Source organism: Porphyromonas sp., assembly GCF_030529325.1.
Classification (GTDB): Bacteria; Bacteroidota; Bacteroidia; order Bacteroidales; family Porphyromonadaceae; genus Porphyromonas_A.
Genome location: NZ_JAUMXC010000001.1, coordinates 1 through 57,671, shown reverse-complemented (window position 1 = coordinate 57,671; position 57,671 = coordinate 1). Strand labels below are relative to the sequence as shown.

At 44.0% G+C, this 57,671-nt stretch carries 48 protein-coding genes and 1 tRNA gene (1 of these 49 running past the window's edge); 26 read left to right on the top strand and 23 right to left on the bottom strand.

Annotated features, from left to right (window positions below):
* Together Q4A14_RS00245 and Q4A14_RS00240 are read right to left on the bottom strand one after the other, a co-directional pair.
* Positions 1-1,286, bottom strand: partial view of a replication-associated recombination protein A gene (locus Q4A14_RS00245; RefSeq protein ID WP_303169064.1) — the 5' portion only. The gene continues 73 nt to the left of window position 1, outside the view; 1,286 of the gene's 1,359 nt are visible here — the first part of the coding sequence; it begins with the start codon at positions 1,284-1,286; its stop codon lies beyond the left edge, outside the window.
* 477 nt (positions 1,287-1,763) lie between these two features.
* Complete coding sequence (locus Q4A14_RS00240) at positions 1,764-2,981, bottom strand: hypothetical protein (RefSeq protein WP_303169063.1); 1,218 nt, start codon at positions 2,979-2,981, stop codon at positions 1,764-1,766.
* Between the two features lie 387 nt (positions 2,982-3,368).
* Between Q4A14_RS00240 and Q4A14_RS00235 the strand changes: the two genes are divergently transcribed.
* The 7 genes from Q4A14_RS00235 (at position 3,369) to Q4A14_RS00205 (ending at position 9,800) form a co-directional block, all read left to right on the top strand.
* Entirely contained in the window at positions 3,369-4,010 is a 642-nt protein-coding gene (locus Q4A14_RS00235) for a redox-sensing transcriptional repressor Rex (RefSeq protein ID WP_303169062.1), read from the top strand.
* 71 nt (positions 4,011-4,081) lie between these two features.
* Positions 4,082-4,651 (top strand): hypothetical protein, encoded by a 570-nt coding sequence (locus Q4A14_RS00230; RefSeq protein ID WP_303169061.1) that lies wholly within the window; start codon positions 4,082-4,084, stop codon positions 4,649-4,651.
* 48 nt (positions 4,652-4,699) lie between these two features.
* The gene (gene porV, locus Q4A14_RS00225; protein ID WP_303169059.1) at positions 4,700-5,887 is read left to right on the top strand and encodes a type IX secretion system outer membrane channel protein PorV; all 1,188 of its coding nucleotides are present in this window, start codon (positions 4,700-4,702) and stop codon (positions 5,885-5,887) included.
* Positions 5,888-5,900: 13 nt separating this feature from the next.
* Positions 5,901-6,386, top strand: a complete 486-nt coding sequence (gene ispF / locus Q4A14_RS00220; protein WP_303169057.1) for a 2-C-methyl-D-erythritol 2,4-cyclodiphosphate synthase — start codon at positions 5,901-5,903, stop codon at positions 6,384-6,386.
* A gap of 294 nt (positions 6,387-6,680) precedes the next feature.
* Positions 6,681-7,370: a tRNA (guanosine(37)-N1)-methyltransferase TrmD gene (trmD, locus tag Q4A14_RS00215; protein ID WP_303169055.1), complete on the top strand. Its 690-nt coding sequence runs from the start codon at positions 6,681-6,683 to the stop codon at positions 7,368-7,370.
* A gap of 49 nt (positions 7,371-7,419) precedes the next feature.
* Positions 7,420-8,940 carry a glutamine-hydrolyzing GMP synthase gene (gene guaA, locus Q4A14_RS00210; protein ID WP_303169053.1) on the top strand — a complete coding sequence of 507 codons (1,521 nt, stop codon included), beginning with the start codon at positions 7,420-7,422 and terminating at the stop codon, positions 8,938-8,940.
* 119 nt (positions 8,941-9,059) lie between these two features.
* The gene (locus tag Q4A14_RS00205) at positions 9,060-9,800 is read left to right on the top strand and encodes an NADPH-dependent oxidoreductase (RefSeq protein ID WP_303169050.1); all 741 of its coding nucleotides are present in this window, start codon (positions 9,060-9,062) and stop codon (positions 9,798-9,800) included.
* Positions 9,801-10,055: 255 nt separating this feature from the next.
* Here the strand turns inward: Q4A14_RS00205 and Q4A14_RS00200 are convergent.
* Positions 10,056-10,130 (bottom strand) — tRNA-Pro (locus Q4A14_RS00200).
* A gap of 282 nt (positions 10,131-10,412) precedes the next feature.
* Between Q4A14_RS00200 and Q4A14_RS00195 the strand changes: the two genes are divergently transcribed.
* From Q4A14_RS00195 to uvrB, 17 genes are all read left to right on the top strand, one after another.
* Positions 10,413-12,563, top strand: a complete 2,151-nt coding sequence (locus Q4A14_RS00195) for a translation factor GTPase family protein (protein WP_303169048.1) — start codon at positions 10,413-10,415, stop codon at positions 12,561-12,563.
* A 301-nt stretch (positions 12,564-12,864) separates the two neighbouring features.
* Positions 12,865-14,793, top strand: a complete 1,929-nt coding sequence (locus tag Q4A14_RS00190; protein WP_303169046.1) for an NAD(+) synthase — start codon at positions 12,865-12,867, stop codon at positions 14,791-14,793.
* Positions 14,794-14,818: 25 nt separating this feature from the next.
* A complete protein-coding gene (locus Q4A14_RS00185; protein ID WP_303169044.1) occupies positions 14,819-16,435 on the top strand; it encodes an ABC-F family ATP-binding cassette domain-containing protein in 1,617 nt (538 codons plus the stop codon).
* Between the two features lie 42 nt (positions 16,436-16,477).
* A complete protein-coding gene (locus Q4A14_RS00180) occupies positions 16,478-17,458 on the top strand; it encodes a hypothetical protein (RefSeq protein ID WP_303169042.1) in 981 nt (326 codons plus the stop codon).
* Positions 17,459-17,544: 86 nt separating this feature from the next.
* Positions 17,545-17,760, top strand: coding sequence for a hypothetical protein (locus Q4A14_RS00175; protein WP_303169040.1), 216 nt, complete (start codon positions 17,545-17,547; stop codon positions 17,758-17,760).
* 12 nt (positions 17,761-17,772) lie between these two features.
* Positions 17,773-19,245: a bifunctional UDP-sugar hydrolase/5'-nucleotidase gene (locus tag Q4A14_RS00170; RefSeq protein ID WP_303169038.1), complete on the top strand. Its 1,473-nt coding sequence runs from the start codon at positions 17,773-17,775 to the stop codon at positions 19,243-19,245.
* A 303-nt stretch (positions 19,246-19,548) separates the two neighbouring features.
* Positions 19,549-20,544: a glycosyltransferase family 2 protein gene (locus tag Q4A14_RS00165; protein WP_303169141.1), complete on the top strand. Its 996-nt coding sequence runs from the start codon at positions 19,549-19,551 to the stop codon at positions 20,542-20,544.
* Positions 20,545-20,562: 18 nt separating this feature from the next.
* Positions 20,563-23,052: a YfhO family protein gene (locus Q4A14_RS00160; RefSeq protein ID WP_303169036.1), complete on the top strand. Its 2,490-nt coding sequence runs from the start codon at positions 20,563-20,565 to the stop codon at positions 23,050-23,052.
* The gene (locus tag Q4A14_RS00155; RefSeq protein WP_303169034.1) at positions 23,049-23,411 is read left to right on the top strand and encodes an MmcQ/YjbR family DNA-binding protein; all 363 of its coding nucleotides are present in this window, start codon (positions 23,049-23,051) and stop codon (positions 23,409-23,411) included. Before Q4A14_RS00160 ends, Q4A14_RS00155 begins: the two co-directional genes overlap by 4 nt.
* Entirely contained in the window at positions 23,404-24,168 is a 765-nt protein-coding gene (locus Q4A14_RS00150) for a biotin--[acetyl-CoA-carboxylase] ligase (RefSeq protein WP_303169032.1), read from the top strand. Before Q4A14_RS00155 ends, Q4A14_RS00150 begins: the two co-directional genes overlap by 8 nt.
* Before the next feature lie 164 nt (positions 24,169-24,332).
* The gene (locus Q4A14_RS00145; RefSeq protein ID WP_303169030.1) at positions 24,333-25,487 is read left to right on the top strand and encodes an iron-containing alcohol dehydrogenase; all 1,155 of its coding nucleotides are present in this window, start codon (positions 24,333-24,335) and stop codon (positions 25,485-25,487) included.
* Between the two features lie 23 nt (positions 25,488-25,510).
* A complete protein-coding gene (locus Q4A14_RS00140) occupies positions 25,511-26,938 on the top strand; it encodes a zinc-dependent metalloproteinase lipoprotein (protein ID WP_303169029.1) in 1,428 nt (475 codons plus the stop codon).
* Between the two features lie 29 nt (positions 26,939-26,967).
* Complete coding sequence (locus Q4A14_RS00135) at positions 26,968-28,395, top strand: glycosyltransferase family 39 protein (protein ID WP_303169028.1); 1,428 nt, start codon at positions 26,968-26,970, stop codon at positions 28,393-28,395.
* A 13-nt stretch (positions 28,396-28,408) separates the two neighbouring features.
* On the top strand, positions 28,409-30,355 hold the full coding sequence (locus Q4A14_RS00130) for a hypothetical protein (RefSeq protein WP_303169026.1): 1,947 nt from the start codon (positions 28,409-28,411) through the stop codon (positions 30,353-30,355).
* Entirely contained in the window at positions 30,352-31,200 is an 849-nt protein-coding gene (locus tag Q4A14_RS00125) for a hypothetical protein (protein WP_303169025.1), read from the top strand. The genes Q4A14_RS00130 and Q4A14_RS00125 overlap by 4 nt, the downstream gene beginning before the upstream one ends.
* A gap of 1 nt (position 31,201) precedes the next feature.
* Positions 31,202-32,392 carry a DUF1343 domain-containing protein gene (locus Q4A14_RS00120; protein ID WP_303169023.1) on the top strand — a complete coding sequence of 397 codons (1,191 nt, stop codon included), beginning with the start codon at positions 31,202-31,204 and terminating at the stop codon, positions 32,390-32,392.
* Between the two features lie 2 nt (positions 32,393-32,394).
* Complete coding sequence (gene uvrB, locus Q4A14_RS00115; RefSeq protein ID WP_303169021.1) at positions 32,395-34,425, top strand: excinuclease ABC subunit UvrB; 2,031 nt, start codon at positions 32,395-32,397, stop codon at positions 34,423-34,425.
* Between the two features lie 75 nt (positions 34,426-34,500).
* Here uvrB and fabD read toward each other — a convergent pair whose 3' ends face one another.
* The 4 genes from fabD to Q4A14_RS00095 all read right to left on the bottom strand — a co-directional run bounded on the left by fabD (position 34,501) and on the right by Q4A14_RS00095 (position 38,526).
* The gene (gene fabD, locus Q4A14_RS00110) at positions 34,501-35,382 is read right to left on the bottom strand and encodes an ACP S-malonyltransferase (RefSeq protein WP_303169020.1); all 882 of its coding nucleotides are present in this window, start codon (positions 35,380-35,382) and stop codon (positions 34,501-34,503) included.
* A 61-nt stretch (positions 35,383-35,443) separates the two neighbouring features.
* Positions 35,444-36,547 carry an A/G-specific adenine glycosylase gene (gene mutY, locus Q4A14_RS00105; protein WP_303169018.1) on the bottom strand — a complete coding sequence of 368 codons (1,104 nt, stop codon included), beginning with the start codon at positions 36,545-36,547 and terminating at the stop codon, positions 35,444-35,446.
* Between the two features lie 24 nt (positions 36,548-36,571).
* The gene (locus Q4A14_RS00100; protein ID WP_303169017.1) at positions 36,572-37,513 is read right to left on the bottom strand and encodes a ribose-phosphate pyrophosphokinase; all 942 of its coding nucleotides are present in this window, start codon (positions 37,511-37,513) and stop codon (positions 36,572-36,574) included.
* Positions 37,514-37,917: 404 nt separating this feature from the next.
* Positions 37,918-38,526 (bottom strand): MarC family protein, encoded by a 609-nt coding sequence (locus tag Q4A14_RS00095; protein WP_303169015.1) that lies wholly within the window; start codon positions 38,524-38,526, stop codon positions 37,918-37,920.
* Positions 38,527-38,733: 207 nt separating this feature from the next.
* On the opposite strand from Q4A14_RS00095, the gene Q4A14_RS00090 reads away from it, so the two are divergent.
* Together Q4A14_RS00090 and Q4A14_RS00085 are read left to right on the top strand one after the other, a co-directional pair.
* Positions 38,734-39,918, top strand: a complete 1,185-nt coding sequence (locus Q4A14_RS00090) for a diphthine--ammonia ligase (protein WP_303169014.1) — start codon at positions 38,734-38,736, stop codon at positions 39,916-39,918.
* Positions 39,919-39,945: 27 nt separating this feature from the next.
* Positions 39,946-40,530, top strand: a complete 585-nt coding sequence (locus Q4A14_RS00085; protein WP_303169012.1) for a histidine phosphatase family protein — start codon at positions 39,946-39,948, stop codon at positions 40,528-40,530.
* On the opposite strand, the gene pssA is transcribed toward Q4A14_RS00085, so the two are convergent.
* The 16 genes from pssA to Q4A14_RS00005 form a co-directional block, all read right to left on the bottom strand.
* Positions 40,531-41,244 (bottom strand): CDP-diacylglycerol--serine O-phosphatidyltransferase, encoded by a 714-nt coding sequence (gene pssA, locus Q4A14_RS00080; RefSeq protein ID WP_303169010.1) that lies wholly within the window; start codon positions 41,242-41,244, stop codon positions 40,531-40,533. It lies immediately after the preceding gene.
* Positions 41,245-41,257: 13 nt separating this feature from the next.
* Complete coding sequence (locus Q4A14_RS00075) at positions 41,258-41,947, bottom strand: phosphatidylserine decarboxylase family protein (protein WP_303169008.1); 690 nt, start codon at positions 41,945-41,947, stop codon at positions 41,258-41,260.
* A gap of 130 nt (positions 41,948-42,077) precedes the next feature.
* On the bottom strand, positions 42,078-43,313 hold the full coding sequence (locus Q4A14_RS00070) for an ABC transporter permease (RefSeq protein WP_303169007.1): 1,236 nt from the start codon (positions 43,311-43,313) through the stop codon (positions 42,078-42,080).
* 24 nt (positions 43,314-43,337) lie between these two features.
* Positions 43,338-43,709, bottom strand: a complete 372-nt coding sequence (gene rbfA, locus Q4A14_RS00065; protein WP_303169006.1) for a 30S ribosome-binding factor RbfA — start codon at positions 43,707-43,709, stop codon at positions 43,338-43,340.
* 12 nt (positions 43,710-43,721) lie between these two features.
* A complete protein-coding gene (locus Q4A14_RS00060) occupies positions 43,722-44,375 on the bottom strand; it encodes an O-methyltransferase (protein ID WP_303169005.1) in 654 nt (217 codons plus the stop codon).
* The gene (gene pyk / locus Q4A14_RS00055) at positions 44,368-45,807 is read right to left on the bottom strand and encodes a pyruvate kinase (RefSeq protein WP_303169004.1); all 1,440 of its coding nucleotides are present in this window, start codon (positions 45,805-45,807) and stop codon (positions 44,368-44,370) included. The genes Q4A14_RS00060 and pyk overlap by 8 nt, the downstream gene beginning before the upstream one ends.
* A gap of 12 nt (positions 45,808-45,819) precedes the next feature.
* Entirely contained in the window at positions 45,820-46,245 is a 426-nt protein-coding gene (locus Q4A14_RS00050) for a type II 3-dehydroquinate dehydratase (protein WP_303169139.1), read from the bottom strand.
* 10 nt (positions 46,246-46,255) lie between these two features.
* Positions 46,256-46,801 carry a ribosome maturation factor RimM gene (gene rimM, locus Q4A14_RS00045; RefSeq protein ID WP_303169003.1) on the bottom strand — a complete coding sequence of 182 codons (546 nt, stop codon included), beginning with the start codon at positions 46,799-46,801 and terminating at the stop codon, positions 46,256-46,258.
* An 18-nt stretch (positions 46,802-46,819) separates the two neighbouring features.
* On the bottom strand, positions 46,820-48,127 hold the full coding sequence (murA, locus tag Q4A14_RS00040) for a UDP-N-acetylglucosamine 1-carboxyvinyltransferase (RefSeq protein WP_303169002.1): 1,308 nt from the start codon (positions 48,125-48,127) through the stop codon (positions 46,820-46,822).
* 42 nt (positions 48,128-48,169) lie between these two features.
* On the bottom strand, positions 48,170-48,805 hold the full coding sequence (locus tag Q4A14_RS00035) for a DUF4290 domain-containing protein (protein ID WP_303169001.1): 636 nt from the start codon (positions 48,803-48,805) through the stop codon (positions 48,170-48,172).
* Between the two features lie 3 nt (positions 48,806-48,808).
* Positions 48,809-50,161, bottom strand: a complete 1,353-nt coding sequence (locus Q4A14_RS00030) for a glucose-6-phosphate isomerase (protein ID WP_303169000.1) — start codon at positions 50,159-50,161, stop codon at positions 48,809-48,811.
* A 19-nt stretch (positions 50,162-50,180) separates the two neighbouring features.
* Positions 50,181-51,203 carry an NAD(P)H-dependent glycerol-3-phosphate dehydrogenase gene (locus Q4A14_RS00025; protein ID WP_303168999.1) on the bottom strand — a complete coding sequence of 341 codons (1,023 nt, stop codon included), beginning with the start codon at positions 51,201-51,203 and terminating at the stop codon, positions 50,181-50,183.
* Between the two features lie 112 nt (positions 51,204-51,315).
* A complete protein-coding gene (gene lysS / locus Q4A14_RS00020; protein ID WP_303168998.1) occupies positions 51,316-52,827 on the bottom strand; it encodes a lysine--tRNA ligase in 1,512 nt (503 codons plus the stop codon).
* A gap of 332 nt (positions 52,828-53,159) precedes the next feature.
* Complete coding sequence (gene trxB / locus Q4A14_RS00015; RefSeq protein ID WP_303168997.1) at positions 53,160-54,113, bottom strand: thioredoxin-disulfide reductase; 954 nt, start codon at positions 54,111-54,113, stop codon at positions 53,160-53,162.
* A gap of 86 nt (positions 54,114-54,199) precedes the next feature.
* Positions 54,200-54,814, bottom strand: coding sequence for a LolA-like putative outer membrane lipoprotein chaperone (locus Q4A14_RS00010; RefSeq protein ID WP_303168996.1), 615 nt, complete (start codon positions 54,812-54,814; stop codon positions 54,200-54,202).
* A 15-nt stretch (positions 54,815-54,829) separates the two neighbouring features.
* Positions 54,830-57,343 carry a DNA translocase FtsK gene (locus Q4A14_RS00005; RefSeq protein WP_303168995.1) on the bottom strand — a complete coding sequence of 838 codons (2,514 nt, stop codon included), beginning with the start codon at positions 57,341-57,343 and terminating at the stop codon, positions 54,830-54,832.
* Positions 57,344-57,671 lie beyond the last annotated feature (328 nt).

The following is a 57,671-nucleotide window of genomic DNA, read 5'->3' as shown; positions in this document are numbered from 1 at the left end:
CCATACATCTGTCTCCTGCTATTCACAAACTCCATCAAACGAGTCTCTTGTATATTATCTGCCGGCTCCCAAAACGTTATCCCCTTTACTTCTTCGGGGAGATATTGTTGAGGGGCATAGTTACCTTTGTACAGATGGGGATAGATATATCCGGCTCCATAGCCCAATTCTGACATCAGCTCTGTCGGAGCATTTCGCAGATGCATGGGGACAGGTGCTGCCGGGTTGGCACGTACGTAAGCCAAGGCCTTGTCTATGGCTTCATAAGCACTGTTGCTTTTGGGGCTTGTTGCCAGGTATATTGTTGCTTCAGAGAGAGAAATGCGACCTTCAGGCCAGCCGATTTTTTCTATTGCATCAAATGCGGCCTGAGCTATGAGGAGAGCATTGGGATTAGCCAATCCTATATCTTCACTTGCCAAGATCACCAAACGTCTCGCAATAAACTTCGGATCTTCTCCTCCCTCTATCATCCGAGCCAACCAATACAGCGCAGCGTCGGGATGACTCCCTCTCACAGATTTTATAAACGCCGAGATGATGTCATAGTGCATCTCACCGCCTTTGTCATAGACAGCCGGATTTTGTTGGAGATGTTTTGCTACATTTTCGTTGGAGATGACTACCTTCTTCGTTTTTTGAGCTTCAGGCGTGAGGGTGAGCAGTTCTATGATGTTGAGCAACTTTCGGGCATCGCCTGCTGCTGCAGCAAACAACGCATCCGTTTCTACTATCTCAAAGTCAAACGCCTGCATCAGCGTGTCTGTCTCGATAGTTTTGTCCAACAACTGTCTCATTGCCTTGGCGTCCAGAGATTTCAGGACAAATACGCGACACCTGGACAAGAGCGGACGGATGATCTCAAACGAAGGATTTTCTGTGGTTGCTCCCACGAGTGTCACAACCCCTCTCTCTACAGCATGAAGAAGGGAGTCTTGTTGGGATTTGTTGAATCGATGGATTTCATCTATAAACAAGATCGGTGTACCACCCGAAAATAAGCCCCCTTTGCTATCCTCTGCAACCCTGATGACATCTCTTACATCTTTCACTCCGGATGATACGGCACTAAGCGTGTAAAAGGGGAGACCAAGGGTTTTGGATATGATGTGAGCCAGCGTTGTTTTGCCTACTCCGGGAGGACCCCATAGGATAAATGAGCGCAAAATACTCCCGGAGAGCATCTCATAGAGTGGTGCTCCCGGCGCTACCAAGTGCTCCTGCCCTACATAGGAGTCAAGAGTCTGTGGGCGCATTCTTTCTGCTAAGGGTGCTAATGCGGTCATTTTCTGTACAAAGTTCGATGTTACTTTTGGCTATTCCAAATTATTTAGCATGTTTTTTTGAATGTTTTGCAGGGGCTTCTGACTTTCCGATTGTCTTTCCTAGATTTTGATGTGTAGACTGTGCAAAATCTTGTCATTTTGGGGGATCTCCTGCTGATAAATCAAGAAAACATAACCCTTTTCCTGATAAGCCTCCTTCACACCCTTGTTCATCGTTGTAAAAAAAGGTTTCAGCCTGTCGAAAAAAGGTTGTCTAACTTGATGCATCAAGTTAGACAACTTCATTCATCAAGTTAGACACATTGATTTGGGAGGTTCTTTATCTTTTCTTTGACCCTTTGTGGGAAGGTTCGGATTGTGGAGAGCGATGAGGTGGAGATTTGGATTTTAATTGTCTGATATTATCTTGTTTATGCAAAAGGGGTGCTGCCGAGTTCGTATCAGCAACACCCCTTTGATTATTTTTGTCGGTGTGATTTATTCGTTGAGTTCTTCGATCCCTACGATCAGCCCATTGGCGATGAAGTGATCTCCATTGTTCATTTTCGAAATAGTGTAGGTCTCTTGAGTCTCGTTCAGGTGCTCGATTGCAATCAATCGGTCTCTGCCTGATGCTGTCGCGAATTCGTCTCCTATTTCGACCTTTCTTACTTTTTCAAATCCTCTATACCTAGCCGATTTTTCGGGGCTTAGGGATGACCAACCTTTTGTTTCTATTCTGAATGGATGATCCTGTGTTGTTGTTATGCTTCTACCACTCTCAAATCTGTAGGTGACGAGTCCGTGATGTGTTGCTTTTGCAAGTTTTTCTATACGTGCGGTTTTGAACTCCTTGCCATCTATATACGCAACAAGGTCGCCGATCTCCAAGTCTTCGATGTTTTTCTCAGACATATCCGCCATAAGGACCGGAGTCCCCTTGGCAAGGCAGTGTACATCCAACCCATCGAAATAGATCTCCGATATGATGACGTCATCATACTTTGCGCCCTTATATACTTCCAATATCTCAAACTTCATTGTCCAGTCTCCCTTCTTTTGCATCTCCTCCTCGTTCTCTCTCGGAGTGTTGCCTATGGGCTCGACATCGAATGTCTGAGATCCTCTTATGTCTTTGAGGTTGAGTATGGCATAGGGTTTATTGTTGATGTATACTTTCAGTTTTTTGACTCTGGAGTTGTTTTCCCAAGCGGTCTTACTTTTGACATAACCATTGACTACAATTATCTGATTGATCCGTGGAGCTGTTGCATCGAAGGTGTACAACAGGTATTCTCCGATCCCGTAGCCCGGGACTCCTTCTGCCCATGCGTTCTTATAGTTAAGGTCATGAGCGTTGTCGGGTAGATAGTTTATTGAGCCTTGAGCCTTGAGGTGGCTTGAGGCCGTGACGCTCTTGGTACCTCCTCCACAGTACCAGCTACATCCGCTCCCGATGATGGACCAGTAACTGTCTATTGTGTCGTCGTAGCTGTCAAGGAGTTCTCTTTCCTTTTTGGTTAGGGCTTCCGAACCACCCTTTTTCTCCAGTTTTTCGTAGATCTTTTGTATGGCTTTGGCCTTTGCTTCAAAAGCTTTTTCTCCCTTAGCGCTCAGATCCAATCGTTCGGTCTGAGTAGGATGCATTTCCTTAATCTGGGCATATCCTGTCTGGATGGATAAGAGTATGGCTAAAATGATGTAAACCCGTTTCATAGTTGTATTGATTTTTTGAGTTTGCACTATCTGATACGGCAAATTTATCAAAATATTTTAGAGGATAAGATGACGTTCTTCTGGATGGGTTGTCAAGGTGTCTATATGCGCTCGTGGGTAAGGAAGATAGGGGAGGATTAGTGCCCGTTTTTATTGATAAAAGACTCTGTCTCTCGATAATATCGTCATTAATCTGTATTTCTGCCAATATTAGACATTTTTTTCATTAAATATTTGTCTCTTTATTGTGCAAAGCCATTCAAAATCTTTATTTTTGTGATGTGAAAGGTTTTTGAATATTGATTATTAACGCAGACTGTTACCCGCTTGCCATATAATTTGGTCGGTAGAGGTAAGAGCCATTGTAAAGAGAATTGTATTTTGAAAATGGCAAAGAAGAGAAATAGTCAGGTGCCAGAGCCCGCCCTCCGTAGATTGCCTTGGTACTTGGCGTATGTGAAATTGCTAAGTAAGCAAGGTGAAAAGGTGGTTTCATCCACTTATATCGCAAAGTCCATTGGGGTTGACTCCGCTTTGGTAGCAAAGGATTTGTCCTATGTCTCTCTGTCCGGCAAGACAAGAGTCGGATACGATGTGAATAATATGGTCGAGGTCTTGGAGGACTTTTTAGGCTTCAATGACTGTCACAAAGCTTGTGTGTTTGGTGTGGGTAACCTCGGTGCTTCTCTGATCACAGATAGAGGTCTCAATCAGTATGGTCTTGAGATCGTGGCAGGTTTTGATGTATCTGACGAACTCTGTGGAACTACTGTCGGAGGTCTGCCTATTTATCACATGGACAAATTGGCTGAGGTCATCTCTCCTGATATCACTGTGGGGATATTGACTGTCCCCATTGGTAATGCGCAAGAGGTTGCCAATATGATGGTAGAGCATGGGATAAAGGCGATATGGAACTTTACGCCGCTACGTATCACAGTCCCCGATGGCGTTGTGGTACAGAATACTTCGATGTATGCTCACCTTGCTGTGATGTTTAACCGACTGAAGGAACAGTCTCATCAGTGAAAATGAGGCATAAATCAGACATAGATATTTAGAAGCTAAGAGTGAGGATTTTTTGTACAGATTTTGATCATTTGCTTCCGGACGATCATGAGCATTTGAGTGATAAGCCTGATATCAGGAGTATATATACCAAGCCGGACTCGGCCATGCTTAACTCCGGCAAGGTGGTTTATTGTCCCGAACATATCCGCAGGTTGTATGTACAGCCGCACATGATTGTTCGTATCGCACGCGTGGGTAAGTTTGTCGAACACGAGTTCGCTCATCGATATTGGGAGCAGGTCGGTGTGGGTTTTTCTTTGTGTGGTCTTGACGACGTCCGAGACGCTTTGAAAACAATGGCTCCTCATGTGCCCTATTCGGGTTTTGACGGTTCACTTGTCCAAGGTTCGATGATGACTTATGACAAATGCTCTGATCGACAATTGACATTCATCTATGGTGATGAGAGAAGGCTTATCGAGCTGTTGTCTCGTTCGACAGTGGATACCTATCTCTCTATGTTGAGCCGTTATTTCATGCTCAAGATTGGGGACTTGCTTACCTTTCCTTTGTTGCCGGCTTATGAGCCTGTCACAGAGGGTGACGATCTCTACATCGCATGGGGAGAGGAAGAGTTGGCCTTTGTCGGTATTCGATGACTGAACAAAGCTGAAGCAAAAAACAGATAAAGTACAAATACACATCACATGAAACTCAGATACACCAAAATAGTAGGCTTGTTGACACCCCTCTTGTTTGGAGTCACGATAGCTTCGGGGCAAGGTACTTCCGGGACTTCCTCAACCCGAGAGTACTTCAATCCTCCTCAGATTGGAGCGGTCTCAGCAGTTATTGTGCCTGACGCAAGGAGTGCAGGTATGGCTGATACCGGCGTGGCTACAGGGACAGACACTTATTCTATCTATCACAATATCTCCAAACTTGGATTCAGTCAGAAGACCTGGGGTGTTTCCTTATCCTATACGCCTTGGCTCACTGAGATTGCCAAGGATATGGGGATTACTTATTTGACCGGTTACTATACTTGGGGGAGCGATATCCGCCATGGCCTGAGTGCTTCGTTCAGGTACTTCGATATTGGTGAGGCTTTGTTGTTTCCGAGACAAGACAATTCCAAGCCATTGACCATAAATCCTTTTGAGCTTGCATTTGACTTGGGATATGCCATCAAGTTCCATCCGATGTGGAGTCTTGGTGCTACTGTGCGATATTTGCGCTCTGATCTCAATGCTGAGATTACCACAGGTCCTGCAGATAACCCCAAGACGACCAAGAGTCTTGCTCAGACTTTTATGTTGGACCTTGCTTTGACTCATGACAGAACTATCTCTATCGGTGGTGATGAGGTTGGTTTAAGGGTAGGTATGGCTGTCGACAATATAGGAGATAAACTCTCGTATGATGGTGGAGCTTCTTACCTTTTCAGTCCTGCCATTTTGCGTATCGGTGCAGGGATGTCGGGTTTTGGTAGTGAGCCTCATGCTTTTTCGTTCAGCGTCGAAGCAGACAAGTATCTTGCTCCCTCCATCCCTTTGCCTACTGCTCCTGACTTTCTTCAGCAGAAGGAATACTTGAGAAAGATGAATCCCCTCAAGGCAATTTTCTATTCCTTTGGAGATGCTCCCGGCGGTTTCTCTGAGGAACTCAAGGAAATTTCGTTGGCTGTAGGTGCTGAGTACGTGTATGATAAAGTATTTTTTGCTCGATTGGGCGGACGATATCAGCACCATACCAAGGGTAACGACTCCGGGATATCTCTTGGAGTGGGGGTTATATTCTCAAACGTAACCTTTGATGTCTCTTACTTTACAGGGTTTGACTCTCAGAATCCCCTCAATAATACCATGAGGTTATCTTTGGGCTTTTCTCTCTGAATAATGTATGTCAATGAAGTGTAATATAAGAGTCGGGTTTGGGTATGATGTCCATGTTTTTGTGGAAGGGCGTCCTCTCATCATTGGTGGCGTGGAAATACCTCATGAGAAAGGTTTATTGGGGCACTCCGACGCTGATGTCCTTTTGCATGCCATATCCGATGCTCTTTTGGGGGCTGCCAATTTGAGGGACATTGGGTTTCATTTTCCTGATACAGACCCGAAGTATAAGGGCGCAGACTCCAAGGTTTTGCTTAGAGGAGTCCTTGATCTGTTGAAAGGTAAGGGCTACGAAGTAGGAAATATTGACTCTACGTTGGTGGCTGAACGCCCCAAGATGAATCCTCATATCCCTCAGATGCAGAGCGTGATATCGAACATTCTTCAGATAGATGTTGAGGATGTCTCGATCAAAGCAACAACGAATGAAAAAATGGGTTTTGCCGGTAGAGAAGAAGGTATTGTGGCTTATGCCACCGTATTGATATATAAACCTTAAATGTCAAGGTGTTAAAGATTTTTATAGGTGTCAGAAACTCAAGTTACTGACACCTATTATTTTTTATCTTGTTCGAAAAATCCTTAATACTCTGTGATTCCGGCAGGTATTCCTATGGTATGAGAACTCTTTGCATTTGAGTTCCAAATATCTTGTTGTGTCGGACAGAGATATGCGTTGTTACATTGTGATTGCTTACCCTGTTGTCTGAGTCTCATAAGTGCTGTTATGTCGTCTGTTTTTTGTACTTTTGCAGGAACTAAAGATCTTTGTTATATCCCCATTCTTATACTTATGCGCATAGATATCCTAAGTGTGATTCCTGAGATGTTTGAGAGTTTTGTAAATACTTCTATCATCAAACGTGCGCAGGATAAGGGATTGGTTGATATAGTGTTGCATAATCTCAGGGACTATACTTCGGACAAGTGGCGTAGAGTCGATGACTACCCATTTGGAGGTGAAGCAGGGATGGTGATACAGGTTGAACCGGTTCATAAGGCTATCACTCATCTCAAGTCCGAGCGTGATTACGACGAAGTTATCTATACTTCGCCCGATGGTGAGATACTTTCTCAAGGCCTTGCCAATAGCTTTTCTTTATACGAAAATATTATCATCCTCTGCGGGCATTATAAGGGGGTTGATCATCGTATCCGCGAGCACCTCATCACTCGAGAAGTCTCTATCGGAGATTATGTTTTGACCGGAGGTGAGCTCCCGGCTGCTGTCATTGCTGATGCTACTGTGCGGCTTATTCCCGGAGTGATAGGTGATGAGCAGAGCGCACTGTCAGATTCATTTCAAGATAATCTTTTGTCTCATCCTGTCTATACTCGTCCGGCTGTGTATAATGGCTGGGAAGTACCACCCGTATTATTGTCCGGACATGCAGCCAAGATAGACGAATGGAAGCACAATCAGGCTGTTGAGCGTACCAAGAAGTTGCGCCCACATCTGATTCATGAAGACAACAAGGACTAATACCTGTTATAGAAGTAAATATACGTATCACATAAGTCAAACTCAGAACATGTTAGAAAAAATTCTCATTTTGGACTTTGGGTCACAGACGACACAGCTTATCGGACGTCGGGTACGAGAGCTGGGTGTTTACTGTGAGATAGTCCCTTATCACAACTTGCCCGATGATCTCACGGGTATCAAGGGGATTATCCTTTCAGGAAGCCCATATTCGGTCAATCAGCCTGATGCTTTCCGTATAGATCTCGACAAGATCATAGGCAAAGTCCCTGTCTTGGGTATTTGCTATGGTGCACAGTTTATCGCTAATGAGCGAGGAGGGCGTGTCGAGGCTTGTACAACTCGTGAGTTTGGACGTGCACACTTGGATATTACCGAGAGTGACGATGCTCTCCTCTCCGGCCTCACTCAGGGTAGTCAGGTCTGGATGTCTCATGGTGATACAATCACAGCTCTACCTGAAAATGGAAAGGTCATCGCGAAGACCAACAGTATCCCAACAGCGGCATATAAGATCGAAGGATTGCCCGTGTGGGGAGTGCAGTTCCATCCGGAAGCATTTCACTCTGAAGAGGGCACAAAGCTTCTTTCCAACTTCCTTGGTATCTGTAAGTGTGAAAAGAACTGGACACCTGCTTCTTTTGTGGAGAGCGTGGTGGCTCAGCTCAAGGAACAGCTTGGTGATGATAAGGTTCTCTTGGCCCTTTCGGGAGGTGTAGACTCTTCTGTCTGTGCCGTATTGCTCAACAAGGCAATCGGGGACCGTCTCACTTGTATCTTTGTTGATCATGGATTGTTGCGTAAAAATGAGTTTGAAAATGTCCTTGCGGACTACGAACACTTGGGGCTTAATGTCAAGGGTGTGAATGCAAAAGAATACTTCTACAGCCGACTCAAAGGGGTGACTGATCCCGAACAGAAGCGAAAGATCATTGGTCAAGGCTTTATCGATGTCTTTGAGGAAGAGGCTAAGAAGATCAAGGATGTCAAGTGGCTTGGTCAGGGGACTATCTATCCCGATGTCATCGAGTCTCTATCCATCACCGGAACAGTAATCAAGAGCCACCACAATGTGGGAGGACTTCCTGAGAAAATGCACCTAAAGCTTGTCGAGCCTCTTCGTCTTCTCTTCAAGGATGAAGTGCGTAGAGTAGGGCTCGAGATGGGTATGCGAGAACACCTCATTCATCGTCATCCATTCCCCGGTCCGGGGCTTGGTATCCGTATCCTCGGAGAGATCTCAGAAGAGCGAGTAAGGATACTTCAAGAGGCTGATGATATCTATGTGTCGGCACTCAGAGAGTGGGGGCTTTATGATAAAGTTTGGCAGGCAGGAGCTATTCTCCTTCCGGTACAGTCGGTTGGGGTTATGGGTGATGAGCGTACATACGAGAGTGTTGTCGCCCTCCGTGCAGTGACCTCTACTGATGCGATGTCTGCAGACTGGGCGCACTTGCCTCACGAGTTTTTGGCAAAAGTTTCCAACGATATCATCAATCGTGTGCGTGGAATCAACCGCGTCGTGTATGATATCAGTTCAAAACCACCCGCAACGATAGAGTGGGAATAAAAAACAAAAAGAGCTGCGAGTTTGTCTCGCAGCTCTTTTTGTTTCAGATAAGCCATGATTGTGAACGAATCGGCTTACAGTCTTGTTACCACTAAAGAAGACAATAAAATCATACAAATATGAACGAAACAATAAAGGTGATGAAAGCGCATCGCAGTATACGTAATTATACAGACGAGGCGGTAAAGGAGGAGCATCTGAGGGCCATCATTGAGTCTGCTATCCATGCTCCTACATCAGTCAATGGTCAGCAGTGGAGCATCATTGTGGTCAGAGATCAATCTAAAAAGGATAAAATCGCCAAATTGACAGGAGGGCAGGAGTGGATCTCCAAGTGTTCTGTCTTCATGGTTTTTCTCATGGACTACCATAAGGTGGCGAAGAAGATGGCTGCCAAGGGAATGCGTTTTGAACACGCCACATCCATAGAGTCTATTATCGTTGGTTCGGTGGATGTGGGTATTGCATTTTCCAATGCGATGACAGCCGCAGAGTCTTTGGGGTATGGTGTCGTGCCGATCGGAGCAATCCGTCGTGAGCCTTTTGAGGTCATCGAGCTTCTTGAACTTCCGAAGTATGTTTATCCGGTCTTGGGGATGTGTATCGGTGTCGAAGCCGGACAGCAGTCCCTCAAGCCTCGTCTTCCCTACGATGCTACTGTCGCGACAGATACTTACAACATGGATACGGACGGTCTTGTGGCGGAGTATGATGCGACATACAAGGATTATCTCGCTCAACGTGGCGACACTGCGGAAGTCTGCGCTTGGACCGACTTCGTTGGAGCCAGATACAGAAGTGTCTATTTTCCAAAAGTCAAGCCAAGTCTCGAGCAACAAGGTTTTACAGCTGAGAAGTAACCCCGATATCTCAATAAGTGATGCAAGCCCTCAATCAAGAAAAACTCTTGGTTGAGGGCTTGTTGGTTTTGCTCACTTCTGTATTTCACGCTATCCGAGGACGAAAAAAAGGTGCCTATCTTGATGCGTCAAGGTAGGCACATCGATTCATCAAGGAGTCTACCTTGATTTCTATCCTTGTGTATCTCAATTCGGAGCAATAAAAAAGCACCGACACGTGTCATAGTGACATGTGTCGGTGCTTGCAATAGCTCGTCGGGGTGACTGGATTCGAACCAGCGACCACACGCCCCCCAGACGTGTACTCTAACCGGGCTGAGCTACACCCCGAAAATGTGATGCAAAAATACTGTTTTATTTTGGAATAGCAAGCGAAATTTGATTTAAATAGATAGTTGAGTAGAGATAAGTTTTTGCAAGAAATATCCCTATAATATAGAATTGATAGGAGTAGCGGATAAACGTCAATCTTTTAGTGAAAAAAGTATACTAATCGTTGGAAATCTCGAAAAATGTTGCTACTTTGGGGGAGATCTAAAGCGGCAACAATGCTTGCCTGCCTTTCCGGCTGACTGAATCATTACCAAATACTAATATATAATTGTAGATACTATGAAAGTGTACGAAACTAACCAAATCAAGAATATCTCAATCCTTGGGAGTTCGCGGTCAGGTAAGACGACCTTGGCCGAGTCTATGCTCTTTGAAGCCGGCGTCATAAAACGCCGTGGCACAGTCGAAGCTGGAAATACAGTTTGTGATTACTTCCCGGTTGAAAAAGACTACGGATATTCTGTTTTCTCTACCGTATTTTCTGTTCCATGGCTCGAACGCAAGTTGAACTTTATTGATTGTCCGGGAGCAGATGACTTTATCGGTGCTGCTGTATCTGCACTTCAGGTTACGGACACTGCTCTCATGGTAGTCAATGCACAGTATGGTGTCGAAGTAGGACTGATCAACCAGTTCAGATACACCGAGCAGTTCAACAAGCCTGTCGTCTTCATCATCAATCAGCTTGACAATGACAAGGCAGACTTTGAGATGACATACAACCAGCTTCGTGAGCGTTATGGCTCAAAAGCAATTGCTGTACAATACCCTCGCAATACCGGAGCTTCTTTCAATGAGATTGTGGATGTCTTGAAGATGAAGCTCTATCGCTGGAAACCCGAGGGGGGTGTCCCTGAAGTCTTGGATATCCCTGAGGATGAGATGCCCCGAGCTATGGAATTTCATCAAGCCCTCGTAGAGGCAGCCGCTGAAAATGATGAAGGTCTCATGGATACTTTCTTTGAAAAGGGTAGCCTCAGTGAAGATGAGATGCGCGAAGGTATTCGTCAAGGCCTTATCGCGAGGGGTATGTTCCCTGTATTTTGTGTGAGTGCTCTCAAGGATATGTGTGTGCGTCGTACGTTGGAGTTCCTCGGCAATGTCGTGCCATGTGCTGACAAGATGCCTCCAATGCAGGCTGTAGACGGTACAGTGATAGAGACCAAGAGTGACGGGCCTACGAGCCTTTACTTCTTCAAGTCTACTGTCGAACCACACATCGGTCAGGTGGACTACTTCAAGGTGGTAAGCGGTACTGTGAAAGAGGGTGATGACCTCTACAACCCTCAGAGAGAGAGTAAGGAACGACTTGCACAGATATTTGTGCCGGATGGACAGACACGTGAAAAGATTTCAATGATGAAAGCCGGTGACATAGGTGCTGTCGTAAAGCTCAAAGATATCAAACTTGGCAACTCTCTTAATGAAAAGGGTTGCGAGTGGGTTTATCCTCCATTGACATTCCCAGAACCAAAGTATCGCAGAGCCATATATCCAGAAAATGAGGCAGATGCTGAAAAACTCAGTGAAATACTTTCTCGTATGCATAGCGAGGATCCTACATGGATTGTCGAGCAGTCCAAGGAGTTGCGCCAGCAGATTGTTTATGGTCAGGGAGAGTTCCACTTGCGTACACTCAAGTGGCGTATCGAACACAATGAAAAGATAAACATCCGCTTTGAAGAGCCTCGTATACCTTATCGTGAGACTATTACCAAGACTGCTCGTGCGGACTATCGTCACAAGAAGCAGTCCGGTGGGGCCGGACAGTTTGGTGAAGTACACCTTATTGTCGAACCATATACAGAGGGTATGCCTGTGCCTTCATCGTACAAGTTCAACGGACAAGAGTTTAAGATCACTCCGAGAGACACACAAGAGGTTAAGTTGGATTGGGGCGGCAAGCTGGTCTTTGTGAACAGCGTGGTCGGTGGTGCTATTGATACCCGATTCCTTCCAGCCATCCTCAAGGGGATCATGTCTCGTATGGAGCAAGGACCTCTTACCGGATCTTATGCTCGAGACGTGCGTGTCATTGTTTACGATGGTAAGATGCACCCTGTCGATAGTAATGAAGTTTCGTTTATGCTTGCAGGGCGTAATGCATTCAGTCAGGCATTCCGTGAGGCCAATCCAAAGGTACTTGAGCCTGTATATGACGTCACCGTCAGTGTTCCAGGAGAGTTTATGGGCGATGTCATGAGTGACCTTCAGGGACGACGTGCCATGATCATGGGTATGGAGAGTGCGAAGGGGTATGAAAGGATACAGGCCAAGGTGCCATTGAAGGAACTTTCTTCTTATTCTACATCACTCAGCTCTATCACCGGAGGTCGTGCATCGTTTACGATGAAGTTTGCTTCGTATGAGCTTGTGCCTCAGGATATCCAGGAGAAACTTCTTGCCGAGCATAAAGACGATGACGAGTAAAAAATGTGACCTTATGGATTAAGGTGTCAATAATACTTATTTGCTTTTTTACCTGCCGATCTCAGCTGAGATCGGCAGGTTTTGTTTATCATGAATTAGGTTGTAACTGCCATATCTGTTGGATCTTACGTCCTATTGGAGAGGGTGAGTTGTGATGGTGATATGAGTCTGACATAGGTTGTACTAAACTTATGTTGATATTAGTGATAGTGTAGGGGTGTTATCCCTTTAATTGTTGTATCTTTGACAATTAGTATGGATGAATTATTATCATATTAGAAAATAGGATTTAGAAAGAATTATGAAACACGGTTACGTCAAGGTGGCGGCAGCTGTCCCTTTTGTAAGGGTTGCAGACTGCTTTTACAATATAGAGCGTATCGAGGCAATGATCAGACAGGCTCAGGAGAAAAATGTCGAAATGCTTTCGTTTCCGGAGCTTTGTATCACAGGCTATACCTGTGGAGATCTCTTCATGCAACCTTATCTCTTGCATCAGGCAGAGATGGCCCTCTGTGAATTGGCAGAGAAAACTAAGGATACAGATGTCCTTGTCTTTGTTGGTATGCCTATTCGTGCTGAGGAGAGACTTTACAATGCTGCAATTGCACTCCAGGGTGGAAAGATCTTGGGTGCGATACCTAAGACCTACTTGCCGAATTATAGAGAGTTTCAGGAAAAAAGATGGTTTTCCTCTGCTGTTGAACTTACCTTTTCTCGTATCCGCATAGGCGATTACGAAGTACCTATCGGCCATAACCTCCTCTTCAAGTATAAGGATGTCGGGGTCGGAGTAGAGATATGCGAGGATATGTGGACTGCTGTTACTCCGGGTACTCGCCTTTCTCTCTATGGTGCACACATCATCTTCAATTTGTCGGCAAGTAATGAAAATGCCGGGAAGCATGACTACCTCCGATCTCTCGTATCGAGCCTTTCGTCTCAGGGTATCATGGGATATGTGTACTCTTCTTGTGGTTATGGGGAGAGCTCTACCGATCTTGTTTATACAGGGAAGGCCTTTATCGCCGAAAATGGTGTGATCCTCTCTGAGATGCCGCGTTTTGTATATGAAGAGCGCCTCATCATCAATGATATAGATGTCTCTCGTATCCGTACGGAGAGACTTATCAATAGTTCGTTCAAGTCTGCGGCTTCAATGTACGCAACGGAGGATATGTCTATCATCCCATTTTCGCTCAAGGAAGAGGATGGAGACTATGATATGACACGTCCGATCGACAGAAATCCATTCATGCCATCGTCTACAAATTGGGATGAACGATGCCAGGAAATGTGGGACATACAGGTAGCTGCACTTACTCAGCGTATGGCATTTCTTAATGCTAAAAAGATTGTCATCGGTATTAGTGGAGGTCTGGACTCCACCCTTGCTTTGCTTGTTGCCGTTAGGACATTTGATCTTCTCGGGCTTGATCGAAAGGGGATAATCGGGATCTCTATGCCGGGACTTGGTACGAGCAGCCGAACCCATAGTAACGCAAAAGAGATGCTCAAACTCTTTGGGGTAACATCGAGAGAAATATCCATTGCAGAAGCTGCAGTTAATCATCTCAAAGCCATCGGACATGACGGAGAGACTCAAGACTTGACATATGAGAATGCTCAAGCGAGGGAGCGAACACAAGTCCTGATGGATGTAGCCGGTATGGAGGGTACATTTGTTCTCGGTACGGGAGATCTTTCAGAGCTGGCTTTGGGCTGGTGTACTTTCAACGGAGATCATATGTCCATGTACAGTATCAATGCTTCGTTACCCAAGAGCGTGATCAAGGTCATGGTGGACTACATTGCTCGCGAAGGGGGCTATGGCGAGGAGTTGAAGATGGTACTTATGGATGTCGTGGCTACTCCTATCAGTCCTGAATTGACGACTACAAACACGGGTGAGATAACACAGTACACTGAAAAGGTTGTCGGCCCTTATGAAGTTCACGACTTCTTCATCTACCACTTCTTGTACAATGCATTTTCACCAAAGAAGATATTCTTCATGGCTCAGAAGGCCTTTAAGGGTGTGTATACCAGGGAGCAGTTGAAGAATTGGATGTTGATTTTTGCTAAAAGGTTTTTTGCTCAGCAGTACAAGAGAAACAGCATGCCGGATGGCCCAAAGGTGGGCGTAGTGACCCTTTCGCCTCGTGGCCCTTGGCGCATGGGTAGCGATACTTCGTCGGCTATGTGGATAGAGACCATTGAAAAGTTTTAACCGAATATACTATATACAGTAATAAATGATTGCATTAAACGATTTAGGAATACAGTTTGGCAGTAGAGTACTCTTTCAAGATGTGAATCTGAAGTTTGTACAGGGAAACTGCTATGGCATCATCGGTGCAAATGGTGCAGGGAAGTCTACTCTTCTGAGGGCTATCAGCGGTGAACTCGATCCTACCCGTGGTTCTATCTCCATGGGGCCGGGTGAGCGTCTCTCAGTCCTCAGTCAGGATCACTTTGCTTTTGAGGATCAGACGGTGATGAATACTGTCCTTACAGGTCATACGGTTTTGTGGGATATCATGCAGGAAAAGGATGCGTTGTATGCCAAGCCTGATTTCTCTGATGAGGATGGGATACGTGCAGCCGAGCTCGAGGAAAAGTTCGCTGAAATGGAGGGTTGGAATGCGGAGAGTGATGCTGCAATCCTGCTAAGTGGGCTTGGTATCAAGGAAGATCTCCACTACTCCCTTATGAATGAACTCAGTGGTAAGCAAAAGGTGCGTGTGCTCCTCGCCCGTGCTCTTTATGGCAAGCCTGATAACCTTCTCCTCGATGAGCCGACCAATGACCTTGACCTTGAGACGGTACAGTGGTTGGAAAATTATCTTTCCAATTTTGAGAACACGGTACTTGTTGTGAGTCACGACCGTCACTTCCTTGATACAGTATGTACGCATACGGTGGATATAGACTTTGGTAAAATTCAACTTTTTGCGGGGAACTATAGCTTCTGGTATGAGAGTAGCCAGCTGGCTCTGCGTCAGCAACAACAACAAAATAAAAAGGCTGAGGAAAAGCGTAAGGAACTTGAGGAGTTTATCCGTCGTTTCAGTGCTAATGTCGCTAAAAGTAAGCAGACAACCAGTCGTAAGAAGATGCTTGAGAAGCTCAATATCGATGAGATCAAGCCTTCCTCAAGACGTTATCCGGGTATCATCTTCAGTCCTGAGAGAGAGGTTGGCAACAAGATCCTTGAAGTTAAGGGTTTGACTGCAAAGCTGGGGGACGAGTATCTCTTCAAAGATGTGAACTTTAATGTCGAGAAAGGAGATAAGATTGTCTTTCTCAGTCGTGATCCAAGGGCTATGACGGCATTCTTTGAAATCATCAATGGTGCACAAGCTCCTGTGACAGGTACTTTCGAATGGGGCCAAACTGTCACTTCTGCATATCTTCCTCTTGATAACAGTGCGTACTTCAACACAGACATGAATCTCATCGAGTGGATATCTCAGTTTGCTCAGGATACCAACGAGGTGTACCTTAAGGGTTATTTGGGGCGTATGCTCTTCTCGGGAGAGGATATCCTCAAGAAGGCTTCGGTCCTTTCAGGGGGAGAGAAGATGAGATGTATGATCTCTCGTATGATGCTCAAGGATGCGAATGTACTTGTGCTTGATACTCCTACCAATCACCTTGACCTTGAGAGTATTCAAGCGTTCAACAATACACTCAAGTCTTACCCTGGCAACATACTTTTTGCCAGCCATGACCATGAGTTTATACAGACCGTAGCCAATCGTATTATTGAGTTCGGCCCACACGGTACCATTGACCGTATCATGGACTATGATGATTATATTACCGATCCTCTTGTTGCAGAGATGAAGGTAAAGATCTACGGAGAATAGAAAAACGAGAATAGATAGTAATTTGTAATAATACAACCTGGTATGCTTAATGTAGGAATAGTCGGAAGCGAAGGGTATGCAGTGGGTGAACTTTTTAGCCTGCTTATCAATCACCCTGACGTGATCCTCCGCCGTGTGTACGCTCCCAATAGAGCAGGCACTATGGTAAATGATGTCCATCCCGGACTATTTGGCGAACGCCGTATGAAGTTTTCGGATGAAGCGGTGTTCGATGACTTGGATATACTTTTTATCTGTCTCCAGACCGGTGCTTCGAGAGCATTTCTGCATACTCATAAACTACCGGAGCACCTCAAGGTCATAGATTTTTCCCTCGAGCATCGTTTACCGACAGAGGGTATTGATGGAGGGTTTGTGTATGGGCTTCCGGAGGCGTACAGACGTCGTATTTGTGGGGCGCAGAGAGTCGCTGTACCCGGATGTTTTGCGAGTTCGATTGCTATCGGTCTTATCCCATTGGCGAAGCATCTTCTTCTCAACAAGGAGATACACATTCACTCCGTCGCAGGCAAGACCGAAGCCGCTGCTCGTCCGAGAGAAGGAGCTCCGTTGTCTTACAACATGCTTTTTGATGACTTCTCGATCTATCGTCCCTTTGAGCATCCGCAGATAGACGAGGTACGCAACACGCTGAACGATATTCAGAAAAGCTTTCAGCAACCTCTCAACTTTATCCCTATGCGTGGTAATTATGCGAGAGGTATCTACACTTCGATATATACCGAGTGTAGTGTAGATATTCAAACTGTCAAGGATATGTATAGCGAGTACTATGACGACCACTCTTTTATCCATATAGTGGATAAGTATCCTGATGTAAGAGACATCGCAAATACCAATAATTGCTTGCTGCATCTCTCCAAGCATGACGGCAAGTTGCTGATAGTCTCCACTCTTGACAATTTATTGAAGGGAGCAGCCGGCACAGCCATCCACATCATGAACTTGATGGCAGGCCTTGTCGAGACCACAGGGTTGAGAGTGAAGTCATCCTCTTTTTAATAATACATTATGAACAGCAACGGAAAAGAAGGTTTATCTTCTCTCTCGTTGCTGTTTTTGTTTTTACTGAACAACAATCGGCTGACATGAAAGTCAAGGTAAACGATACTATAGTAAGGGTCCACTCCGGAGCAAAAGTTATGGATGCTTTGCGGGCTTACATGTTTGAGACCGGGAAAGATTTCCCTTTGTCTGCTTTGACAGTTTATGACAAATGGGGAAATGAAATCGATCTTGACGGCAGTATTCAAGAACAAACGGAATTAGTAGTTACTACTGATACAAATGAATGTCCAATCTAAAAACAAAAAACGATGAAACACATCAAGGCCTTAGTCATGCTATCTGCTCTTGCCTTATCATTGAGCAGTTGTGGCATATTGGGGAGGAAGGCCCCCGTTCAGAGAGCCGTTGACAAGCACATAACCATTCTCGCTGTCAATGATATGCACGCAGCGATAGACAATTTTCCTCGCTTAGGTTATATTGTAGACAGTCTCCGAGTTGCCTATCCCGGACTTTTGGTTGTTTCCGGAGGAGACAACCAAACCGGCAACCCTGTTAATGATCAATATCCCGAAAAAGGACTTCCGATGATAGAGCTCATGAATGCTTTGAAGTTTGATGTGTCGGCTGTGGGAAATCATGAGTTTGATACCAAGCACGAGGGGTTTGCCAAGCTGACACACAAGGCTCAATTTCCCTTCCTCTGTGCCAATCTTACTATTCCCGCAGGGTCAGACTTCAAGATCAGGCCGTATCATATCTTTACCTTGACCGATGGCACTAAGGTTGCCGTTGCTTCCATATTGGATATCAATAGTGGAGGTATCCCGGATTCACATCCTGACAATGTCACCGGGTTTACGTTTCACGATCCTATCAAGACAGCCAAGAGTTATACACATCTCAAAGACAGTGCCGATGTCTTTATTTATCTGAATCACTTCGGTTTTGAGAATGATGTCGAGCTCGCCAACCAACTTCCGACCGGGGTTACTCCTTTGATTATCGGAGGTCACTCCCATACCAAGGTCGATACCGACCAGATTCACAATGGTGTCATGATTACACAGGCGGCAAGCAAACTCAAATTTGCCACGCTCATTCAGCTTACCGTGAAGCCTGATGGAAGTGTGGATCGGGAGATGAAGCTCATCTCGGTTGGTAAAGAAGGTAATGTCCGAGAAGACCTCAGAGAGATGGTACGTAAGTACAATGATGCTCCTGCTCTTAAAGAAGTCATTGCCAGGTCTCAAGATGAGTTTACGTCTTACGAACAGCTTGGTTATCTCATGGTAGACGCTCTTCGTGCCGGCGTAGGTACGCAGATTGCTCTCATCAATCCCGGTGGCGTTCGCATAGACAAGTTGTCTAAAGGAGATGTCACTCTGATGGATGTCTATTCGCTCGATCCCTTTGGCAATGAAGCCATAGTGTTCAATCTCACAGGGCAAGAGATTCTCAACCTCCACTACGCTGCATTTGAGCGAGATGAGAGATTACCTATTTATCCTTCGGGGATGACGTCTCACTATTATCTCAATGAAGACGGCAGTCTCAAGGAGGTTAAGCTGTTTCTTCCGGATGGTACACCGATGAATCTTGCTGCGACCTATACTGTGTCTGTAAACAGCTATATCTCTGCTGCATATAAGTATGATCATAAGGATGCGGGAGTCAATAAGTTTGTCACTACAGCAGACAATATGATAGAGTATCTCAAGTCTATCAAGACGATCCCAAGTTACAGAGCTGAAAAGCGTGTGACTGTCTTCCGTCCATAAAGTCATTCTGTAACGATTAACGACAGAGGGTGTCCGATATACTCAATATCGGACGCCCTTTGTTGTAGTGCCGCTTCTGGTTTAGCCCACTGATAATCGGTTAGGAAAAGGATGTAGATCCCTCAAAATTCATGTGTCTAACTTGATGAATGAAGTTGTCTAACTTGCGACATCAAGTTAGACAACCTTTTTTTGAGTCTCCGAATGGCTTTTTTCTCGCTTTCCGGACCTGCCTTGGGGGACTGAACTCTGACCGAAAAGACTTATCTTTGTGTCAAAATAACACACCCAAACTATATGCCTCTGCAATACTCTTTTATCATACCATTGTACAATAGACCTGATGAGATCAGAGAGCTATTGGAGTCGATTTCTCGATTGACAGGAGGTTTTGACTTTGAAGTTATTGTTGTCGAGGATGGTTCAAAAGTTCCCTCGAAGGATATTGTGGAAGGCTTTGCAGATCGCTTGGATGTGAAGTATATCTATCAAGATAATACCGGTCCCGGTGGAGCGCGCAATAGAGGTGCTCATGAGGCTCTAGGGCAGACACTTATCATCCTTGATTCGGATACTGTATTACCGGAAGATTACCTTGTTGCTGTGGATCGGTGTCGTGTGCAGCGACCGGCCTCTCTGTGGGGTGGACCTGATCGGGCGAGCGAAGACTTCACTGTCGTTCAGCGTGCCATAGATTACAGCATGACTTCATTCTTTACCACAGGTGGGATCAGGGGTGGAAAGAAGAGGCTCGATAAGTTTTATCCCCGCAGTTTCAATATGGGGGTGGATCGAGAGGTCTTTTTGAGTGTGGGTGGTTTCAGAGCCATGCGCTTCGGTGAGGATTTGGATCTGAGTATGAGGATCATCGAAGCCGGACACCACTCCGAGTGCTACGAAGAAGCTTGGTTGTATCATAAACGCAGAGTATCATACGTGCAATTTTTCCGTCAGGTATACAACAGCGGTATTGCCCGTATCACACTCAATAAACTTCATCCGGGTACTCTCAAACTTGTGCACTGGTTACCCGCATTATTTGTCATCGGACACGTGGCATTGTTCCTTTTGGCCGTTTTTCACACTCCTTACTGGCTCATGTTCCCACTTGTTTATGCTCTGCTGATATGTTGTGATCTCTTTATACGTACCGGATGGATGGACTTGGCAGTCCATGGGATCATTGCATCTTATGTGCAGCTTTTTGGTTACGGATTGGGTTTTCTACACTCGTTCCGTAAGCAAGTGCTGATGAAGCAGGGAAATTTCACCAAATTTGAAAATAACTTTTACGACTGATAAAACAGATCTACCATAATGAATACGCTCGAACAAGCTCCTAAAAAGTGGTGGCAACACCCGATCTCACGCACCATAGCCATCATTGTTGTTTTTGCTCTGATTGCTTTGGCATACTTTTATCCTGCTGCCTTTGAGGGAAGAAAACTCTTTCAGATGGATGGTGCCGGATCTGCCGGTGTAGCTCGTGATGTTGTCGAAGTGAGACAAGAGACGGGACACTCTCCACTTTGGACGGGCAATGTCTTTGGGGGAATGCCGATGTATCAGATCTCTCCCACCTATCCATCTTCCGGGGTGTTAAACAATGTCCAAAAGGTCTATCAACTCAAAGCCCCATTTGATCTCCTCCCCGGAGATACTTATCTGGTATTTTTGATGCTCATAGGTTTTTATATCTTGATGAGGTCATGCAGGGTGAGGCCTTTACTTTCGGTACCGGGAGCTGTTATGTGGGCTTTTTCGTCGTATTTCCTTATTCTGATCGACGCGGGTCATATATGGAAGCTCCTTACTCTTTCCTATATCCCACCGACAATTGCCGGATTGGTTTTGGCATTTCACCGGAGGAAATACTTCCTCGGTTTTTCGGTGACCGCCCTTTTTACGGCCCTTCAGATCTACTCTAATCATATACAGATGAGCTACTACTTTGCCATCCTCATGCTGGGGATGGTCATAGCATGGGCGATTGAGGCGTATAGGCAAAAGGACTGGAAGCATTTTGGTAAATCACTCGGGAGCATCGTGCTGGCCGGACTCGTAGGTGTATCTGTCAATGTCACCAATCTCTACCATACGTACAAGTACTCAAAGGAAACGATGAGGGGCGGAAGCGAGTTGGTTACGGACTCGGGAGCACAAAAGACATCTTCGACCGGGTTGGACAAGGAGTACATCACTCAGTGGAGTTATGGTATAGATGAGATGCTTACTTTCCTTATTCCTGATGCCAAGGGTGGATTCAGTTCGCATATCGGGATGACAGAACCGGCGCTGGACGAAGTTCAACATCCTCAGTCACGACAGTTTGTCGCGCAGCAAAACAGGTATTGGGGAGATCAGCCCTTCACGGCCGGCCCTGTATATGTGGGCGCCTTTGTTTTGGCTTTGGCTTTCTTTGGCTTTTTTGCAAGCAAGGGGCCTATGAAGTGGGCGTTGGGTATAGTTACGGTGCTGACTGTCATGCTCTCGTGGGGGCATAATATGATGTGGTTGTCTGACCTTTTCATTGACCATGTCCCTCTATACAATAAGTTCCGTACGGTCTCCTCTATCCTTGTTGTCGCAGAGATGACTATACCTCTCTTTGCGGTATGGGGATTGTACATGATCGGTAAGGATCCGAAGATACTGAAGGAAAAGAAGTTGGCAACCTATGCATCCGTCGCATTGACCGGAGGGGTTGCACTCCTCATGCTGTTGATGCCGTCGCTGAGCGGAGGCTTTCTCAGTGATATGGAGAGATCCGCGTTTGCGAGTTACACCGCACAGCAGCCCGAGTTTCAGGTGCTTGTAAATGATTTAGAGAGCGTGAGACAAGCTATTTTCAGAGCTGACGCCGTGAGGAGCCTTGTTATTCTCTTCATCGGGATGGGTGTGATCGCGCTGCTTTATTTTAAGAGAGTAAATACTCAGATCGCCTTCCTACTTATCACTGCACTTACCCTCATCGACCTTTGGAGTGTTGATAAGCGTTACCTCAATGATAGTAAGTATCTTGAGTCTCAGGAGGTCAGTCGCCGTGCCCATACTCGTACGCCTATCGATGACGAGATATTAAAAGATAAAAGCCCCCACAGGGTGATGAATCTCACTGTGAGCACCTTCAATGACGGGACGACCTCTTATCTGCACCGCTCTGTGGGTGGATACCATCCTGCCAAGCTCCAACGCTATCAGGATGTAATAGAGGCATATCTGTCCAAAAATAACGTAAATGTGCTTCGGGCATTGAACACTAAGTACTACATAGCCCCTGACTCTACTCGTACAAAAGCTATCCTTATCACTGACGATGAAGTTTATGGGGCAGCTTGGTTTGTCCGACAGGTGCATAAAGTCAAGGATGCCAAAGAAGAGTTCGCGGCTATCGGACAGCTCCCCCTTGATCAGGTGGCTGTGATTGCCCCTCCTTTTACAGACAAAGTCAAAGGGTTTAATCAGGCAGTAGATAGTCTTGCCACTGTGACACAGACCTCTTATGTGCCTGACCGCATTACCTATAAAGTTTCGAGTCAGGCAGAAGATAATCTGGTTGTATTTTCTGAGATCTACTACCCTGATGGGTGGTATGCTACGATAGATGGTAAGGAGGCCGAGATCCTGCGAGCAGACTATATCCTGAGGGCTCTACGCATCCCAAAAGGGGAGCATGAGGTTGTTTTTGAATTCAGGCCTAAGAGTATAAAGAGGACAGAGATGGTGGCGTACATCGGTACGGCTATTCTTTGCCTATCTTTTGTGGGGTTGGTTGTGTTGTATTTCATAAGGCGAAAACGAAAATGATCACGACTGAAGAAATAAGAGAGTTTGCCCTCTCCCTTCCTCATGTGACCGAGGAGACGCCTTTTGGTCCTGACAATCTCGTCTACAAGGTTGGAGGACGTATGTTTTTGCTGCTTTCTTTGGATGAACCTTATCCTTTTTTCAATGTCAAGTGCGACCCTGAGAGAGCGATCGATCTGCGTGTGAGATATGAAGCTGTCACTCCGGGATACCACATGCATAAAGCGCACTGGAACTCCATCCGTGGTGACAAAGACCTGGATAAAAAAGGGGTGATACAGGAGATTAAGTTGTCTTATGATCTTGTTTTTGATAAACTCCCTAAAAAGGTGAAAGCCGAACTTCAACAAAATGTCTGACGTTCAATGGGATTACAACCTGATACAGTTGGACGAAACAGCATCGACCAACAGCTACCTTAAATCTCTTCTTTCGGCTCATCCCGACCTGCCGACCTGGACGGTCGTGTCTACCCATAATCAGTCTCAGGGCAGGGGACAGAGGGGGAATAGTTGGGAGAGTGAGCCTTATCAAAACATCACTTTGACGATATTGCTTCGCCCCGATAAATATGACGGTTTTGAACCTTTTGACCTGAATGTTTTTGTCTCTTTGTCTCTCTGTTTTTTGCTTCAGGAGATAATTCCATCTTCGCTCATCAAGATCAAGTGGCCCAATGATATCTACGTGGGAGACAAGAAGATCGCGGGCATCCTTATCGAAAATGAGTGGATGAGTGGGGGAATATCGGCTTCCCTCATCGGTATCGGACTGAATGTCAATCAAACTTTGTTTGTTTCCGATGCCCCCAATCCTACATCCATAGCTTTGGAGACGCAACAGCCCCTTCAACTGGCGCAGATACAAGATCGCTTACTATCTCTCTTGCAACAGGTATATAAAAAACTCCCCGACGAAATTTTGACATTGCGCCATATGTACCATGAGTACCTTTATAGACACGATGGATATCCTCATAGATATAGAGCTTCTAATGGATCGGAGTTTGATGCTGTGCTTATCTCAGTTACACCTTCAGGGTTATTGTGCCTGAAAGAAGAGGGAAAGAGTGAAGTCTCAAGGTATGCGTTTAAGGAAGTCTCTTTTGTCCTTTGATATCTCCACGGGCTGTCTGAGATCGTTGATAATGACCGGCTCTCGTAGTTTTTTTGTACCTTAGTACCCACAATGGCCTATGAAAAAGCGGGCTGAGTAATAGTTAAATTAAAAAACGCTCATTTTATTTAAAATGAGATTATTAGACATAAGAATAGATAAGTATGAAAAACTTTATTTTCTCCAATCCTACAAAACTCCTTTTTGGTAAAGACTCTATAACTCGTATCACAACCGTACTTCCACAAGATGCAGTTGTCCTTCTCACTTATGGTGGGGGCAGTATTAAGAAAAATGGTATTTATGATCAAGTGTTGGAGCAACTCAAGGACTTTAAGGTCGTGACATTCGGTGGTATCGAAGCAAACCCTGATGTGGCAACCCTTGAGAAAGCTATCGCTTTGGGTAGAGAGGAAAAAGTCAACTTCATACTCGCCGTAGGTGGCGGCTCAGTCATCGATGGAAGCAAGCTCATAGCTGCCGGAATACATACACCGACTCCTGCATGGGAAATCGTCAAGACTGCCAAGTACACAAGCTGTCTTCCTCTTGGTGTTGTCCTTACAGTACCTGCAACGGGATCGGAGATGAACTCATGTGCAGTCATTTCCAACAGAGAGACAAAGGAGAAGTTTGCTTTTTACAGTGAATTTCCGGTTTTTTCAATCCTTGATCCTACCTATGCTTACACCCTCTCCAAGCACCAAATTGCTTGTGGTATAGCAGATGCTTTCATGCATACTTGCGAGCAATACCTCACATATCCTAATCAGAGTGGAGTGATGGACCGAATGTCTGAGGGTATTCTCCTCAATATCATCGATATTGCGAATAATCAAGAGAAACTTTACGAACAAGATTATGATCTTTTCTGTGAGTACATGCTTTCGGCTACGATTGCTCTCAATGGATTCTTGGCTATGGGTACGGCTCAGGACTGGCTTGCACACATGATAGGTCACGAGATCACCGCTCTCACAGACGTGACTCATGGAGCTTCTTTGGCAATGGTATATCCTTCTGTACTTCGCATAATGAGACCTCATAAGGAAGCAAAGATAGTACAGTACGCCAAGAGAGTATGGGGTATAGAGGGCACCGATACTGATGAGATCGTGAATAAGGCTATTGCAAAGACTGAGGGCTTCTTCCGTTCTCTTGGTCTTGCTGCGAATATGGCTGAAGCGGGCATAGATCGTAGCGTGGCAGATGAGATTGTCCGTCGTATGGAGGAGAGGGGGTATCGTTATGGCGAAGGCCGTATTGCTTCGTTCAATGAGGCAAAGCTCATCCTCGAAGACTCCTTGGCACAGAAATAAACGATTAACAATTTACACAGAACATGATGAGAAGACTGAGTATATATCCGATTCTGTTCAACTTGATGATGGTGATGCTTTTTGCATCGGTGTCATCCGGTTGTAAGTTTGAATCAGGCGAAAAGGGTATTTCCCTTGGAGTCGAGACTATCGATGCCATCCCTGTGAATGGAGGAACATACAAGGTCCTCGTCAAGTCAAGTGATGTGTGGACAGCTACACCATCGGACTCTTGGTTCAGAACAGAGAAGAGTGACAAAGGACTGACACGTACGCTTGTCACAATTGTTGTTGAACCCAATATTTCTACCGAGAAAAGGTCAGGACAGTTGGTATTTAAGATCGATGGGGGAAACTCTAAGGCTATTACTCTCAATCAGGTTGCAGGAGATCTTGATCTTGAGAAGATAGATTACAAACTACCCGTCATTTTTCACATCCTTTATACTGATAACACGAAGCAGGAGGATAAACCATCCGGAGAGTATTTGGCAACTCTCATGGAGAAAGTAAATAAATACTATCGTCCTGTCGGAGATCCGAGATTTGGGGAACTTGAAGATGTCGATAAACTGAAATATCCTCGAGATAAAAATGATACCAATCGTCCTGATATGGGGCTTGAGTTTGTCATGGCGCAAAGCGATCCTTCCGGCAAACCTCTTCCAATACCCGGTATCAATAGAGTCAAGGTGAGTGATACTGAAATCAATTATTTAGATGTCCTTAGGGATAAAAAGGATGGGAAATATCACGCTTTGGCTTGGGATCGTAGTAAGTACATCAATATCTTCGTCTTCAGGTTCAAGAAAGAGGCTCAGACAGATCCCAATACGCCTGCAGGAGAGGTACATGGGGCAACTTTCTTGCCGGCTCTTGTGAAGGGTAAAAATCTTCCGGGATTCAAGGATTTCAGCCCTAAACTGCTTGAGGATCGTAATCATGTGATAGTAATCAACACGGTTGCTTTTCACAAGGAAGAGAACACCGAGCGTGAACTCTATAATCCTGCAGCAACATTGTCCCATGAATTGGGCCACTATTTGGGCCTTTATCATGTCTTTGCAGAGAACGAAGATCATGATCGTCTTGCGGATAAGTGTGTTGATTCGGACTATTGTGAGGATACACCTTCTTATGACAGGAAGATATATGAGGCAAAGAGGCTACAGTATGGCAATCGAGATCGATTGACCCAGCTCCAACTGGACGAACTCCTCCAGCGTACAAGCTGTGAGCAAAGACGCTTCTACTCAACAAATATTATGGATTACGAAATTTCTCATCAAGATATCTTTTCTGTTGATCAAAGAAAGCGTATCCGTATGGCTTTGTATTATAGCCCTCTTGTGCCGGGCGTGAAGTTTTTCAGCAAGGAAGAATTGAGGGTCGATAGTGATCATGTCGAGTATCCTCCGCTTGTAGTATGCGGTGGACACCATAATCATTGACACAGGTGTGTGATAAACAATATTAGGATATGAAAAAGATCAAACAATACTCTCTGTTCAGAAGGAACTTGCAATTGCAGAAATCTATCTTGTCTATACCTGTCATAGCCATGGCAAGCTTATTTGTCGGGATCTTTTTCTCCGCCTTTTTGCATACCTATGAGATCCAGAATATCTCCATTGTGGAGAGGATGATGGATGACAATAGCATATTTCCTCACTCTGCGTTGAAGTCCGATAACGGGCTTCCTCCACTATTGTATTGGATCATTGCCGGCACTTCTTACCTGATTGGAGGCGTTACAGCAGTCTCCGCTAAACTTCCTACGTTGATAAGTACTGTCGTGCTTTCTACGGCATTTTTTGTCTTTGTCGCCAACCGACAAAGGTTCAGGTTAGCGTACTTGGCTACCTTACTTCTGATAACAAGCGTTGGATTTCACTACTCCTCGGTGATTGCAAGCATTGATATGCTTTTCACGATGTTTGTGACATTGACCATGATGGCAATGTACAGATGGGAAGAAAAGGCGCAATTGAGAGGCCTGCCTTGGTGGTTGCCATTGCTCATATCCGGAGGAATTTTGACACAAGGTATTTTTGCATTGCTTTTCCCGCTTGCAGCATTTGGTATATATCTTTTCTTGTTGGGAAAATATAGAATGTCTCAAATCTTGCGAGTACTGCTTTATCTCCTTGTCACTTCGCTGCTTCTTCCTATACTTTGGTACATCACTGTATGGAAGGTAGAGGGGATAAGTCTCTTTTCTGCGCAGGGTATGGGGATTTTAGGGCTAGGAAGCACTGTTGTGAGTCACTCATTTGCTTGGTATAAAGTGTTGATTGGTACACTCATAGGTCTATCTCCTTGGATTATTTTGCCGATGTTCAGTGTTCGATCTAAAAAGACGGATACCGGGGGACAGACATCTAATGGAAACCCGTTGTATCTGTTATCTGCGATTATTGTCGTGGTATCGATCTTTTTTTCACTACTACCAAATATCTCTCAGTCAGCTTGTGTCCTCTTGATCTATCCTTTTGCTGCTTTGTTGATGGCACGACATGTGGTTAATCTGATCAAGAATGCTCGAATGTCCCTTAGGATTTTCAGTTTAATCATGGCAATGGGATCAACAATCCTTATTATATTCTTTGTATTGTTGTTGCTAAGTCCGGAGCAGATAATTGCATTTATGCCTAATCGTGCAGATATAGTATACTTATTGAACTCCGGTTTGACAGAGCATCTGTATCTGACGTGGGGACTACTGATAGCGATAGGAGCCGTTGTATTGGCTTTATTGTATCAGAACACTCGTCGCAACTTCACAAAGTTGATGTATTGCAACATCATAATTATGTTTTTCCTGAACTTACTTATAGATAGTGCCGTTTCTACTTGGGTGAGAGGTGGTGATATTTCGGTTCCTGAAAAAATAGAGGTGCGAGACTAAGTGATTAGTCGTCATGATGAGGATTTGGAGACTTATATTTTTAGTATATGTTGTACTGTTCGCAACGGCATGTTATCAATCTATCCGTACTGTAGGTACTATTGAGATAGATGCCGATAAGCCTGTTGTTCATGATGGACTATTGCCGGTAGGTCTCACTCTTGGAGGTAAAAGTATCAGTGGGAAAGATCTTTTGAGTCATAATTTGCTTATCAATGGAGGCTTTGAACTTGCTCCAAGGCTCGAAAATTGTAAATATGATTTCAATACCCAAGAAATAACAACTCCCAACGGTTATACGACGGTATACCCAGTTCCTGAAATCCATTTTGGTTGGAAGATTCTTCATGGTTTGAGCGCTGTGCAGAGGGCTGAGGGTGGAGCCTCATCTCTGTATCATATCAGTCTCATTCCTGCCAGAGATTCTCTCAATAGTGTGGAAATCATAAATACAGCACGCTTTTCTGTATTATCTCGTGACGCATACACTTTCTCTGCGAGGATGAAAGCGTCGTCTGATTCACTATCCATTAGTATCGTACTTGTTGATAGTGCTCTTGTCGAGTTGTCCGAGGCACAAAAGGTCCATCTTTCCTCTCAGACTTGGGAAAGAGTCATGGCCACGGTATCGCCAAATAAAAGTTCTGATGTCGCTCACATGATGATAAGAGTGAAAGGTCGTGGGAGTGTAAGCATTGATGATATCACATTTACTCCAAGTGATATGAAGCTGACACATAATCTCAGTGACTCCTTGTTCTATCTGATACGAGACTTTGGAGCCGGATTTATCCGTTTTCCGGAGGGGCGAGTTGCGAATGGTTTTTTCCCGGGTACTTATCCCCGGTGGGCAAGGGAGACTGATACGTCTTCAAAGTTTCCCTTTTGGACAATTAGTGGACATGAGTATACCGGGGATTTTGGGCTTGATGATTTCCTCCTCTTGTCTAAGTTGTTGAGGTTGCCCCCAATCCTCGTATCCAACATCGGTATGACCGATAGGACGGCAGCCCCCAGAGCAGAAAACATTAAGTTCTTGGGAGACCGTATCTCAGCTCATCTCGAACTTGGTAAGCATATCCTAAGCATTTATGACATAAGTAAAGACTCTGCCCATCTTATGCCGGCTATTCAAATGGGGTATGACATGACAAGCTATGATTATTTCAGACGCTTCAGTGCGATGAGTGAAGCATTCTGGGAGAACCATGTTCCGATAGACTTGATTAGTTCAGGAGACTTGAGAGTGCACCAAAGGTTTAGTGATCGTATTTTTGATGCCTCGTGTAAGCCTGTTAAATCCCCTATATTGTCAGATCTTGTCCCTGATATCAACGATAATATTTCGATGCTGAAGCAACCTATTATGCTGGGCGAGTGTCGCTTTTCTCGAGTAGATAGTACTCTCTTTATTCCTAATCTTATCCTCCGAGCATCCTTTTTAGTTAATGCTGAAAACTTGGCTTCAAACTTAAAAGGCTTGACTATATCACCTTTACTGGCTGAGAGAGGTGATACTGAGGCTTACCCCCTTGTTTATGTGGATGGAGGAAGATATATTCCTACACCTCTGTATTTTATGATGAAGGCTTATCTGGCTATGAGAGGACCTTTGCTTCGCTCTTTAAACGATTGTGCATCAGAGGATCTCAGTGGTTGGAAGCCTATCTATACATCTCTTACTTCAACAGCAGACAATAAAACTTTTTATCTCAAGGTCGTTAATACCACACGTCATCCATTGCCTTATCGTTTTGTTTTTAAGGGAAAGAATTTCTCTCCTCACGAAGTAAGGGGTGTCCATTTCCTTACAGAGGGTAAGACAACTACTACAAACCTGAAAGATTTTGATAAGTACATCAAAAAAACACAGACTTTGAAGCTCAATACTACTGCAAAAGATTGGGTATATACGATCCAACCATATGAGATAGTCTTCTTTGAGTTTCACTCTAAATGAAAGTAAAGATGCGGATTATAGGAATATTGGGGAAAGACAATGCGGCATGGCATATCGTGGATGGAAACACACAGATTAGGGCTTTTGAAACGAGTGCTCTTAACCCTGTCAACTCCACCTCGATCGAACCTTCCAAAATCCTCTCTCTGGAAGTCATGGACAAGCTGCCACAGGAGATTGCCACTGTCATTCTATATTGCACGGAGATGGATCAAAGAGGGAGAATCTCATTGGAGGAAGCATTGATTCAGCATTTTGATTGTCCCATAGAGATTCATGATTATCATCAAGGGTTAGCTTGCTCCATATGTGGAAGTACTCAAGGTGTAGTTGCGGTGGTTGAAGAAACTTCCACTGCGTGTCTTTATAACGGCCAGAGTATCACCCATACCATTCCTTCCTTAGGTTATATACATGGAGATCACGGAAGTAGTACGGTCTTAGGAGCCCGATTTATATCAGCCCTTTTATCACATAGATTACCTACTGATCTTTCTGAGTCCTTCTACCGCAATTATGGGGTCAATCACGGATTTCTCATGGCTAATGTCAAAAAAGAACCTTTGTCTCCTGAATTTCTACATACCATTGCATGGAAATTTATTTTCCCACACAGAGAAGATCCCGCGATCGAATCTCTTATCAGAACCTCTTGTGTGGATTTTTTGTCACACTCTGTACTCCCTCTTACCGATACACTCCCCGTGCATTTTATCGGAGAGATGACATCATTCTATGGTTCTACACTTTATTCCATTTGTCATAATTTGGGTATCAATATAGGGACTGTCTCTTCCAATGCAAAAGATCTCCTACTGTCTTCATACGTAAATCATGTTGTGTGATATGAAGTTGCTTTTCCTTCTATTTTCTCTGCTTATGACCAGCCATACAGCTGTCTTTTCACAGATTAAGGTCGGGGCAGAACGTATTTCAGAGATCCTCATCTATACTAAGGGTAAGCGTGTCGGGATAACAACCAATCACACTGCAGTCCTGGATACTCCACAAAAGACTCATCTCATCGATACCCTTCTCAGCCATGGCGTTGATATAGAGGCTCTATACACACCGGAACACGGATTGCGAGGAAATTATGATGCCGGTGTGGTTGTGGAATCAGGTTATGACTCCAAAACCAAGATAGTTGTTCATTCCCTTTATGGTAAAAGCAAAAGGCCCACAAGACATCAGCTTAAAGACATCGATTTGATGATCTTTGATATACAAGATGTCGGAGTACGTTTTTACACTTACATAAGTACGATGTATTATGTCATGGATGCTTGTGCTGAGTATGCTATACCTATGCTGATCCTCGACCGTCCCAATCCCCATGATACGATAGATGGTGCAGTGATGAAAGATAATAAGTATCGATCTTTTGTGAGTCTGCTGCCTATTCCTGCAGTTCACGGACTAACCCTTGGAGAGGCCGCTCTTATGATTAACGGAGAAAGGTGGCTTTCTCGTGGACGAACCGTTCCCCTTTCTGTTTTGCCTGTTATCGGTTGGAAGCATGGTGATCCATACTCGTTACCTCTGCCTCCTAGTCCAAATCTTCGTAGCGATAAAGCTATCGCACTCTATCCAACCATTTGTTACCTCGAAGCTTGCTCATGGAGTGAAGGGCGTGGTACGGACCATCCTTTCGAACAGGTAGGTTATCCCAACTCTCGCTGTGGGGAACATTCTTTTATCCCGACTTCTATGCCCGGTGCTTCTTCACCAAAGTATAAAAATAAGAAGTGTTATGGTCCATCGATCGTAGATTATCGTAGCGGCCAAGGAATAGATCTTGATTTGTTATTGAGGCTTTCAAGCATCTCAAAGCAAAATAATATTACTCTTATTTCCAAGCCCAAGCTATTTGATCTATTGGCCGGTAATTCACAACTGAGACGACAGATCAATAAAGGAATGTCGGCAACAGATATCCGAAAGAGCTGGCAAAAAGATCTTGACGAGTATAAAAAGAAGAGAGCCAAGTATATTTTGTATGAGGATTATACTCTCACATCTACATCCCCTCGATAGTTATGCAATATCAGATTGTATCCCCATTCAAACCCACGGGCGATCAGCCTCAAGCCATCGATGGTATTGTTACGGGCATTCGTTCCGGAGCGCATAAGCAGACTTTGCTTGGTGTAACGGGGTCGGGTAAGACCTTTACGGTTGCCAATGTGATCAAAGAGTTGGGACTTCCAACTCTCATCCTTAGCCACAATAAGACTTTGGCCGCACAGCTTTACGGGGAGTTCAAGACATTCTTCCCTCACAATGCTGTGGAGTATTTTGTATCGTACTACGATTACTACCAGCCGGAGGCCTACCTTGCATCTTCTGATATCTATATCGAGAAGGATATGGCTATCAATGCCGAGATTGAAAAACTTAGACTCAAGGCGACGGCATCGCTCCTATCCGGGCGCAATGACGTCATCATTGTCTCCTCTGTCTCTTGCATCTATGGTATGGCAAATCCTTCGGCCTATAGTTTCAAGATGGTATCTGTCAAAGAGGGAGATGTCATAGAACGAGATGTGCTTTTAAGGGCACTCGTAGATGCTTATTATATTCATAATAAGGATGATTTTCGACCGGGCTCTTTTCGCTCCAAAGGGGATACGATAGATATCTTTCCTGCTGTCGAAGGGTACGACGGTATTGCCTATCGGATCGAATTATGGGGTGATGAGGTTGAACGTATTACGAGCTTCAATCCAATGACGATGGAAGAGCTCGGTAGGCAAGATAAGGTTAATATCTACCCGGCCAACCTTTTCGTAACTACCAAAGAGCAAATAGCAATAGCTCTCGATCAGATAGAAGCGGATCTGGAAAAACAAGTGACCTTTTTCGAGAGTATGGGACGATCTGCGGAGTCTGTGAGATTGTATGAGCGTGTCACCAACGACATGGAGATGATAAGAGAGTTGGGTTACTGTTCCGGTATAGAGAACTACTCGAGATACTTTGACGGTAGAGCACCAGGAGACCGGCCTTACTGCCTTCTTGACTATTTCCCGTCCGATTTTCTTCTTGTTATCGATGAGAGTCACGTTACTGTTCCTCAGATACACGGGATGTATGGTGGCGACCGTTCTCGCAAGATGAGTCTTGTCGACTATGGATTCAGATTGCCTGCTGCGGTGGATAATAGACCCTTGCGTTTTGACGAATTTGAATCTCTTGTCGACAAAACAATATTTGTCAGTGCCACACCGGCGGAGTATGAGCTTCAACAAAGTGAAGGTGTTATTGTCGAACAGATAATCCGACCCACCGGGCTTCCTGATCCTATTATTGAAGTTCGTCCCACAGCATTTCAGATCGATGATCTCCAAGAGGAGATACATCTCCGCATCGAAAGAGATGAGAGGGTGCTTGTCACAACCTTGACCAAGCGTATGGCAGAAGAGCTATCGGATTACCTCAGTGACAATGGCATCCGTTGCGAATATATCCATAGCGATGTGGATACCTTGCGTAGAGTTGAAATTATGGAAGGGCTTAGGGCAGGGGAGTTTGATGTCCTCATTGGCGTGAATCTTTTGCGCGAGGGCCTTGATCTACCGGAGGTATCGCTCGTTGCCATATTGGATGCAGACAAGGAAGGCTTTTTACGTTCTCACCGTTCTCTCACACAGACCGCAGGACGTGCTGCTCGTAACCTGAACGGTTTGGTAATTTTCTACGCAGATACAGTCACCGAGAGTATGAGGCTTACGATGGAAGAGACTGCGAGACGCAGAGAAAAACAGTTGGCATACAATGCTCAGCACGGCATAGTACCTAAACAGGTTGTGAAGAAGAGTGCTTCTATTCTTGAACTCACCGGAGGAACTCCGAAGTCCGAACAAAAGTACGATTTTTCAGGTAAGAAGACTCGCATCGCTGCTGAAGCTCGTCCGCAATATCATTCTACAGATAGCTTGGAAGTTATGATAGAGAAGACAAGAGCTGCTATGCTACAAGCCTCCAAGGATCTCGATTTCATCTCCGCTGCTCAGTATCGGGATCGCTTATTGGAACTTCAGGCGAAAGTTGATGAGCAGAGTGCCTGATATTTAAAATAAACCAAATAGGGTTGCCCAAATCATGATTTGGGCAACCCTATCTTTTTATTTCTTGTTGTGTCTTTATAGACCGGACTCTGCAGTTACGGCTGGTTCAATTTTCTTGATCAAACCTTGTAGTACTTTCCCGGGACCATATTCAGCAAAATAGGTAGCACCATCGGCAACCATATTGTGTACAGTCTGTGTCCAAAGGACCGGTGCAGTGAGCTGTTTCACCAAGTTTGTTCTGATTGACTCTGCATCCGTATATGGCTTAGCATCTACATTTTGATAGACCGGACACTTTGCATTATTGAAATGAGTGTTGGCAATTGCTTCTGCAAGCTGTCCTCTTGCCGATTCCATGAAAGGACTGTGAAAGGCACCGCTTACGCTCAAAGGCAAAGCTCTCTTTGCTCCGGCTTCTTTTGCTGCAGCGCAAGCCATTTCTACCCCTTTTACAGATCCGGAGATAACGACCTGACCCGGACAGTTGAAGTTGGCCGGTATTACAATTTCTCCCTCTATCTTTGAGCAGATATCTGAGATGACATCGTCATCAAGTCCGAGGATTGCCGCCATTGTTGATGGAGCTTCTTCGCAAGACTTTTGCATCGCTTGAGCGCGTTGAGATACAAGTCTCAAAGCATCTTCAAATGACAAAACTTCAGCCAATGCAAGGGCTGTGAACTCTCCCAATGAGTGTCCTGCCACCATATCAGGTTGGAGCCCCGATGTCCTTACTTTAGCGCTGATATATGAGTGTATAAAGACCGCTGGTTGGGTTACTTTTGTCTGCTTGAGATCTTCGTCTGTCCCATTGAACATTATATCTGTAATCCTGAAGCCGAGGACTTCATTAGCAGACTCGAAGAGTTGGCGAGCCTCATCAGATGAGTCATAGAGGTCCTTTCCCATCCCTACAAACTGTGAGCCCTGCCCCGGAAAAACGAATACATTCATAGTATAATCAAATTTTAATAGTGATTTTTTGCGTTAATTCGTCCAAAGATACAAAAACTAACTATGATACCAAGTGTTTGTCCAAGAATTCCCTCAGCGGTTTTGGGAAAGCATATTCAGAATGCCTGTTTATCGGTAGTAATACCATCTCTTTGTCATTTGGATAGACATCATGTGGAGCATGTACGACATGGATTCTGATATTCAACAGTCTGTGGGTCAGCCTGTGCGTCGTATTATATACTTCCATTGTCCTGAAGTTTTTATCTGTGAGAGATAGATCCTTGAGGAGTACGGACGTGTCTTTGTGGCTTGTCTCCGATAGATGCAGCGGAAACTGATACAGCCCTTTCCATATCGACTGTTTACCTCGTCTCTCAGCCCAGAAATTATCTCCTTGAATGACAAATAGAAAGTCCAAATATTGCTTTTTTACAGCTACTCGTTTGGCTTTCACGGGGCGGTACTCTATATTTTTGGAAAAAGCACATTTGCAGACTTCCTGTACCGGACATTTTTCACACTTTGGAGATTTGGGACTGCATATCATGGCCCCAAGATCCATGATGCCTTGGTTGTAGATGCCCGGTGTCTCCGTATCCAGGAAACTCTGAGCAAGTTCTCTGAAAACCTTTTGTCCCGTTGTCGTATCTATGGGAATATCCAAGTCCAAAACGCGACTTAGTACTCTATATACATTTCCATCCACGACCGCAAGAGGGTCACCATAGGCAATGGACATGATTGCTGCGAGGGTATATGGCCCTATGCCTTTCAGTTTGGCAACATCTTCCTTCTCTCTTGGAAAGAGGCCATTATGTTCAGCTACAATACTTTTTGCTGCCTGATGTAGATTATGGGCTCGGGAATAGTAGCCAAGTCCCTGCCATATCAGTAATAGCTCGCTTTCTTCACTCTCAGCAAGATCCGTTACGGTCGGGTACTTCTCGATAAATCTTTTGTAGTAGTCCAAGCCCTGGATGACTTGGGTCTGCTGAAGGATTACCTCAGATATCCATATTTTGTATGGATCATTCGTACTTCGCCAAGGTAGTTTTCGACCGTTGTCAGTGTACCACTTGACAAGAGCTTTACGAAAATAAGTCACCACTCCTCTATCCAAGATGTCGGAGTGATGACCTATTATATTGTTGTCAGATTTCAATGTTTTGTTTTGAGCAGGAGTCGATTACAAGTTGTAGAGTAGGCTGATGGACTCATGTGAGCTTACTCTGCGTATAGCCTCTGCAAACATCTGTGCGACAGAAAGGATGCGTACATTCTTTCCTCCTCCATGATAAGGGATAGAGTTGGTAAAGATCATTTCTGTAAGCGCGGACTGTTCGATGCGAGATGTTGCCGGGTCACTCATCACGGCATGACTTGCAATAGCCCTTACGGACTTAGCACCGTTCTCCATCATAAGGTTTGCCGCCTTGGTGATTGTACCTGCTGTATCTACGATGTCGTCGATGAGAAGCACATCTTTGCCCTCAACATCCCCGATGATTCTCATCTCGTCTACGACATTGGCTTTGAGTCTGGATTTGTGGCAGATAACCATCGGTACTCCAAAAAACTTTGCATAAGAGTTGGCTCTTTTGGTACCACCTACGTCCGGTGTCGCTATGACAAGGTTTTCAAGATTGAGATTGTCCTTGATGTATTCTGTAAACACGCTTGACGCATAAAGGTGATCGACCGGTACATCAAAAAATCCTTGGATCTGATCAGCATGGAGGTCCATCGTGATCAGTCTTGATATCCCTGCCGCATACAACATATCTGCTATGAGCTTTGCTCCGATAGATACACGGGGTTTATCTTTACGATCTTGACGAGCCCAACCAAAATAAGGAATCACTGCCACGATATAGTGAGCACTTGCACGTTTGGCAGCATCGACCATCAGCAGGAGCTCGAGGAGATTGTCCGCAGTTGGGAAAGTAGACTGTACCAAATATACGTCCTTTCCACGTATGGACTCCTCATAGTAGACTGCAAACTCCCCATCCGCAAATCTATCAACTTTCATCTTGCCGAGAGGGCAATCAAGGTATTTACATATTTCTTCTGTAAGGTACTGGCTCTTGGTGCCTGCAAAGACAAGAAAATTATTCTGTTGCATCATCTGGATGTATTATTATGGGATTCAATGGGGTTATTATGCCAAGTTTTTGCCTTTTGGTTAATACACTGCAAAAATACCAAACTAAATCGATATAGTCTCCAAAAAACTGAGGGAATTTTGAACTTCTATACTTTCTGAAGAGGACAAAAATGAGTTTTAGACAAGTTAGAAGATAACAAACATGCATAGATGATTTTATGCAGAGACCGTAAATGGTTGTAGAAGGTCCGAGATCAAGTTAGACAACTGTCGATCGACAGTTGTCTAACTTGACAAATCGATATAGGCAACTTTTTTTGCCCCTCACACAAGAGTGCTATCTCAGTTCTCACTGAAAATAAAAAGACAGCTCCGATTGCGCACCGGAGCTGTCTTTGATCATATCGGATGGAAAGTTCTGTTGTTTAGTTGACCTTTATAGTATTTATGAGGTGAGATATATTTTCGGTAAAGAGTTTTACTGCCATTGCAAGAAGGATGATCCCGAAAAATTTACGCATCACGTAGACTCCACCTTTACCGACTAACTTCTCTACCCAGCTCACATGGCGAAGGACAAAGTAGACGATCAGGAGGTTGAGTATCGTTGCAATGATGATATTCACGACGTGATATTGGGCTCTGAATGACAGAAGTGTAGTGAATGATGCTGCACCGGCAATGAGAGGAAAGACGAGAGGCACGAGTGTCGCCGAGCCTGAGGGGCTGTCATCCTTGAATGCTACAACTCCGAATATCATCTCTATCGCAAGTACAAAAAGTATGATGGCACCGGCCGCTGCAAACGACTGAAGATCCACGTGAAGTAGACCTAAAAGTGCTTGCCCGAGAAATAGAAATGAGATCAGGATGATAGCAGAGTAGAGAAACGTCTTGAATGGTTCGATCTTTTGTCCTTTATCTTGCAGATTGATGATGATCGGAATCGCTCCGATGATGTCTATCACGGCGAATAGCACGATGAAGACGCTTGAAATCTCTGTAAAATTAACACTTTGTAATAATTCTGTCATAGCAGTTTTTTGTTTTGATTTCGGAGTATTTATTTGGTGTTTCTTATTCGGGAACAAAGTTAGCTAAAAAAAGATTTACTTCTTAATTTCTTCATTTAACGTATGCAGCTCCGTCGGAGTGTGATTGTCAGGCGTTTGATGCGGTGACGATAATTAGTTATTTTTGTTGGCAGATTACAAGTATAGAGTAAATACTTATTATAAAATATGACAGTTTTCGTTTCTTGGAGTGGTGGCAAAGATTGCATGTTTGCCACATATAAGTATCTTCGATCCAATCCGGAGTCCTCTGTGCATGCGCTGTTGCATATGAAGCGCAAGAGCTCGGCTCATGGATTTGCTGAAGATGTCATCATCGAACAAGCCGAAGCCATGAGCTTGCCCCTTATTATAAAGGAAGTCGGAGAGAGTGGGTATGAGGCTGCGTTCAAGGAGGCATTGGCTACACTCAAGGCGAAAGGTGTCGATACCGGAATCTTTGGCGACATATATCTTGAGGAGCACAAGGTGTGGGTTGAACGCGTCTGTGGAGAGATGGGAGTGACACCTCTCTTTCCATTGTGGGGAATGGATACCTCAACGATCATCAACGAGTTTGTCGCCTCCGGTTTCAAGACTCTCGTGGTTGCGATGCGAAGTGACCTGATGCCTATGTGCTTTCTCGGAAGAGTTATTGACGAAGAGTTTGTCCGTGACTTTTCTACTTTGCCGGATGTTGACCTTTGTGGTGAGCATGGAGAGTACCATTCTTATGTTTTTGATGGTCCTCTGTTTAGACGTCCTGCTCGATATGTAGGTGGAGAGACATGTGAGGAGAAGAAGCATCGGATCTTGCCTATCACGGCTCCTCCATACCTCAGTCAGGTGGAGACGGGGCTGGTACATATCTATACCGGAACCGGAAAAGGGAAGACAACATCTGCAGTGGGACTTGCTACAAGAGCTCTTGGAAGTGGATTGAGGGTTTTGTACTGCTCTTTTCACAAACGACCTGAAAAGTATCAAAATAGCGAGATCGACAGCCTGCGGAGGTTGGGTGCTGAGGTCTTTCATTTTGCTAAAGGGCATCCGGGTTTGGATAGACGCATAGATCCTGAAGTTCAGATGATTGAACTGGAAGAAGCTCTGCCATTTTTATCTGAAAAATTGAAGGTGACACAGCCTCATCTACTCATTATGGATGAGATATTAATATCAGTGAGGGACGGATTTTTGCCGGAGCAAACTTTGATAGAATTTGTCAAGAGTAAGCCTAAAGATACAGAGCTTGTCATGACGGGTAGAGGGGCTACACCCGGACTTATGGAAATCGCGGATTACGTTTCTGAGATCAATAAGGTCAAACACCCCTTTGACAGAGGGATCAGAAGTCGTAAGGGTATAGAGTGCTAAGTGTTTTTCAGTATATAGTCGGGATATATGCAGATAATTATAGTGCGCCATGCCGAGACGATCGAGAACACGTTTCGTATCTGTCAGGGACAGAGGCAAGGGCAACTATCTGAAAGGGGGCTTTGGGAGGCTTCTCAGGTGGCTTTGAGACTGAAGGATGAGCAGATTGACCTCTGTTACACAAGCGACCTCAAGAGGGCGGCGGATACTTGTGCACGAATATCGGAACTTAACGGTCGCTTTGAACCTGTTTTTGATACTCGTTTGAGGGAGCGTTTCTTTGGATCGATGCAAGGCAAGCCATTTCCTCCTACCTATGATGAAGCTCAATTCCCTCCCGAGACAGAGAGTGTCGAAGCCATGGCCGGCAGGCTGCGATCGATCCTTGATGAGTTGATCTTGAAATATGGATGTACAGAGGAACGAGTATTACTCATCAGCCACGGCTTTACCATACGTGTACTTGTTGCAATCTTGCGTGGTTGGCCGCTTTCTCAGGTCTGGGACGTCCCTGATATACTCAATACTTCCGTATCAGTTTTTGAGTATTCAACGGAGGAAGAGAGATGGCATGAACGCTTGTTCAATGACGCATCCCACGTTATGGTGTGATTATCCTTTAGGAGCTTTTGAGCGTAAGTGTGCTATCACATTGATAAGGACGTAAGCTCCAATGGTCGGTACAAATGCAGATAGTCCCATTAGGAGTAGACTGACAACTGCAATCCCGAGAACTATAAAAAGTCCTTTGTCTTTTTTCCAGGTAGGGCGTCCTCCTTTAAGAGAAAACATAGAGACTTCGCTGATCAATAGCCAAGACATGAGTATGATAAGTAGGGGCCATAGGGCATAAACTTTGTATGCTATCATCCTTGGCAGTCCTTCTATCAATTCTATATGACCTGATATCCAATATGCCAAACTTGCCCAAAATAAGGCGTTAGCGGGTGTAGGTAGGCCTATGAATGAGGTAGACTGTCTCTCATCATGGTTGAACTTTGCTAATCTATAAACTGATGCAGGGACTATCAAGAAAGCAAGCCAAGGGAAAATAAACCCAATTCTCTGTAAGGCTATTGTCATCATAGTAGCCGGAGCAACCCCGAATGATATAGCATCAGCAAGGGAGTCAAGATCTTTTCCAAGAGGAGAAAACGCATTGAGCTTACGAGCCATGAAGCCGTCAAGAAAGTCTGCTACGAGGCCTACCGCCATACAAATCATGGCATAGACTAAAAAACCATTAGCCGCAAAGTAAGTAGCTATGGTACCACTTGTTGCGTTTGAGAGGCTGAGTAGATTGGGGATGTGCTGTCTTATTTTCATTATTTAGAATCCCTTAGGCATCCGAGAGGCGTGCGAGAACCGTTTGATTTCCCACAACTTTGTCATCCAACTGTACGAGGATCTCGCTGTCAAGAGGTATGTATATATCCACTCTTGAACCAAACTTAATGAAGCCCATATGATCGTCTATAAAGCACTCCTCTCCCTCTTTAGGGTATGTCACAATGCGTTTTGCGACAGCACCGGCAACTTGGCGCACGAGGATGTCATGCTTGTCCATAGTTCGAATCACCACTGTCGAACGTTCATTCTCCACGCTGCTTTTGGGTAGATAAGCGGCCATAAAGCGCCCTTCGTGATGCCTCACATATTTAACTATTCCATCTACAGGAAACCAATTGGCATGAACGTTGAAAACACTCATGAATATTGATATCATGATACAATCCTTTTGGAGGATCTCAGGCTCATAGACTTCTTCTATGGCGACTATCGTACCGTCCGCAGAGGCGATGACTTTGCCTTTGGGATCAAATGGAAAGCGTCGTAGTGGAGAACGGAAGAAGTTGACCACTAAGCCAAATAGTATCAAAGTGATAGGAAGTACTATATAGAAGGCGAGTTTCGAGTCTAAGGCATAGTACAGGTATACATCTGTGAAAAAGAAGAGCACAAGCACTCCAATAAGAAATCCTGTGCCTTCGCTATGTAACTTGACCTTACGTTTCCTGTATAGTTTCATTTATGAGTTCTTGATTTATAGTTGCAATATTTTATTCTGATTCACAAAGGTACTGATTTACTTGTAATCCTACGTTTACTTGTCTCAAAGTGTAGTGATTCTTATATTTTCAAAGTGAGTTTATACTTCACTATTGGTTGAAAGACACCTTTTTATTGAATATTTTATGAGCTATGGTACTACTTATCCAACCGATAAACAGTATGACAATAATGATATAGAGGATGTCTGTCCAAACTACAGAGACCGGATAAGCCTCCAAAACAAACACTCCACTTGAGGTTTGTTCCAATTTGATGAACCCCAAAGTCTCTTGTAAATAGCTCAATAGCAAGCCGACTGATAACCCAATAGTAAGCCCTGTGATAGATAGTAACCAGCCTTTGATAACTATGATTTTGTCCAAGGTCGAAGCTCTAGCACCTAAGATACTAAGGGTTTTACTATCTTCTTTTTTCTCAATTATAAGCATACCGAGTGTACTTATCACACTAAATAGTGAGAGGATAAGCACAAATACGAGCAAGGCAAAGGATATCCATTTTTCTACTTTGAGCACTTTATAGATATCAGGGTGCTGTTGTACTTTGTTTTGGAGTAGGAGATAGTCCGGTATTTCGGTTTCAAGTTGTTTTAGCAGAGCCTTATCCTGAATATTACCCATAAATATACTTGTGATCATTTCAGGAGAGTACTCCAATAATTCTTGGGTAATAGATAAAGGAAGGATTACTAAGTTTTCGTACTCTGGTTGGTCTGTCTGAAAGACTCCGGTTACAGCCATCTTCTGTCTGTTAAAACTCCGATGGGGCATAGTCAGGGATATGCGTCCTTCCCTTTTGGAAACAACAACCTCAAGAGGCTCCATAAATCCCACTCCGGCTCCTAATCGGGCTGCAATGCCTAATTCTACCATTGCCAGAGGTAGTTCTGCTGTACCCACACCAACTTCTCCATCCACCAGAAGGGATGATACGGGATGCATCTCAAAATAGATCGAGTCAACTCCCAATAGATTGGCAATAGTATGATTTGTCCCATAGTTGGCTATTGCAGGAGCTTCAAAAACACACGCAAACTTGCCTTTTGTCGTTTCTTGGAAAGATGATAGGCTTGTACAATCTTCTCTTTTGAAGGCCTTGCCGTCTCGGTGGATGATACGGTACTCCGGAGAGATTGTGGAAAATTGTGAGGTGATGAAGCTTTCAAATCCATTGAAGATTGATAGAATGCATACCATGGCAGCTGTGACTACGGCAATGCCCATCACGGCAACGGCCGCAATGATATTGACAGCATGAGTACTTTTTCGTGAGAAAAAATACCTGCTGGCGATGAGTCCTGCAATCTTCAGATCATTCTTCATCAGGATAAGGGGCCGGAGAGTCTATTATTCCTTCTCGTTGTCGGTCACCGGTGAGGTTGGGTTCTGACGAAGGAGTTCATCGATGCGCTCGGCGTATGATATTGAGGTGTCGAGATGAAAGATCAGCTCGGGTATCTTCCTGAGTTGAGAACCAACTTGCTTACCAAGATCAAATCTAACTGTTGCCGATCGTTCTTGAATTGCCTTGATGACGTTTTTAGCATTGTCTTCAGGAAAGATACTTAGGTAAACCCTTGCAATGCTGAGGTCAGGAGATACTCTCACCTCAGTGACAGAGATCATAAGACCTCTCATCTTTTGGGTTTCCAAACGGAATAATTCTCCGAGTTCTTTCTGAAGAAGACGTGATATTTTTGTTGTTCTTAGTGAATCCATATGAAAAATAAGTTATTCTATTTTATACATGATTGTGAGTCCATCTCTGATGGGTAAGATGACTTTTTCAAACCTTGAAGATTTGGCCATTCTGTCATTAAATTTTCGGATAGCTACGGTTTGTTCATCCTGTTCGTTGGGATCCACGACCTTGCCATCCCAAAGTGTATTGTCTGCAATCACCACTGCCCCAACAGGTAATCGTTCTTCCAAAAGCTCAATATATTCAACATAGTGACGCTTATTGGCATCAATATAGATCATGTCATACTCTTCAATCGGAAGCTTTGGTATGATTTCAAGGGCATTGCCTATGAGGGAGTGTACTTTTTTTGAGATTTCTAATGTTTTTATTGCTTCCGATATAAATGGTTTCAACTCATCAAAAATCTCTATTGTGGTGATGGATGCATCTTGAGGAAGGGCTTCTGCTATACATGCTGTGGCATAAGCCGAATAGGTCCCCAACTCTAAAACTTTGTGAGGTCTCTGCATCCTCACAAACATTTTCAGCAGTCTTCCTTGTATATGTCCGGACATCATCCTTGGACTCACTAGTCTAAGGTTAGCTTTTCTTGCTAATTTTGCCAATGTCTCCGGCTCTGGATCAGAGTGCGTTTTGACATACTTTTCCAAAAGTAATCGTCGGCGGTGATCTTCAATCATCTTGAGAATTTTTGCTGTCAAAGAAGTCTATAGCTTCTTTCACCTTGTTGAGTTCGAGCATATTAGTCCCCAGGCTGTCTTGTAGGCTACCTCCTATATATGCTACCATATCATCTCTGCTGATCAGATCGTTTTTCATAAGAGTTTTGAGAGCCCGTATGTAGTAGTCTCTTTTACTTTTCCCTTTTTCCTGATATACTGTCCATACACCATAGGAAAGGGCCAACTCTCTCATGACTCTTTCGTTATAGCATATTGCGTATATCGGAGCCGCACCTCTGTATGCCGAGAGATTGCGTGCTGTTCGTCCTGAGTAACTATCGGTAATGATTGCTTTGACCCCTAGCTTTTCTATACTCTTGACAGCTTGGTTGGCAAGATATGCTGTGACGTCTATGGTAGAGTTATCGGGCTTGATACGAGCTCTATACACCCTATGCGATTCCGCTTCAGTGATGATGCGCTTCATTGTTCGAACGGCTTCAACAGGATATTTACCATAGGCTGTCTCTCCACTGAGCATAACAGCATCGGTACGTAGTACGATAGCATTGGCAACATCTGACACCTCTGCTCGTGTGGGACGAGGTGAACTGATCATCGTGTGTAACATTTGTGTTGCCACTATGACGGGGGTCTTCCTGAGAACACATTTCTCGATGATCATACTCTGGATGGCCGGTATTTTTTCGAGAGGAATCTCTATGCCCAGGTCTCCACGAGCGACCATGATACCATAGGCAACGTCAATAATCTCATCGATATTGTTTACTCCCTCTTGGTTTTCAATCTTTGCAATTATCTTGATAGGGCTTTTATGCTCATCTAATATGGCTTGTATGTCTAATACATCTTGCTTATTTCTGACAAAAGAGTGAGCTATAAACTCAACATCATTTTCGATGCAATACTGTATAGTAGCCTTGTCCCTTTCTGTAAGAGATGGGAGATTTATTTTAACTCCGGGGACATTGACACTTTTGCGAGCCCCAAGCACACCGTCATTAAGCACTCCACATTTCAGTCTGTCTCCTTCGTTAGCTAGAACCACTAACTCGATCTCACCGTCATCAAAAAGTATACTTGCTCCGACGGGAACATCTTGGACAAAACCTGTATAGTTTACCGATATTTGCTCTACTGTTGTCTTGATGCTTGGTTCTGCAACAAGATCAATGTGCATCCCTGTGGTCAGTTGTAGGGGTGCGTCACATGTTGTTGTCCGTATCTCAGGCCCTTTTGTATCCATCAAAACAGCAACAGATCTGCTTACCGTACGGATATTGCCGATAACTTTGTCAAATCCTTCTTTGGACATGTGGGCTGAGTTGAGCCTGACAACATTTACCCCCTCATCGACCAAACTTTTTAAGAAGGGAATATCACATTTAAGGTCTGATATGGTGGCAACTATTTTAGTAAACTTATTCATAGTCTTTCTCTTTTATTTTCTTGATGTTAGATGAGCTATAGCCAACCTATATCCGTCAAGTCCCAACCCCATAATCATCCCTGCACAAACATCAGTAAGTACCGTGATATGACGGTGTGCCTCCCGAGTTGCGATCTGAGAGATATGCACTTCGATGACAGGTGAAGGTATCGCTTTGATAGTATCAGCTATTGCGTATGAATAGTGGGATAATGCTCCTGCGTTGAGGACTATGCCATCGGAGTTTCTTGCATTATCCTGAAGGTAGTCTATAATTTCTCCCTCATGATTGGACTGAAAATATATGATACTACATGATGGAAAAATAATCCTCAGCTTTTCAAGATAATCTTCAAATGTTGTCGAACCATATATCTCTGGTTCTCTTGAACCAAGCATGTTCAGGTTAGGACCATTAACGATGTGTATTGTCTTCATCATCTGTTTATTATTTCTCGTTCAGTTGAAGGAGTTCTGTCGGACAATTGATCTCAAGAGCTCTATTTTTGTGGTCAAGTCTTGTTATCCATTCTTCAACAAACGGTATATATATATCACGGTCTGAGTTTTCCACAATCAATAGTATGTTGGCTGTATTTTCATCAATTGCAGAAAGCGTGCCTATTTCACTTCCGGAGCTGTGATATATCTTATATCCTACGAGATGATAGAGTGACAAGTGCTCCATATCTTCTATGTTGATCTGCTCGTCGTATGTGGACTTGGATATATACACTTGTGCATCCCTATATTTATCAGCTTCTTCGCTTGATGATATCCTCCCTACTTTGGTTATGAGATGGTCTTTTGTTCCGGAAAATTCTTCTATTCTGAAAGGTACAGGTATACCATCAATTTCAATAAAGATAAACTCCGGGTCAATATCCAAAAGCACATCACTTTCGAGAGTGAGAACCATCGCACCTTTGTGACCGTGAGTCTTTCGGATATGTCCGTAGGGTATTAACTGGTCTTTATTGATGTGATCAACCATAAGATGCCATTTAGTTTTTTATTCAATTCGGGTGATAGAGGCCCCTATGGCATTGAGGCGAGTGTCTATGTACTGGTATCCTCTATCTATCTGATCAATATTGGCAATTCTGCTGGTCCCTTCAGCAGACATTGCTGCTATAAGCATAGCTATACCTGCACGAATATCCGGAGACACCATATTTGCAGCTCGTAGTCTATTCATCTTGTCAAGACCAATAACTGTCGCTCGGTGAGGATCACATAAGATGATCTGTGCTCCCATATTGATGAGGTTGTCGACAAAGAAAAGCCTACTTTCAAACATTTTTTGGTGTATCAGTACAGAGCCTTTAGCTTGTGTCGCTGCAACAAGAAACACACTTAGTAAATCTGGAGTAAGTCCTGGCCAAGGAGCATCGGCTATTGTCATGATGGATCCATCAATAAAGCTTTCTATCTGATAGTGCTCTTGTGCCGGGATAAAGAGGTCATCGCCCTTTTGATCTATATGTATACCTAATTTTCTGAAAGCGTCAGGTATAATCCCCAACTCCCTTATACAAGCATTTTTGATGGTTATCTCTGACTCTGTCATTGCTGCCATGCCGATAAAACTGCCAACCTCGATCATGTCGGGAAGCATCTCATGTACAGTCCCCGATAGCTTTTCAGTCCCGATGATAGTCAAGAGGTTACTTCCGATCCCTGTGATGTTTCCACCCATGCGCACCAGCATCTTACACAACTGTTGGATATAAGGCTCACAAGCAGCGTTGTATATTGTTGTGGTTCCTTCGGCAAGAACTGCAGCCATGATAATGTTGGCAGTTCCTGTTACAGAGGCTTCATCGAGGAGCATATACGTCCCTTTTAGTTTGTCTGCCTGAATAGAGTATATTTCCTGTTTACTATCGAAGTCAAAGTGAGCCCCAAGTTTAATAAATCCCTCAAAGTGAGTGTCTAATCTTCTTCTCCCGATTTTATCCCCTCCGGGCTTTGCTATGATGGCTCTTCCAAAACGTCCCAAAAGAGGGCCAAGGATGAGTACTGAGCCTCTTAATTTTGAGGTCCTTTCAAGGAATGACTTGGAGTATGCAAAGTCTAAGTTTAAATCATCTGCTATGAAACTATAAGAGTTTTTGTCAAACTTTTTTACTTTGACGCCTAGTTCCTCTAATAATGCAATGAGATTGTTTACATCCAATATGTCTGGAATATTGTGTACTATGACCTCTTGGTCTGTCAAGAGACATGCTGAAATTATCTGTAGAGCTTCATTTTTTGCTCCTTGTGGAATGATATCTCCCTTGAGTCTTCTTCCACCTTCTATCACAAACATTGCCATAATTATTCCCCTTTTATAGTTTCAACAGAATAAAGAATATCTCTATTTCCTTTTCTTTTTGTTATTGTTATTCTTCTTTTTTTGCTGATTATTTGTGTTTTGTGTACTTGTATTCAGCAAGTCTTTCGGATCGGGTAGGGCGCAGCTAAATTCGTCGAGATATATTTCTCCCTTGGACATCTCAAAAAGGTCAGTGAAGATACGTGTATTAGCGACATTGTCCTTATTCCACACTATGTAATCTCGTTTCATCTGAACCGCTATTAACTTTTCGTACTCTTCCCTTTCAGGGCCTTTAGGCATTTTTAGGACGATATCTATCATTTTACCGATGCTATGCCCATAGTGACGGTACGTTGGTGGCTTATTGGTGTGTGAGGGCAAATGGCAGGTTGGGCGACTGTTGTACTGTTCTGCCTTGGAAACTTCATAAGGGAAGTCGATGTCTAACTTAAAATCTGACATAATATAAAGATGATCCCATAATACCTGCCAGTAATCGTCTCTTTCCTTTTGTTTTGGAAAGAAAGCGCTCATTGTATAGACTATCATTTCTGCACAACGCTTGCGTTCCTCTTTATCTTTAAGATTAACACAATAGTCTACCATGTTCTGGATGTGTCGTCCATACTCCGGTAGTCTCAGTTTTTTAGCGGTAGTATTGTAGTCTTTAAACATAAGTTAGATTCCATAGTTAAGAAGTCTCTCTTTTATAGACTTCGTTTGTTGCTCATAGCCCGGCTTCTCGAGGAGTGCAAACATATTTGTCTTGTAGGCTTCCACTCCCGGTTGATCAAATGGATTTACATCAAGAAGATAACCACTTATGCCCACGGCTTTTTCAAAGAAATAAAAGAGCTGGCCTATATAGTACTCATTTAGCTCAGGTAATGATATCTGTAGGTTTGGCACCCCTCCATCCAAATGAGCAAGCATCGTACCTGTTTCAGCCATTTTATTGACTTCGTCAACTCGTTTTTCAGCAATGTAATTTAACCCGTCTAGATTGTCTCTGTCTCTTGGTATGACCACATTGTGTTTCGGTTTCTTTATGCTCAAGAAAGTCTCAAAAATGATGCGTTCTCCCTCTTGGATCCATTGACCCATAGAATGCAAATCTGTCGTGAGATCCACTGCAGCATTAAATATGCCCTTATTCTCTTTTCCTTCACTCTCTCCAAAGAGCTGTTTCCACCATTCAGCAATGAAATGCATTTTAGGATGAAAATTAGCAAGGATTTCCACCTTTTTTCCATTTTTATACAGAGCATTTCGGATAGCAGCATACTGTGCCGATAGGTTGTTTTGAGCATTTACTCCCACAGTTTTTGAGAAGTCCGCAGCTCCTTGAACCAATGCTTTGATATCAAAACCTGCCACAGCAATAGGAAGTAACCCTACCAGTGTGAGTACCGAAAAACGTCCTCCAATATCGTCTGGAATGATATAAGTCTTGTACCCTTCGGCATTTGCCAAGGTCCTGAGAGCGCCTTTTTCTGCATCTGTTATAGCCACTATATGTGTGCGGGCAAACTCTTTTCCCTCTTGATCTTCAAGTTGGGATTTAAGTAGACGAAAGGCTAGTGCCGGTTCTGTCGTTGTTCCGGATTTTGATATGTTGATCAGCCCAAACTTTCGACCTTTCAGAAGCTGTTGTAGTTCATATAAGTAGTCTTCACTGATATGATTCCCCGCATACAACAAAGTTGTTTCTTTTGATCTCTTGAGATGTGCAAAAGAGTCCGAGAGAGCCTCAACCACAGCCTTTGTACCAAGATAAGATCCTCCGATGCCAATTGCAATGACAAATTCACAGTCCCTGCGCAGCAAATCTGCTGTTGCTTTGATATCTGCTATCAAGTTGGAGTCTATCTCCTCAGGAAGTGTGACCCAACCCAAGAAATCAGCTCCTTTACCATTACCCTCATGTAGCGAGACATTACACTCGATAGCTTGTACAAGGAGTTTTTCATAATCAGACCTTACCTGATCTGAGGTTATGGCATTATTTATGTTCAATTCAATGGTGTTCATATCAATCTTCGTACAATTTTTATGACAGTATTTTGGATAATTCATCTATTGCCTCTACAGGATTTCGCCTTTCGTATAGTATGCTGTACATGATTTCTGCGATTGGGATATGAGCCTTCACTGTTTTATTCACTTCATGGATACATTTAGTCCCATAGTAGCCTTCTGCGATCATTTCCATCTCGAGTTGAGCCTGTTTGACAGAGTATCCTTTGCCTATCATTGTTCCAAAAGTTCTGTTACGACTATATCGAGAGTATGCCGTAACAAGTAGATCTCCCAGATATTCTGTCCCCTTTATATCTCGCTCAAGCGGATGTGCGGCATCAATAAATCTAGCCATTTCTCCGATCGCATTGGAGATCAATACTGCTTGGAAATTATCTCCATGACGAATCCCTTGGCATATCCCTGCTGCTATTGCATACACATTTTTTAGTACGCTCGCATATTCAATCCCCGGGACATCATCACTCATGCTACACATGACCTGAGGCCCTTCTATGATTTTTTGTAAGGCGCAAGCCCTCTCTATATCGGCACAACTTACAGTGAGGTATGACAATCGACCAAGTGCGACTTCTTCAGCATGGCATGGCCCACTGATCGCTCCTATCATGTCAATGGGGATATCAAACTCATCTGCGAGGTAGTCTGATATAAGTACATTATCTTCTGGTACAATGCCCTTGATTGCATTTAGGAAAAACTTTCCTTTAAGCATTTCGGGTTTTAGCTTTCCAAGTACATTTTTGATGTATGGAGATGGTGTTACGAGAAGTATGGTGTCTGACTCCTCCACGATCCTTGGAATGTCCGTGTGGAAACTTATTCTATCTATGTCAAACTCCTGGTTTGTGAGATAAGAGGGATTATGTCCAAGTTGTTTAAACTGTCGTACAGTTTCCTTGAATCGAAAATACCAGTTGATCTTTGGTTGCGTGGCAAGTATGATTTTTGCAAGAGCTGTACCCCAGCTACCACTCCCTATGATACCAATACGTCCCGGTGTCCACTTCGATTCAAAATTCTTCGTATTCATTTCTTCAACTGTCCTATTCACAACTCTTTCTTGAGTCTGTGAGGGTGAAATGTGCAGAAATGTCACATGATATTGAAAAGTATTCCGTGTGACATTTCTGTCTTAGATGTCATTATTCAGCCTTAGGCTTCATCTGTGGGAAGAGAAGTACCTCCTGTATGCTTTCCTGGCCGGTGAGCAGCATGACAAGCCTATCCATCCCTATACCCATACCACTTGTTGGAGGCATCCCATACTCAAGAGCTCTGACAAAGTCTTGGTCAATGAACATGGCTTCATCATCTCCTTTTTCAGATAGTTTGAGTTGCTCTTGAAATCTTTCTTTCTGATCGATTGGATCGTTAAGTTCAGAGTATGCATTAGCAATTTCTTTGCCATTGATCATGAGCTCAAAACGCTCTGTAAGGCCATCAATACTTCTATGCTTCTTTGTCAATGGGGACATCTCTATAGGATAGTCGGTGATGAAGGTTGGTTGGATGAAGTTGCCTTCGCATTTCTCCCCAAAAATTTCATCTATAAGCTTTCCTTTACCCATTGCAGGGGTTGTTTCTATGTGGAGATCCTTGCATACTTTTCTCAAAGCGGTTTCATCCATCCCTTCGATGTTTACGCCTGTATATTTTAGGATGGCCTCGCTCATAGATATGCGAGGGTAAGGGGCTTTGAAGTCTATTTCTCGACCACCTACTTGCACTTTGGTTCCCCCCGTAACCTCTATGGCGATCCGCTCAAGTAGCTGTTCGGTCATTTCCATCATCCAATTGTAGTCCTTGTATGCAACATAGATCTCCATACAAGTAAATTCCGGATTGTGGGTGCGGTCCATACCTTCATTGCGGAAATTGCGACTGAACTCATACACACCATCAAATCCTCCTACAATCAGGCGCTTTAGGTAAAGCTCATTGGCGATGCGCAAGTAGAGAGGAATATCCAGAGCATTGTGGTGAGTGATAAATGGGCGTGCTGCTGCTCCTCCGGGAATGCTTTGAAGCACCGGAGTATCCACCTCGAGGTAACCCCTTTCATTGAAGAAATTACGCATCGTGTTGAATACCTTGGTGCGCTTAAGGAATATTTCCTTGACTTCCGGATTGACAATAAGGTCTACATAACGCTGTCTGTATCTTTGTTCAGGGTCTGTAAATGCGTCATAAGTCACACCATCTTTGACCTTCACTACCGGTAGCGGACGGAGAGATTTAGAGAGAATTGTCAGTCCTTGAACATGGACGGATATTTCTCCCATTTTTGTGCGGAAGACATGTCCTTTTATGCCTACGATGTCACCTATGTCGAGTAGCTTCTTGAAGACTGTGTTGTACAACTCCTTGTTTTCTCCCGGACAGATATCATCACGAGTGATATACAGCTGTATCCTGCCGGTTGAGTCTTGTAGTTCACAGAATGCGGCTTTGCCCATGATGCGTCTGCTCATGATACGTCCGGACATGGATACCTGACGCACAGGAGCATCATCTTGGAAGTTCTCCTTAGCTTCTACTGCATATCCATCTACAGGGAACAGTGCAGCAGGATAGGGCTCTATTCCCATTTCTCTCAACTTTTGGAGACTTTCTCTTCTAAATATTTCTTGTTCGCTTAATTCGTGAGTACTCATGTATGCTATGATATAATCTTAGTTGTAATAATCAAATAGAAAGCACTTTCTATGCAAAGATAATCATTTAATCCGTTAGCACCTCTTTATTTTATTGCGTGTTTATCATCAAATTAAGGGCTTTCGGTATAATCGTTTAATCTGTGAAAAGACCCTTTTGGGCTCAGTTGAAATCGTACTGGAATATGGTTTTGATGCTAAAGGTTCAATCAAACAGACTGGACTGTGATGGCCTATTTACAGATTTATCTCCTTTCTGAAATATAATGGGGGCAGTGCCTAAGCTTTGGCTTATGACACTACCCCTATTGTATGCTGGTTCTAACTTATGTTTAGAGCTTGTGTTCAGAGATATATCTCTCAGCTTCCATAGCAGCTTTACATCCACTGCCCGCTGCTGTAATGGCTTGGCGATAGAGAGGATCTGCTACGTCTCCGGCCGCAAAGACCCCTTCGATGTTGGTTTTAGGAGTTTGTCCTTTTGTGATGATATACCCTACCTCGTCAAGTTCGAGTACGCCCTTAAACAGGTCTGTGTTAGGAGTATGGCCGATAGCAAGGAAGAAGCCATCAATTGCGATGTCTACCTTCTCTTCATCAGGCTGTCCCTTTCTTTTCACAAGATGAGCACCTTCGACTCCATCTTCACCGAAAAGACCAATTGTGTTATGCTCAAAGAGCACTTCGATCTTTTCGTTTTCCATTACTCTTTCCTGCATGACTTTAGATGCTCTGAGGTAGTCTTTACGTACGATCAGATATACTTTCTTTGCAAGAGAAGATAGGTAGATTGCTTCTTCACAAGCAGTGTCACCACCACCAACGACAGCAACCACCTTGTTGCGGTAGAAAAATCCGTCGCATGTTGCACATGCGCTTACACCCATACCCATGTACTTCTTTTCATCTTCGAGACCTAGGTACTTAGCTGTCGCACCTGTCGCAATTATGAGTGTATCTGCCTTGATTTCGTAAGCTCCGTCGTCAATAGTGGCTATGAATGGACGATTTTGGATGTCTACCTTCGTAACAGTACCCGTAATCATCTTTGTACCAAATCTTTCTGCTTGTTCCTTGATGTCTACCATCAACTCAGATCCGGTGATGCCTTTTGGGTATCCGGGGAAGTTTTCTACTTCCGTGGTTGTTGTGAGTTGTCCTCCCGGTTGGATACCTTCGATGAGTATCGGTTCAAGGTTCGCACGAGATGCGTAGATGGCAGCTGTATATCCAGCCGGCCCGGAGCCGATGATCAGACAGCGGGTCTTTAGATTTTCTTTGCTCATAGCTTGTTATATATTTTTTGATTTAGTTACTATGCTTCAACCGGATAAGTAGGCCTTTTGTTCAGATCTGCGCGTTGCGACCTCGATTATCTGAGATCTATGATCTCTATATTTGGCTCTTTGTCAGGAGTATAGCTGAAAAGTTGTTGATCGATTTTTATGTTTTGTTTGATGGCCTTTATCTGGATCTTTATTTTTTGTCGTAGTCCCTTCTCTTTGATTTCTATTGTTTTCAAAGGTTCTTTTTTGTCCCCCCATATGCTGACCATTTCGATCGGGGTCACGTTGGGTTTTAGTGGGACCGCTGTTATGTTATGACCTGATGGAGTATTTTTGGATGAGAGCTTGTACTCTTTGGATGTTATTTGGGATAATCCGATCAATGGGTTGATGTCGATTATCTCGCTTGTTGTTGGATGAGACAGATTTATCTCTCCATTGGAATATAGGTATATCCATAACTCTCTGCCATTGTACCAGGCTTTGAGTTCAGAGGTCTCGAGGTAGAACATATTTTTATGGGCATAATAAGTCCCACTGCCGGCGTCATCAGATCCCATTGTCTCTATCGAGAAATCTATTGACAACCCATTGTCGCTTTTTACCTTTGATAGAGCTTGATTTATTGGGGATGTCGTCTGTGCAGGTGCTATTATGGGTGAAACTAATAGTAGCAATGCCAATAATATTTTTTGTGTCATAAGTTGCCGTTTTTGTTAAAATTGCATCAGTATCTCATTGAGGTGCTCTTCGCTCTTGATAAGTACCTCTCGGCCTTTGCTACCGTCCGGAGCACTTACAATTCCTGCTGCTTCGAGCTGATCCATGAGGCGTCCCGCTCTATTGTATCCGATAGAAAATTTTCTCTGAATAAAGGATACCGAGCCTTGTTGCTCGAGTACAAGCATCCTTGCGACTTGATCGAAAAGAGGGTCTCTTTCGTCAAGATCGATCATTCCGGGGATATCACCCATACCTCCATCTCCGGAAGATACCTCCGGTAACTCATATGCGTGAGAAAATCCTCTCTGTGCTGAGATGTAGTCAACGATACGATTGACTTCAGGAGTATCTACAAATGCGCATTGCACGCGGATAAACTCGTTACCCTGTGAGTACAAGAGGTCTCCCTTTCCTACAAGCCTGTTTGCGCCGGGAGAGTCAAGGATGGTCCGAGAGTCGATCATAGAAAAAACTCTGAAGGAGATACGTCCCGGGAAGTTAGCTTTGATTGTACCTGTAATGATGCTTGCTGTAGGGCGTTGAGTTGCGATGATAGCGTGGATTCCCACCGCTCGAGCCTTTTGTGCAAGTCTTGCAATCGGTAGCTCTATCTCCTTTCCTGCTGTCATGATAAGGTCTCCGTACTCATCTATGATGACCACAATATATGGCATGAATCGATGTCCATTGGCAGGATTGAGACGTCTGCTTTTGAATAGTTCGTTGTATTCCTTCAGATTGCGCACTTTCGCCTTGGTTAGGAGCTCGTACCTGTCATCCATCTCTTTGCATAGAGAGTTCAGAGTGGTGACTACGCGTTTGGTATCCGTAATGATACAATCCTTTTCGTCTGCAAGTTTGGCCATATAATGCTTTTCTATTGCAGAATACACGCTGAATTCTACCATTTTGGGGTCTATCATGACAAACTTCAGTTCCGCAGGATGTTTCCGATAGAGTAGGGAGGTGATGACGGCATTGAGTCCGACAGATTTACCTTGACCTGTTGCACCGGCAACAAGCAAATGTGGCACTTTGGCAAGGTCAAATGTAAATACTTCATTGGTGATAGTACGTCCCAGCGCAACGGGAAGCTCATACTTTGCTTCTTGAAATTTCTTTGATGCTATTACCGAACGCATCCCTACAACCTGAGCATTTTTGTTGGGGACTTCAAGACCGACAGTGCCCTTGCCTGGCATCGGGGCGATGATACGTATGCCAAGTGCTGACAAGCTCAGGGCAATATCATCTTCAAGGTTTCGTATCCTGGATATCTTGACCCCGGACTCCGGAACCACTTCATATAGAGTGATCGTGGGGCCTACAGTTGCGCGTATGGAAGTGATGCCTATGCCGAAGTTTTTGAGTGTCTCTGTGATACTCTCTTTGTTTTTTTGAACTTCTTCGTGGTCAATACTGATATCCCCCATTGCTCTGTCATCAAGCAAGTCAAGGGTGGGCATCTTGTACTGTCCGAGGTCAAGCCTTGGGTCATATTCTCCAAATTCTTGTACCAGTTGTCTTGCTTTGTCCTCGGGAGAGGTTTCTATGGGTAGTTCCGGATCTTCTTTTCTAGCGTCAATGATCTCGATATCCAACTCTCCGTCTTCAGATCTTGTCGTGTGCGGGATCTCTTCATCCTGTGCTACGTCACTCCATTCTATTGTATCTTGTGCCACCGTGTCATCGGAGGTATCTTCGATGTCAAATATTTCAGGATCTGATGTGTTTTCTTCGGGCTTTGTTGGGATCTCATTAACCTCTTTATTTTTCTTTTTGATCAAAAGTTTTTGCCACCATTTAGGTTGAGATATTTGTGTGTCAAGACCTTCTGTTGAAAGAGTCGTGCCTCTTCGGTCATTTTGTGAGGTTACCCATGTCTTGTATCTTTCTTTCACCGATTTGAAGAAGATAAAAAGTGTAATCAGAAGTGCCGTGATTAGTACAAGAATGATTCCAAAATAACCTATCTGCCCGTGTAGGTATTTATGTAGTTCTTCCCCCACAATACCCCCGGGTCTGAAAAAGAGGCTTTCGTTCCATGGTTCAAGGATGGTTGTCAGGAAAAGTGAGGTCCAGAAGATCGCAATTGATGAGAATATGAACATCTTTATCCTCTTCATCCCATTTCTTCGCAAAATACTGAGTCCCAAGTATAGCATGTAGATGAATGCGATGATTACAGAAAGACCGACCCAACCATTCACTAGTGTATGCATCAGGTAAGCACCTCTGAAGCCGGATGGGTTTGAAGTGCTACTTACGGCCTCTTGCATCTCTATGGTCTTGCTTGTCATGATACTTTGATCATCACTACCTGTGAATATATAAGTAATATATGAGTAGATCGAAAATATTGATATCGCAAGGAGAAGAATCCCTATGATAGGAGCAATATTGTCCTTCAAGGTTTCTCCACTAAAGATCTGGCGAGTAAAATTTTTTATGTTGATAGGCTTTGACTGAGAGTTACTGTGCCTGTTTGTTCTACTGTTCTTTCTCATTTTGACTCTTGTAGCATTTGATTTGCTATCCCACAAAAATAGCGATTTCTGAGGTTATATTGATTATAATCGTAATAAACTTGCCTAAAAGTGAGTCTGTGGCGAATTTATGCAACCTTTGATAAGCCCATAATTAATAGGTCAATTGATTTAGGATTTTCAAAGGTCTGTATTTGATATCTCATGACGCTGCTTTGAGGGCATAAAAAAGGTTGTCTAACTTGATTCGTCAAGTTAGACACGTTGATTTGTCAAGTTAGACTGATTGATTTGTTGTGCTATAACAACAGATTCACTACATTTGCTTACTAAATTTTTACGCTCGTCG

Coding starts and splice junctions, on each gene's coding strand:
- fabD (WP_303169020.1), bottom strand. CDS start 35,382: ATGAATGTATTCGTTTTTCCGGGGCAGGGCTCACAGTTTGTAGGGATG.
- pssA (WP_303169010.1), bottom strand. CDS start 41,244: ATGAAAATAAGACAGCACATCCCCAATCTACTCAGCCTCTCAAACGCA.
- Q4A14_RS00005 (WP_303168995.1), bottom strand. CDS start 57,343: ATGAGAAAGAACAGTAGAACAAACAGGCACAGTAACTCTCAGTCAAAG.
- lysS (WP_303168998.1), bottom strand. CDS start 52,827: ATGAGTACTCACGAATTAAGCGAACAAGAAATATTTAGAAGAGAAAGT.
- Q4A14_RS00075 (WP_303169008.1), bottom strand. CDS start 41,947: ATGAAACTATACAGGAAACGTAAGGTCAAGTTACATAGCGAAGGCACA.
- Q4A14_RS00095 (WP_303169015.1), bottom strand. CDS start 38,526: ATGACAGAATTATTACAAAGTGTTAATTTTACAGAGATTTCAAGCGTC.
- Q4A14_RS00205 (WP_303169050.1), top strand. CDS start 9,060: ATGAACGAAACAATAAAGGTGATGAAAGCGCATCGCAGTATACGTAAT.
- ispF (WP_303169057.1), top strand. CDS start 5,901: ATGAAGTGTAATATAAGAGTCGGGTTTGGGTATGATGTCCATGTTTTT.
- Q4A14_RS00140 (WP_303169029.1), top strand. CDS start 25,511: ATGATGAGAAGACTGAGTATATATCCGATTCTGTTCAACTTGATGATG.
- porV (WP_303169059.1), top strand. CDS start 4,700: ATGAAACTCAGATACACCAAAATAGTAGGCTTGTTGACACCCCTCTTG.
- rbfA (WP_303169006.1), bottom strand. CDS start 43,709: ATGGATTCACTAAGAACAACAAAAATATCACGTCTTCTTCAGAAAGAA.
- Q4A14_RS00185 (WP_303169044.1), top strand. CDS start 14,819: ATGATTGCATTAAACGATTTAGGAATACAGTTTGGCAGTAGAGTACTC.
- Q4A14_RS00195 (WP_303169048.1), top strand. CDS start 10,413: ATGAAAGTGTACGAAACTAACCAAATCAAGAATATCTCAATCCTTGGG.
- Q4A14_RS00160 (WP_303169036.1), top strand. CDS start 20,563: ATGAATACGCTCGAACAAGCTCCTAAAAAGTGGTGGCAACACCCGATC.
- Q4A14_RS00130 (WP_303169026.1), top strand. CDS start 28,409: ATGATGAGGATTTGGAGACTTATATTTTTAGTATATGTTGTACTGTTC.
- Q4A14_RS00100 (WP_303169017.1), bottom strand. CDS start 37,513: ATGATGCAACAGAATAATTTTCTTGTCTTTGCAGGCACCAAGAGCCAG.
- pyk (WP_303169004.1), bottom strand. CDS start 45,807: ATGAATAAGTTTACTAAAATAGTTGCCACCATATCAGACCTTAAATGT.
- Q4A14_RS00030 (WP_303169000.1), bottom strand. CDS start 50,161: ATGAACACCATTGAATTGAACATAAATAATGCCATAACCTCAGATCAG.
- uvrB (WP_303169021.1), top strand. CDS start 32,395: ATGCAATATCAGATTGTATCCCCATTCAAACCCACGGGCGATCAGCCT.
- trmD (WP_303169055.1), top strand. CDS start 6,681: ATGCGCATAGATATCCTAAGTGTGATTCCTGAGATGTTTGAGAGTTTT.
- Q4A14_RS00060 (WP_303169005.1), bottom strand. CDS start 44,375: ATGATTGAAGATCACCGCCGACGATTACTTTTGGAAAAGTATGTCAAA.
- Q4A14_RS00155 (WP_303169034.1), top strand. CDS start 23,049: ATGATCACGACTGAAGAAATAAGAGAGTTTGCCCTCTCCCTTCCTCAT.
- Q4A14_RS00235 (WP_303169062.1), top strand. CDS start 3,369: ATGGCAAAGAAGAGAAATAGTCAGGTGCCAGAGCCCGCCCTCCGTAGA.
- Q4A14_RS00145 (WP_303169030.1), top strand. CDS start 24,333: ATGAAAAACTTTATTTTCTCCAATCCTACAAAACTCCTTTTTGGTAAA.
- Q4A14_RS00035 (WP_303169001.1), bottom strand. CDS start 48,805: ATGTTTAAAGACTACAATACTACCGCTAAAAAACTGAGACTACCGGAG.
- Q4A14_RS00150 (WP_303169032.1), top strand. CDS start 23,404: ATGTCTGACGTTCAATGGGATTACAACCTGATACAGTTGGACGAAACA.
- guaA (WP_303169053.1), top strand. CDS start 7,420: ATGTTAGAAAAAATTCTCATTTTGGACTTTGGGTCACAGACGACACAG.
- trxB (WP_303168997.1), bottom strand. CDS start 54,113: ATGAGCAAAGAAAATCTAAAGACCCGCTGTCTGATCATCGGCTCCGGG.
- Q4A14_RS00120 (WP_303169023.1), top strand. CDS start 31,202: ATGAAGTTGCTTTTCCTTCTATTTTCTCTGCTTATGACCAGCCATACA.
- Q4A14_RS00070 (WP_303169007.1), bottom strand. CDS start 43,313: ATGAAGAATGATCTGAAGATTGCAGGACTCATCGCCAGCAGGTATTTT.
- Q4A14_RS00025 (WP_303168999.1), bottom strand. CDS start 51,203: ATGAATACGAAGAATTTTGAATCGAAGTGGACACCGGGACGTATTGGT.
- Q4A14_RS00240 (WP_303169063.1), bottom strand. CDS start 2,981: ATGAAACGGGTTTACATCATTTTAGCCATACTCTTATCCATCCAGACA.
- Q4A14_RS00175 (WP_303169040.1), top strand. CDS start 17,545: ATGAAAGTCAAGGTAAACGATACTATAGTAAGGGTCCACTCCGGAGCA.
- Q4A14_RS00170 (WP_303169038.1), top strand. CDS start 17,773: ATGAAACACATCAAGGCCTTAGTCATGCTATCTGCTCTTGCCTTATCA.
- rimM (WP_303169003.1), bottom strand. CDS start 46,801: ATGGTTGATCACATCAATAAAGACCAGTTAATACCCTACGGACATATC.
- Q4A14_RS00050 (WP_303169139.1), bottom strand. CDS start 46,245: ATGAAGACAATACACATCGTTAATGGTCCTAACCTGAACATGCTTGGT.
- Q4A14_RS00190 (WP_303169046.1), top strand. CDS start 12,865: ATGAAACACGGTTACGTCAAGGTGGCGGCAGCTGTCCCTTTTGTAAGG.
- Q4A14_RS00010 (WP_303168996.1), bottom strand. CDS start 54,814: ATGACACAAAAAATATTATTGGCATTGCTACTATTAGTTTCACCCATA.
- Q4A14_RS00085 (WP_303169012.1), top strand. CDS start 39,946: ATGCAGATAATTATAGTGCGCCATGCCGAGACGATCGAGAACACGTTT.
- murA (WP_303169002.1), bottom strand. CDS start 48,127: ATGGCAATGTTTGTGATAGAAGGTGGAAGAAGACTCAAGGGAGATATC.
- Q4A14_RS00135 (WP_303169028.1), top strand. CDS start 26,968: ATGAAAAAGATCAAACAATACTCTCTGTTCAGAAGGAACTTGCAATTG.
- Q4A14_RS00180 (WP_303169042.1), top strand. CDS start 16,478: ATGCTTAATGTAGGAATAGTCGGAAGCGAAGGGTATGCAGTGGGTGAA.
- Q4A14_RS00090 (WP_303169014.1), top strand. CDS start 38,734: ATGACAGTTTTCGTTTCTTGGAGTGGTGGCAAAGATTGCATGTTTGCC.
- Q4A14_RS00125 (WP_303169025.1), top strand. CDS start 30,352: ATGAAAGTAAAGATGCGGATTATAGGAATATTGGGGAAAGACAATGCG.